This is a genomic window from Flavobacterium sp. LK-23, assembly GCF_058135255.1.
The window spans coordinates 173,015-217,140 of the sequence record NZ_JBYUVT010000008.1 but is presented as its reverse complement, the minus strand read 5'-3'; the positions used below and the strand labels follow the sequence as shown (position 1 = coordinate 217,140).

Sequence of the window (44,126 nt, the reverse complement as noted above, 5' to 3'; positions counted from 1 at the left end):
TCTCAGAATCTCAGAATCTCAGAATCTCAGAATCTCAGAATCTCAGAATCTCAGAATCTCAGAATCTCAGAATCTCAGAATCTCAAAAAAAAATCAACAATCTAAAATCTAAAATTTATAAATGGGTGCTTTTGTAATTAGCAAGCGGTTTAATGATGAATATAAGTTTACGTTTACTTCTCGGAGAGGGAAAGTAATTTTTACGAGTTTGAGTTATGAATTGAGGTTTGAGTGTGAAGAGGATATTGAAAGGTTTAAAGCGAATATTGAGCTTGCGAAGTTTTTGAAGTTTAAAGGCTCTGGTGGGAAGTATTTTTTTAAATTGATGCTTGGTGATGTTCATTTTGCTACAAGTCGAAAATACAGCACGGAATTGCTTTTGCAGAAAGGGGTGAAAGAAATTGTGACTTATTCTTCTAGGGCGGAGATTTTGGATTTTTCTTCGAGTGAATCAATTTTTGGTGACGAAGAATCTGAAGATGAAGAAGTGGAGGAGGCGGCTGAATAAAAAAAAGCGTTCGCAATTGCGGACGCTTTTTTTATTTGTGGAATTTGCGAAAAAAAAGTTAATCGCAAAAAAAAAACCATCTATAAAGATGGTTTTAAAATCGTTAGAACTTAGGTTCTAATTATTTTTTTACTTCTTCTACTTTAGCAGCAGCAGAATCAACTTTAGCAGCAGCAGAATCAACAGTTGCAGCAGCAGAATCAACAACAGCAGCAGCTGAATCAACAGCAACAGCAGTAGAATCTACAGCAGGAGCTTCAGCAGCAGCGTCAGCTTTTTTACAAGATACAACAGTTAAAACAGCAACAACAGCTAAACTTAAAAATACTTTTTTCATCTTACTTTATTATAAAAGGTTAATTATTAATTCGTGGCAAAGATATAAATTTTTTAATATGTAAAATATTTTTTCACTTTTTTTTTAAAATATTTTCCTTACTCACGTTTATCTTATTTATCAAATAATATGCCAAAATTATAAATTTTTCTTAAATTATCTAATTTCTCGTCTAAATAATTTTTTGTTGAATAATCTTTATGAAAATCAGTTATTTAGTTTCTTTGATTTAGGATTTGTATTGTTTTTTAAGAGTATTTAAGCAGGATCGTTTAGACTTATTTCTTCAATTTTAACACCTTTATCAAGTCAAAAGGCTATGAGATGAGTTTTATGATCGTTTCAGTGGCTCCTTTATGGTCTTGAATAAACGATTTGCAGATTGCGCTTTTTTCTTCTAGAAAGTTTTTATCATTCAATAATTGATCAAAAATCACTTTAAGTTCTGCGCTCGTTGATATGGGCATGCAGCCACCAATTTTCACTAAATCAATTGCTTCTGCAAACTTCGAATAATTAGGGCCAATTACAATTGGAATTCCAAAAGTAGCAGGCTCTAATATATTGTGTATTCCTGGGTTTCCAAATCCGCCGCCTACATATGCAATGGTTCCGTAACTATAAATCTTAGTCAAAATTCCAATAGTGTCTATTATAAAAACGCTGTAATTAGATAAATCTTTGTTTTCTTTTTCTGAAAATAGAACCGTTGGTTTCGTGATTTTTGACAAAAGATCTGAAATCTGATCTGGTTTGATATTATGTGGAGCAATTATGAATTTTACATTTTCGGGGGCTTGATTGATGTATTCGGCAATTAAAATCTCGTCTTTTGGCCATGAGCTTCCAACGACAATTGTCGGTTGATTGTTTTTGAAATTTTCAATAAAATCAAGACGATTGTCTCTTTCTAAAATAGCATTTACGCGATCAAAACGAGTGTCGCCAGAAACAATTACATTTTTAAAACCAAGTGATTCTATTTTTTGTTTAGAGCTTTCATTCTGAACAAAAAAATAGGTGAATGCATTTAATGCTTTTCGGTAAAAACCGCCATACCACTTAAAGAACATTTGATTGTCTCTGAAAATTCCAGAAATTAAATAAGTAGGAGTCTTGCTTTTTTCTAATTCCTTTAAATAGTTTAGCCAGAATTCGTATTTAATAAAAAATGCAAATTCGGGATGAACCAGTTTTAAAAATCGTTTTGCATTACTTTTAGTGTCAAGCGGTAAATAAATGGTCACATCGGCAACTGTGTTATTTTTACGCACTTCGTATCCAGATGGTGAAAAAAAGGTTATAATAATTTTATGTGAGGGATATTTTTCTTTGATTTTTTCTATAACAGGAAGTCCTTGTTCATATTCGCCAAGTGAGGCAGAATGAAACCAGATTGTTTTGTCCTCTGCTTTAATTTTTTCTTCTAATACTGAAAATACATTTTTTCGGCCTTCAATAAAAAGCTTAATTTTTGGACTAAATAGCGCTATGATTTTTAAGAAAAATCCTGCGATGTAAATGGTTAGATTGTATAAAAAAAGCATGTAATTTTTTTTGCAGCTAAATTACATTTCTTTCGACTATTTTCATTGGTTTGAAGCTATTAATAACTATTTTTGTTCCTCCTTTTAGAGATTTCTGCCTAAAAACGGTGTCTTTAATTTTTTTAAATAGATTCAAAATGAAAAAAATACAAATGGTTGACTTAAAGAGTCAATACGAAAAAATAAAATCTACTGTAGATGCTTCAATTCAAGAAGTTTTAGATACAAATACTTATATCAACGGACCTTTAGTTCATCATTTTCAAAAAAATCTTGAAGATTATTTAGGCGCGAAACACGTTATTCCTTGTGCAAATGGTACTGATGCGTTGCAGATTGCAATGATGGGACTTGGTCTTCAGCCTGGAGACGAAGTTATCACTGCCGATTTTACTTTTGCTGCTACTGTTGAGGTGATTGCTTTATTGCAATTAACTCCAGTTTTGGTTGATGTTGATTTGCATAATATGAACATAGATATTGATGCGGTAAAAAAAGCAATTACGCCAAAAACAAAAGCGATTGTTCCTGTTCATTTATTTGGACGCGCTGCAAATATGGATGCGATTATGGAAATTGCAGCTCAATACAATTTATATGTAATCGAAGATAATGCTCAGGCAATTGGTGCAGATTATGTTTCTAAATCTGGTTCAAAAGTTAAAGTAGGAACAATTGGTCACGTGGCAGCAACTTCATTCTTCCCATCAAAAAACTTAGGATGTTATGGTGACGGAGGAGCGATTTTTACAAATGATGATAAATTGGCTCACATTATCCGCGGAATCGTAAATCACGGAATGTATGAGCGTTACCACCACGATGTTGTAGGTGTAAATTCACGTTTAGATAGTATTCAGGCTGGAGTTTTAAATGCAAAATTACCACTTTTAGATGAATACAATCAAGCACGTCGTTTGGCAGCAACTAAATACAATGCAGCTTTCGCTGGAAATGCGCATATCATAACTCCAGATTTTGATGCAAACGAAAATGATCACGTTTTTCATCAATATGTATTAAGAATCGTTGATGCAGATCGTAATGCTTTAATGCAACATTTATTGGATAAAGGAATTCCTTGTGCAATTTATTATCCAATTCCGCTTCACTCTCAAAAAGCATATTTAGATCCTCGTTATAAAGAAGAACAATTTCCTGTAACAAATCAATTAGTTCAAGAAGTAATTGCTTTACCAATGCATACAGAACTTGATGATGAACAGATTAAATATATTACAGACAGCGTAATCGAATTTTTAAAATAAAACAATTTAAATATTAGCCAAAATATAACCGCAAACCACCACGAAATGAAAGTATTAGTAACAGGAGGATTAGGATTTATTGGATCTCACACCGTAGTCGAATTGCAAAATGAAGGCTTCGAAGTAGTGATTATTGATAACCTTTCCAATTCTTCAGAAGATGTTTTAAATGGAATTACAGCAATTACAGGGAAAACACCTTTATTTGAAAAATTAGATTTAAGAGAAAAGACTGCAGTGCAGGATTTTTTTAAAAAACATAATGATGTTACTGGGGTAATTCATTTTGCGGCCTCAAAAGCAGTGGGCGAAAGTGTTGAGCAGCCTTTATTGTATTATGAAAACAACATTAGCAGTTTAATTTATCTTTTACAGGAATTACAGCAAAAACCTGAAGCAAGTTTTATTTTTAGCTCGTCTTGTACCGTTTACGGTCAAGCCGAAAAAATGCCAATTACAGAAGATGCTCCAGTTCAGTTGGCAATGTCTCCTTACGGAAACACAAAACAGATTGGAGAAGAAATTATTACAGACACCGCGAAAGTTACCAATATCAGCGCGATTTTATTGCGTTACTTTAACCCGGTTGGAGCTCACGAATCAGTAGAAATTGGAGAATTGCCTTTGGGGGTTCCTCAAAATTTAGTGCCTTTTATTACACAAACAGGTGTAGGAATGCGCCAGGAATTATCTGTTTTTGGTAATGATTACCCAACTCCAGACGGAACTGCAGTTCGCGATTATATTCACGTTGTCGATTTAGCAAAAGCACACGTAATTGCTTTACAGCGTTTGTTAAATAAAAAGAATTTAGCAAAAGTGGAAACCTTCAATTTAGGAACTGGAAAGGGAAGTTCTGTTCTTGAAGTGATTCATAGTTTTGAAAAAGTCAGCGGTAAAAAACTGCCTTATAAGATGATGCCTCGCCGCGAAGGTGATATTACTGAAGCTTACGCAAATACAGATAAGGCAAATAACGTCTTAGGATGGAAGGCTGAACTAAGTCTTGATAAAGCGATGGCAAGCGCCTGGGAATGGGAACAAAAAGTAAGGAATAAGTAATTTTTAAATAAAATTATAATTTTTTAAAGTCCCAGATTATAGTAATATAGTTTGGGACTTTTTTTTAAAGCATTTTTATGAAACAAAATTTAGATTATAAATTAATTTTTGCTCTTGCAGCAGTTGGAATTATCTGGGGAACAACCTTTTTAGGAATTCGCGTTGCAGTTGAAACGATTCCGCCTTGGTTTGTAACTTCAATTCGCCAGGGATTAGCGGGATTGATCATGATGACAATTTTATTGTTTAAGAAAGAGTTAAAATGGATTGGATGGGAGAATTTAAAACATCAGCTCGTTCCTTCTGTGTTAATGATTGTAATAGCAAATGGGTTTACAACCATAGCCGAGCAGACTGTACCTAGCGGATTAGCATCTGTGATAAGTGCCTTGTCTCCGATACTTATTTTTCTAGGCAGCATTATGTTTGGACTGCAAAAAATGAGTTTAAGAGGATTTATAGGTGTAATTATTGGATTTTCAGGGGTGGTTTTTATTTTTAAAGACGGCCTCGGATCCTTTTTAGATGCTGATTATAGAACCGGAATGATGTTCATGGGATTTGCGATATTGGCTTGGGCTGGAGGAACAATTTATACCAAACTTCATGGGAATAAATCTAAAAATATAATTCTTAATTTATTTTACCAGTTTACAATGGCTTCGTGCATCCAGATTGTTTTGGCATTTATTTTTTCGCCCAATATTGATGTGAGCTTATGGAGTTCTAAAAGTATTTTAGCAGCATTGTATTTGTCGATTTTTGGATCTGTAATTGCTTTTTTTAGCTATAATTACGCTCTGAAACATGTTACAGCAGTGCAGGTTTCTATTTTATCGTACATCAATACGATAATTGCAGTTTTTCTAGGCTGGCTGCTTTTAGACGAAGTGATTACAATAGATTTTATTATTGCTACAGCTTTAATTATTCTCGGTGTTTTTATTGTAAATTACAAGAAGAAGGAAAAGAAAGTTTTGTAAAATCTGATTCATTTTATTTTGTAAATTTGTAAGAATTAAAATGTAGGAATAATGGGCTCGGATAAAGAAAATAAAAAGAACAAGGTTGAAGAACCAAGAGTAGAATACGAAGTTCAAAAACCAAAATTTAAAGGTATAGATCGTGAAACTTTCGATTTTGATGCGGAATTTGCAAAAGGATTGACGCCAGAGGAGTTTAAAGCTGAAATGTCTAAAAGAATAAAAGCTTATCCTTGGAAAAAATAATTTTTGAAAATAACGTTCTGGAATATTTTGATAATTTAGTTTATACACTTTTTAAGGAAGAGTATTTTGGTTTTTCTGAATCTGCTCAGAATTATATAGATAAAATTGTTGGTTTTATTATTTCGAGTGTTTCAAGTTTTCCTCATAAGAAAACTCCAAAACCGCTTCAATATTTAGGATTAAATTATATCTTTTATAAATCTAATACGAGAACGACTTGGTACATTTTTTTTGAAAAACGAAATCAAAATTATCTTATTACTGGAATTCTAAATAATTACAGTGTAGAAGCAAAAGAGTTATAAAAGTAAAAATCCTCATAAACAATCTGTTCATGAGGATTTTTTATAAATATTGTTTTAACTGATTACTGACAACTTAAAAATTACGCATTAGCAACAGCAGCTTCTTTATCAATTTTATTAATCAATCCAGTTAAAACTTTTCCAGGACCAACTTCAGTGAATAAAGTAGCGCCGTCAGCGATCATTTGCTGTACTGACTGAGTCCATTTTACAGGAGCAGTCAATTGAATGATTAAGTTCTTTTTAATTTCGTTTGCATCAGAAACCGCATTGGCAGTTACATTTTGATACACTGGGCAAATAGGAGCAGAGAAAGTAGTTGCTTCAATTGCGGCAGCCAATTCTTCTCTTGCTGGCTCCATCATTGGAGAGTGAAAAGCTCCTCCAACAGGTAAAATCAAAGCACGTTTTGCTCCAGCAGCTTTCATTGCTTCGCAAGCTTTTTCAACAGCAGTAGTTTCGCCAGAAATTACTAATTGTCCAGGGCAGTTATAGTTTGCAGCAACCACAATACCGTCGATAGAAGCACAAACTTCTTCCACAACATTATCCGCTAAACCTAAAACAGCAGCCATTGTAGATGGGGTGATTTCGCAAGCTTTTTGCATCGCCAAAGCACGCTGAGAAACTAATTTAAGACCATCTTCAAAAGATAAAGTTCCGTTAGCAACTAAAGCTGAAAATTCTCCTAATGAATGTCCTGCAACCATTTCCGGTTTGAAATTTTCTAAAGTTTTAGCTAAAATAACAGAGTGCAAAAATACAGCTGGTTGCGTTACTTTAGTTTCTTTTAGTTCTTCGGCAGTGCCTTCAAACATGATATCTGTAATTCTGAAACCTAGAATTTCATTTGCTTTTTCGAATAATTCTTTGGCTAAAGCCGAATTTTCATAAAGGTCTTTACCCATTCCTGTGAATTGCGCACCTTGACCCGGAAATACGTATGCTTTCATTTGTCTAATTTGTTTTTTATTTTTTTTGATTGAAAATTAGTTTCAATTGAAAGGCAAAAGTACTATTTTTTTAGCTCGTATATCCCTTAAACATATAAATCCATGCTAATCTTGAAAATCTAAGATTAAAAGGAGTCAGTAAAGTAATCACAATAGCAATAATAGGAAGGATTCTTAAATCGAAGTTTGTTTCGAAAAAATACTGTGCAATACAATAGGTTGCAATTCCTTGAGCAACTGTTAATCCGTAGTTTACATACATAGCGCCAAAGAAATAACCAGGCTCTTTTTGGAATTTATAATTGCAATGACTGCAGTATTCATTCATTTTCGGAAAACTGAAATTCAGAAAAATATTTTTGTCTGTAAAAACTTTTCCTTTATGACAAACAGGACATTCGTTTTTTAAAATATGAGTTAATGCGCTTGACATGATATTGTTGATTTTTGTTTATACAAAGGTAATTCAGAGCATTATAAAAGTCTTTTTAGTATCTTCGCTTATTATAGCACAATAAAGACATTTTGATTTAAAATTTTCAAAAAGCAAATTCCAAATTACAAAATGGAAAACGGGGGATTTTTATAATCAAGAAAATAAATAATACCTATTATGAAAAAATATCCCATTTATAGTGTTCAGAATTTTAGCTGTAACGACATTCATCGTGATTTTTATGTAAATACTTTTAAAGAGCATTTAAAAAGTCACAGTTTTGTAGAAGAACCGCATCGCCACGATTCCTATTTAATGGTCTTTTTTACAAAGGGGTCGGGATTGCATGAAGTCGATTTTGATCAATTCGAAATCAAAAGAGGAAGTCTTTTTGTGCTTCAACCTGGACAAATGCACCATTGGAATTTATCGGAAGATATTGAAGGTTTCGTTATTATCTTTTCACAGGAATTGTACAATCTGTATTTCGGACAGAAAAAAATCAACGATTACAATTTTTACCATTCCATTCAAAACCGCCCCGAGATGGTTTTTGAAGAAAAGGAAATCCCGAAAATCCTACCTTATTTCGATTTGTTGATTCAAGAAAATAATCAAGCTAATAAATACCAATTAGACAAATTATTGAATTTATTGGATTGCATTCATATCGAAGTCGCCAGAAAATATGGCGAAACGTATTCGCATCAAACCCATTCTTACAATATTAAAATCAATACGTTTGAATCGCTTTTAGAAGAATATTTCAGAACAGAGAAACTACCTTCATTTTATGCAGAAAAACTAAATATTACGTTGAAGCATTTAAACAGAATCTGTAACGAAATTCTCCAAAAAACAGCAACAGAAGTAATTACAGACCGAGTGATTTTGGAAATAAAAAGAATGCTGATCGACAAACAATTAGCTGTAAATGAAGTAGCATTCAAAGTCGGTTACGAAGATTATTCGTATTTCTCCAGATTCTTCAAAAAACAAACCGGAATGTCGCCGACTGAATTTAGAAATATAAAGTAAAAAAGGGTTTCGACTTCGCTCAGTCTGACATATGATATCTTTAAGAATACGATTGTCAGGCTGAGCGAAGTCGAAGCCCCGTTCCTAAAAGCAAAAATCCCATACTAAAAAGTACAGGATTTCTTAACCAACCAATTAAATCCGAGAATGCTTAATTAGGCTTGTTTTACAAATTGTAATTCGATGTTTAATTTTACTTCTTCACCTACTAAAACGCCACCTGTTTCAAGAGCTGAGTTCCAGTTTAAACCCCAATCTTTACGATTAATTTTTCCTTCTATGCTTAAACCTACTTTTGTATTTCCCCAAGGATCAGTCATGATTCCGCTAAATTCAACTGGGAATTTTACTGTTTTAGAAACACCTTTAATGTCTAAATCTCCAGTTAATTCATATTCACCATCATTGATTTTTTTGAAAGCAGAAGATTTGAAAGTTAATTTCGGGTGATTTTCAGCGTCAAAGAAATCACCGCTTCTTAAATGTCCGTCACGATCCGCGTTTGCAGTGTCTACTGAAGCAATATCAGCAGAAAAACTGAACTCTGCATTATCAAAACTTTCTCCTTCTGTGATTGCAGAAGCATCATAAGTTCCGAATTTTCCTGAAACATTTGTAAACATCATGTGTTTAACTTTAAAACCAATTTCTGAGTGAGTTGGGTCAATTGACCATTTTGTAGTTGCCATAATTTTATTTTTTTAAATAATTAATTTGTTTCATTTTGATAGGACAAAGTTACGGTGACAGTTGTCCTGAAGCACTTAACCTAGATTAAGAAATGAAAAATGTGATTGTTTTTGCCACAGATTACACAGATTAAAAGGATTAAAAGAAATATTGCCACGAATTTCCACAAATTTCCACAAATTTCAATTCAATTTATTTCGAGCAATTGCTACGCCTGTTCGCTATCGCTCGAGACGTGGCGAAAAAAATCAATTTAATCCTTTTAATCTGTGGCGAAAAAAACTAATGCTTAAGCTTAGTTTTTGCTATTCATATAAAATGTCAGCGCTCCCGAAGGACATTTATTAACAGTAGAAATTATTTTCTCAGTTGTAGATTGTTCTGGAGTAATCCACGGTTTTTCTTTTGGGAGAAAAACATCTGGATTGTTTTTGACACAATTGGCAGAATGAATGCATTTTCCAGATTGCCATACAATCGTAACTTCTCCGTTTGTATATTCTTTAGTTAGGTTATTTGGATTCATGGTTTTAAAATTTTAAGGATGAATTTAATTTTAAAGTCAGACCAATTTCTTATTCATAAAGTTAGTCTTTCTTTTTTGAAATGGAGCAAAAAAAGAAACGATAATAATCTGATTTCCAGATTTATTATCGTTTCAAAGTACAGGTATTAATTGTTTTTGTTTGAATTAATAATTCATCGGAATGTCCATTAATAAAAATTCAGCATCTGTATTGGCTTTAATATTTAAAACATCAGTTCCTGAAATTCCAACTGCATCACGAGAGTTTAATTCCTGACCGTTGATGGTTACATTTCCTTTTAAAACGAAAGCATAAACTCCGTTTCCTTCTTTTTTGATTTTATATTCGGCCGTAACTCCAGAATCGAAATTACCCATATTGAACCATGCGTCTTGGTGAATCCAAACCCCTTCATCATCTGCATTTGGAGATAAAACCTGAGACAATTTATTGTGTCTATCGGCAACATCCAAAGTAATTTGTTGGTAACGTGGCGTAACATTTCTTTTGTTTGGAAACAACCAAATCTGCAACAATTTAGTCTGCTGATCTTCATTCGGGTTAAACTCACTGTGCTGAATTCCAGTTCCTGCACTCATTACCTGAATATCACCGTTTTTGATCACTTCCGTATTTCCCATGCTATCTTTGTGAGCCAAATCACCTTCCAACGGAATCGTAATAATTTCCATATTATCGTGAGGGTGAGTTCCAAATCCCATTCCCGCAGCAATCGTATCATCGTTCAAAACACGAAGCGCTCCAAACTGAATTCTATCGGGATTGTACCAGCTCGCAAAACTAAAGCTATGATAAGCGTTCAACCATCCGTGATTTGCATTTCCTCTTGTGTCTGCTTTGTGCAATACTATATTTTCCATGATTTTGTCTTTTATTGATTTTGATAGTACAAAGATACAGTCGATGTAGACGAAAAGCACTTAATGTAGATTAAGAAAGATTCTGAGGTTTTAAGATGCTGAGATGCTAAGTTTTTTTCGGGAGCAGAAGTATCGTTTTCAAAAGACGTTTAGTCCCGCTATCCGTTTCAATCTTTTGTGTCTCGTTAAAGGAACGAGACACAAAAGGATTTCCACTTCTATCGGGGCTATTTTAGAAGTTTTTAGTTTTCAGAAGAAGTTTTATTTACGATTGAACACAAAGTGTAACCACAAAGTTTGTCATCCTGAGGAACGAAGGATACACTCGGAAGTTGACAAAGATTGGAAATTAACATGTTTTTACCTCAAAGTCACCATAAAGTTTGTCATTTCGACGAAGGAGAAATCTTCGCAAGTAACTCTACAAAGATTGGAAATTTTAAAGGTTTTTTATCTTCAAATTAACCATACAGTTTGTGATCCTGAGGGACGAAGGATCACACTAGAAATTGCGCCTGCATAATCGCCAATCTTTGTCGACTTCCGACTGTGATCCTTCGTTCCTAAGGATGACAAGATTGCGTTAGACAATTGCACTCAAAGAAAAATAATCTTTGCGACTTAGCGTCTTTGCGAGATTATTAAAAACTACTTAATCCTAACCAATTTGCCTTTCCCTACCACTTCATCAAGATAATTCGCAGAAGGGCTTTTCTTATCATGCATAAAAAAAGGAATTGTATCTTTTTCGATTTGGTCTTTTGGAATACTGATAATCAAATCGGTATTAATGAAATTATCCAATAGTATTACATTGCCATAAGAAACTTTTCCTTTCGGCAAATATTTGTTATCAAAGGCAAAAATGCTGTCCTTAAAAGTAATTTTATCTTTTAGGATATAATCATTATCGTTTTCAATCAAATAATTGTATCGGCCAGTAAGTTTATCTGTTTTCTGGTTGAAGTTAATGAAAAACAGCGTGATGAGTAAAGCAAAATATTTCATGGCATTCTAACTATATTGATTCATAAATTGCTGTACAACAGCATCTGTATTCTCGTGGCGTTTTTTTCTTTCTAAAACAATTGGTGGGGCGGCTCTTTCTAAGCAATCTTTGACAGCGCAAGTCTCACAAGTTACACCAACAATTCGTTTCACCAAAGGTTTTCCGTCGATGAATTTGAATTTCTTTTTCATGGTTGGATTGATCAAAATTCCAACAGAAATACTTCGAATGGTATCATGCAAAAAAGGATCTTTTGTTGCCGATGAAAATACTAAATATTCGTTTCCGCTATTGGCATAACTCGATATTTGGGCATCAAAAAAATGAGATTTGTTTTGTTTGATCGCTTCGTCAATTGTTTTTACCGAAACCCATCTTCTGCAATAATGTTCGTTGGTTTCATTCGCATGTGGTTCTTGCTGATGTGTAATATGCAACTCTTTATTGATCTGGTAAAAATCAGAATCGATTTTATGTGATAATCTTAAAAAGAATAAATTTTTCAACTGAAAATCTTTCGGCAATAAATTGGTCAATCTTTGGTAAAAAGATTCGGGCGAAACTTCAAAACTTTCAATTAATTGAACAAATTCTTCGGGTTTTGGATTTTCATTTTCTAAAAAAGAATTGATTTTATCGACAACTAATTTTCTCGGCAATAATAAAGCACCGGCAAAATAAGAAGCATAAAAGTTATGCAAAACCTGATCGAAATTTTCAAACTTAATCCAGCTGAAAGTCAGTAATCGATCGGATATTTTTAGATAATTATAAGCGATTTCTTTAGCTAAAATAAAAGCTTTTTGTGGAGCGTCAAGTTCGGTAGAAAGCAATAAAGTTTTGCTTGTCGGAACATAAATAGAGCGCAAATCGCCCAAAGCTTCCTGATCTGTAAAAACGATTTCTTTGATATTATATTCGTACTCTTCTTTTAAAATAGCTTCCAATTCTTCAACGCTGATTTTAGAATCCAGATTAATCTGAAAAGACTTTGAAAAAGCAATTACTTTTTCTTCTAAATCTTCAAAATAATTGCTGTGAGCTTCCTGATATGAACGCAAAGCGGCTAAAAAGAAACTTTCACGGCTTAGATTATAATGCTGAGCAATTTCGATAATCGTACTAATAAATGCATTGACTTTGGCGGGAGCATTCGCAATTATATCAATTAAATCGGCTTCCTGAATTCCGAAAAGCTCTAGCGGAATCTCTTTTAAAATTCCAGATTTCAAGATTTCGCCAATTGGTGCGAGATTGTTATCGAGTTTTAAAGACACCATTTGGTCGTAAGTTACGTCCAGATGTTCGCAGAGAAGCAGAATTTTATCTGTTTTTGGATATTTTTTTCCCTTTTCAATCTCATTTAAATACGATTTTGAAAGATTGGTCAGTTTGGCTAAGCCAAAAAGAGACAAGTTTTTTTGCGTTCGAACTTGTTTCATTTTTAGCCCAAAAATCAGCTTTATATAGTCTTTTTCGATATCCATAATCCAAATGTAAGTAATCTAAAAATAATCGCCAAAAAAATATTTTTAAAATTTAGCGAACGTTCGCTTGTTTTGTAAAAAACTTTTTTATAACATTGTATCGTTGAAACTTGTTAATTATGAATTAGTTATGATTGAGTTGTTTTGATGCGATGAAAAGGATTGAATAGATAATCTGTTTAGTCAAATTAAAAATTAAAATCTGCAGCTATGAAAAACCAATTAGAGATTACTGAAATGGCTATAGAATTCCTAGCCGACAAAAAGCTTGCTTATCCAAAAATCTGGACAGAAGAAGCGACTGCGTTTATTATCGAATTGCACAGAAAATTCGAATCGCAAAGAAAATTATTGCTTTTACAGAGAGAACAGAAACAAGTCACTTTTGATCAGGGAATCATGCCCGTTTTTACTCCTGAAACAAAAAGCATCAGAGAAAGCAATTGGACAGCTGGAGAAATTCCTAAAGATTTACTGGATCGAAGAGTGGAAATTACTGGTCCAGTTGACCGCAAAATGATTATCAATGCTTTGAATTCTGGCGCCAAAACGTTTATGGCTGATTTTGAAGACAGTACTTCGCCAACTTGGCAAAACCTTATGGATGGGCAAGTGAATTTAATTGATGCAGTAAAAAAAACAATTACGTTTACAGATTTGGTTAAACAGAAATCGTATCATTTGAATGAAAAAATAGCAACGCTGATTGTTCGCCCAAGAGGTTTGCATTTGCCAGAAAAGCATGTTTTAATTGAAGGAAAAGAAGTTTCGGGTTCTTTGATAGATTTCGGACTGTATGTTTTTCATAATCATAAACGACTTTTGGAAAATAATTCTGGACCCTATTTCTACATTCCGAAATTAGAACATTATCTGGAAGCACGCTGGTGGAATAATGTAATTGATTTTACCGAGGATTATTTGAAACTGAAAAGAGGAACTATAAAAGTGACGGTTTTAATTGAAACCATAACAGCAAGTTTTCAGCTGGATGAAATTATTCACGAATTGAAAGAACATATTGTTGGCTTGAATTGCGGACGTTGGGATTACATTTTCTCATACATCAAGAAGTTTAGAAAAAATCCAAAATTCATTGTTCCAGATCGCGATCAGGTAAATATGACTTCGCCTTTTATGAATGCCTATTCGAATTTGGTAATTCAGAGATGTCATAAAAGAGGAATTCATGCGATTGGCGGAATGGCAGCACAGATTCCGATTCGAAACAATGAAGAAGCCAATGCAGTTGCTTTCGCAAAAGTAAAAACCGACAAAGAGCGTGAAGTTCGAAATGGTCATGACGGAACTTGGGTAGCGCATCCAGATTTGGTTGCGGTTGCAAAAGAGATTTTTGATAAAGGAATGCCAACTCCAAATCAGATTCATATAAAAAGAGAACATCGAAAAATTACAGAAGCCGATTTGATTGAACCACCAATTGGAATCATCACTGAAAATGGTGTTCGAAAAAATATCAATGTTGGAGTTTTGTATTTGGCTTCCTGGCTGAACGGACAAGGCGCTGCCGCTTTGCATAATTTGATGGAAGACGCAGCAACGGCCGAAATTTCAAGATCGCAATTGTGGCAATGGCTTCAGAATAAAGTGCTTTTGGATAATGGACGAAAATTAGATTTGGCTTATTATCATGAATTGGCTTTAGATGAATTCAGAAAAATCAAAGAGGAATTAGGCGAAGAAAATCATGAAAAACAACAATTTCCATTGGCTGAAAAAGTATTGGAAAGATTAGTTGTAAACCCTGATTTCGTTGATTTCTTGACGATTCCGTGTTACAAATACTTATAAACTTTTAAAATCTGCTCAATCTGCCAGATCTGCGAGCGAATAATTTTTTTTCCGCAGATTTTGCAGATCAGGCAGATAAAATGAGAAAAGTTAGTCCAGTTAAACTGAAAACTAAAAACTGCGACTGAATACTAAACTTACGAACCACTTTAACTAAACTATATTATGAAAACAACAGAAGACAGAATTCAGGAATTGATTAACGATTGGATTACAAACCCGAGATGGAAAGGTGTTGAGCGTCCTTACACCGCAAGCGAAGTAGTAACGCTTCAAGGGTCTTATAAAATTGAGCATTCTATTGCCAAAATGGGTGCAGAAAAATTATGGAGAAAGTTAAAAAGTCAGGATTATGTTGCGGGTTTGGGAGCGTTGACTGGAAATCAGGCAATTCAGGAAGTCGATGCGGGTTTAGAAGCGATTTATTTAAGCGGATGGCAGGTTGCTGCTGATGCAAATCTGGCGGGAGAAATGTATCCTGACCAATCACTTTACCCAGTAAACAGCGTTCCGATGGTGGTTAAAAAAATCAACAATGCATTGTTGCGCACCGATCAGATTCAGATTGTAAATAATATTGAAGATAAAAAAGATTATTTAGTTCCGATTGTGGCTGATGCTGAAGCAGGTTTTGGAGGAAACTTAAATGCTTTCGAATTGATGAAATCTATGATTGAAGCTGGAGCTTCTGGAGTTCATTTTGAAGATCAGCTGAGTTCTGCTAAAAAGTGCGGACACTTGGGTGGAAAGGTTTTGGTGCCAACTCAGGAAGCGATAAATAAACTAATTGCAGCACGACTGGCTTCAGATGTTATGGGTGTTTCAACTTTAATTGTGGCAAGAACAGATGCTGATGCAGCTAATTTATTAACGAGCGACGCAGATCCAAGAGACAGAAAGTTTTTAACGGGCGAGAAAACGCCTGAAGGTTTCTTTTATGTAAATAACGGAATCGATCAAGGAATTGCAAGAGGTTTGAGTTACGCACCTTATGCCGATTTAATTTGGATGGAAACCAGTAATCCAGATTTAGATTATGCTAGAAAATTTGCAAAAGCAATGAAAAAAGAATTTCCAGATAAAATGCTGGCTTACAATTGTTCTCCGTCTTTCAATTGGGCAGCAAAATTATCAGTTGCTGAAATGGAAACATTCAGAGAAGATTTGGCTGCAATGGGATATAGCTTCCAGTTCATCACTTTAGCAGGATTCCATGCTTTGAATACAAGTATGTTCGAATTGTCTAAAGCGTACAAAGAGCGAGGAATGGCAGGATATTCAGAATTGCAGGAACGCGAATTCGCTTTACAGAAAAACGGATTCAGAGCGGTAAAACATCAGGCTTTTGTGGGAACTTCGTATTTCGATGCCGTTCAGAACACAGTAATGTTAGGAAAATCAGCAATAACCGCAATGGAACACTCTACAGAGGTTGAGCAATTTTAATTCTTTTTTTTACCATTAAGATATTAAGAAAGTTAAGCTTTATATCCTTAAAAATAAGGAAGATTAAGTCTAGCTTAATGAATCTTAATATCTTAATGGTTTAATTTTACTTTTTCAAAAGGCGAGCTTTCATTTTACTGAAAAATTCCGGTGTTACACCAATGAAAGAAGCGATTTGTTTTTGAGGAACTTTGTGAACCAATGTTCCGTATTTTTTTGTGAATTTTTCGAAACGTTCTTCCGCAGGTAAACTCAAATTGTCCATTAATCGCTGTTGATTCGCAACTAATGAATTCTCAATTAAAATTCTGAAAAAACGTTCCAGTTTCGGAATCTCAAGGTACAATTGTTCCTGATTTTCTTTGGATAAAGAAACCACTTCTGCTTCTTCCAAAACTTCAATAAAAAGTTGACCTGGTTTCTGTGAAAAAAAGCTGTACATATCGCTCATCCACCAGCCTTCGCAGGCAAATGATAAAACATGTTCAACAATATTGTCGTTGATATTGAAACTTCTTAAAATTCCAGAGTTTACAAAATACGAATGTTTGCAGACTTCGCCGGCGTTTAATAAAAGCGTTTTGGCTTTGTAAGTATTGGTTTCTAGTTTAGATAAAAAAAGCGCCTGTTCTTCTTGTGTCAGAGAAACGTGTTTGGCAATGTTTTCGAGAATTAATGCCATTATTTTTTATCGTCTATTAAAGTAAATGAAGTTGCTTTAAATCTATCTCCTTTAATTTCTCCCGTAACTAAAGCTTTACTAATCGCATTACAGAAACCTTTTTCTGAGTGTGCATCACCGTGATCGTGAATTGTAGTTCCGTCCACGAAATAGCTTTTTCCGTCAATGCGAACGGCTAAATCACAGCTTTTACCTTTCATTCCGAACTGACATTCTCCGCAAGAAGCTTCAACGATTGTTGGTTTGTCAAATTTCTTTTTGTCTTGCGCCTGTACTGCGATTCCAATAAAAAGGAAAGTCGCTAAAAGTATATTTTTCATTTTCTAAGAGTTTACAGTTATTAATTTTGCCGTTTCTTTGGCACGCTCTATTACTTCGTTAATTGGAGTTGAAAGTGTATCGTGGCTTAAAACCACACCCATTCTTCGGTAAGGTCTTGACGTCGGTTTTCCAAAAATCCTGAAATCGGTTTTGGGTAAAGCGGCTACTTTTTCGATTCCGCTGAAAGTTGGATTGGCTGAATCTTCTGATGCTAAAATTACAGCACTTGCTCCAGCTTTTTCTAAAGTAATTTCAAAAATTGGAAGGCTTAAAATAGCTCTTAAGTGCAGTTCAAATTCGTTGAAGTTCTGCGTTCCTGCTAAAGTTACCATTCCGGTATCATGCGGGCGGGGAGAAAGCTCAGAGAAATAAACGCCTTCATTGGTTAGGAAAAACTCAACACCAAAAAGTCCGGCACCGCCAAGCGCTTCCGTAATTTTTTCGGCCATATCCTGAGCTTCATATAAATCCTTTTCTGATACCAAAGCCGGTTGCCAGCTTTCTTGATAATCACCTCTTTCTTGTCTGTGACCAATTGGAGCGCAAAACAAAGTTGGGTTGTTATTTTGAGTAATCGTTAAAAGTGTAATTTCTGAATGGAAATCTACAAAAGCTTCTACAATAACTTCGATAACATCACCACGAGAACCTGCAACAGCACATTGCCATGCTTTTTCGATATCGCTCTCTGTTTTGATTGTTGATTGTCCTTTCCCAGACGAAGACATTAATGGTTTTACCACGCAAGGAATTCCAACTTCCTGAACGGCTTTTTGCAGTTCTTCTGCAGATGTTGCGTATTGATATTTTGCTGTTCGTAATCCCAATTCTTTTGCTGCTAAATCGCGAATAGCTTTACGATTCATGGTAAAGTTTGCCGCTTTCGCTGAAGGAACAACGGTGATTCCTTGTTTTTCGTAATCGTAAAAACGCTCGGTACGAATAGCTTCTATTTCTGGAACTATAAAATCGGGTTGGTGTTTGGCTACGATTCGGTCAAGCGCTTCTCCGTCGAGCATGTTGATGACTTCAAAGCTGTGAGCAACCTGCATGGCTGGAGCATTTTCGTAACTATCAACTGCAATTATGGTTTGTCCGATTCGTTGTGCGGCAATGACAAATTCTTTGCCTAATTCGCCTGAACCTAGGAGTAATATTTTCATTTTGGAGTGTTGTATTGTTTGAGTAGTAAAAGTAGGGAAAAAGCTTTTTTTAACCGCAAAGTTCTCGCGCTGATTTTGCAAATTAATTTAACCGCAAAGAGCGCAAAGAATTACGCGAAGAACGCAAGGTCAAGTTTTTAAGTAAAAGAAAAGGTTCGCAAAGATTTTAAAATATCTTTGCGAACCTTTGCGTAATTCTTTGCGCTCTTTGCGGTATAAAAAAAATAATCTTAATGAAAATGATCTTCTTCAATCTCAAATTCAGCATCTTTTTCCCAGATTTCCATTTCACAAGGTTTGCAGTTGAATTTTAGTTTGTATTCCAACTCACCTTGTTTTAAAACCAAAGGTTCTTTTACTTTAACACCCACTATATCTTTTTGGTGAATTGGGCATTTTTTTAACTCGTACTTGATGCAATATTTGGTTGTCATTACACGAGATTTTCCTGGATCCCATTGTAATTCGAATGCTTTTTCGATTTCAGTAACACCGTGGCGTTCGTAGAATTTACGAGCCGTTTTGTTCGAAACGTTGTACATAAAATCTAGTTTGGTTTCTGGATACGGATGTGACGTTTTTACCAATTGATGTTCTTCGCGAACGTAATTTGCTAGACGAATTTCTGATAATTGATCGAAAACATTTCTTCTCATTTCGTTGATTTTTGAAATAGGAAGGAACCAGTTTTCAGTGAACATTACATTGATTTCATCAGCGTTGTAAGGCGTAAAACCTGTTTTGGCTAATTGAACTTTTATGTTTTCTTCGATTGATTCGCCTGTTTTCGTTTGTTCTTTCGGGTGCTCTAATTTTACTATACTTATGTTTCCATCTTCGTCGGTTGCAATTAATTCAAAACCGTTTTCGTTTTCTGTAAGCAATAAAGTTGTTCCAATTTTACGAATTGCACTGTCTTCTCTTTCAACAATTTTGATGAAAGCAGCGTCGTTATTTCTATAAATGAAAGTTCCGTCTTTAATTTCTTTTAAAACGTTTGGATATACTTTTCCGTTTTCGGCTTTGTTTACGTAGATTCCGTCAGCGTCATTATTTTCGTTGATAAAGCAAAGTCCGTCACCGTTGTTCAATAATTCGCCGTTTTCGATTTCGTAAGCGTTTCCAACTGTTCTAATTAATTTACCGATATACTGTCCTTTTGATTTTGGACTTTCCCAAGAACCAATAGAACTGTGTCTTTCGTTGACGAAATAATCGGTGTAACCACGATTGAAGGTTCTGCTTAAAGTAGAATCAAAAGTATACGTGCATTTTCCTGAAGAAGCTTTGATGTATTTATCACTTCCTTCTAAAAAGCTGTCTAGTTTTTGACGAAGATAAGATACGTTGTTTTTAACATAAGCTACATCTTTTAATCTTCCTTCGATTTTGAAAGAAACGATTCCAGCTTCAATTAAATTTGGAATCTGATCTGAAACATCTAAATCTTTAATTGAAAGCAAGTGACTGTTTCTGATTAAAGTATCTCCATTTCCGTCGATTAGGTTATAAGGTAAACGGCAGTTTTGCGCGCATGAACCACGATTGGCGCTTCGTTCTCCGTTGGCCACACTCATATAACAGTTTCCGCTAAAAGAAACACACAAAGCTCCGGTTACGAAAAATTCTAGTTCAACATCAGCGTGGTCGTATATTGTTTTAATTTGATGCAAGTTTAATTCACGTGCTAAAACAACACGTTTGATTCCGGCATCTTTTAGGAATTTAATTTTATCTGCGTCACGATTATTGGCTTGTGTACTGGCGTGAAGTACGATAGGAGGCAAGTCCATTTCCATAATCGCCATATCTTGAATAATCAGGGCATCGACACCAATATCGTACAGTTCCCAGATCATGGCACGACAAGTTTCTAATTCATTGTCGTATAAAATGGTATTCATAACCACAAAAACCTGTGCGTTAAATAAGTGCGCGTATTTAACTAGTTCTGCCACATCTTCGATTGAGTTGTTGGCATTAGAGCGCGCTCCAAATTGTGGCGCGCCAATATATACAGCATCAGCGCCACTGTTTATGGCAGCGATTCCTCCAATTAAATCTCTAGCAGGAGCTAATATTTCGATTTTCTTCTTCATTTCTAAAACTTTAGACTTTTGTGGTATTCCCGAAAAAAAGTGTGCAAAGGTCTAATAAATTATTCGAGTTTGCTAGCGATGAAGCGATTTTTTTGAAATTGTTAACTTAATATGGAATGATTTAATTTTAATTTTTGATTAAGAAAGATAATTAATCGAGCGGGAAATTATACCCAAGTGCGAATACGGCGGTAGACTGTTTTGCAGCTGGATGAAAATACCCAGAAATTCCGATTTCGAAATTATTATGTCTGCCGACAGCCAATCCAATACTAAATGGAATATGTAGTAAAACATCGCTTTTATTAAAATTAACGTTTGGTGTAAAGGTCTCTAATTTGCCAATCGACGTTCCGATACCACCTTCAATAAATGGAGCGACCCATGGAATTGGTGCACAAAGACGAACTTTTCCTCCCATCAAAAAAGCATTAGTTGTTACTTTATATTGAGGTTGATTTTGCAGATTTTGATCTTCATCAACAGATTCAAAAATGGCACCAGCGTAAGGTCTTATACTAAACCATGATTTTAGTCCTATAATATATTCGCCTTGAAGATAAAGGCCTCCTCCCATAACATCTACTTCATCCTGGCTTCCATAATCTTCGATATAATAAGAAGAACTTGATCCGTAACCTATTGATGCTTTAATGAAGTTACCTGTTGCTTGTGCTCTTAAATGATTAGAAAATAGGCTGATAAAGAGAACAAATGTAAATAGAAAGCGGATTATAAACTTCATTAGGTTTTATTTGATTAGTTAAGATTTTTTTAGCGCCACAAATGTAAGAATTGTTATCTTAATTAAACAAATAAAAAAAACCGCCCAATCCGAAGACTGAGCAGTTTTCAAAAAAAAGCATGAATCGTTTAGCTTGCTCTCATTTTAATTTGTGATAAAGTATTTTGAATACTGTTTAATTGTTTAGAAACAATATAGATCTGATCGTGCTCTAAATGATTTTCTTCTAGTGCTTTTTTGTATTTTTCAACAGCAGCTTCTTCACCTGTAATACAAGCGTTTATAATGGCTTCTGTGTCGCCGCCAGTAAATGCCGATTTAATATCGATCCAAACTCGGTGTAAAGCTCCTAGTGGCCCTCCTCCTGAGTTGTCTGTTGATTTTCCTAGTTTATTGATTTGATTTTGTAGTTCTACAATAAATAAAGCGCGTTCGCGGGCATATTCAAGGAAATCTGTTTTCATTGCAGGATTTTCTATATGTTCTGCTGCATCTGTATATCCTAATTTTCCGTCTTCAAGGATTGAAATTAATCCTTCTAAAGTTTTAACTGTTTCTTGTGTGGTTTCATCTGTATGTATCATGACTAATAGTTTTTAAATTAATACATTACAAAGATGGGAACTATAGAATGGAATGTTTTACAGGATTACATTTGGGGTTTTATAATATTGTGGAATGGGAATTTTGAAACTTATATTTTTGTTTCAATTGCCTCAAGCTTTAGCTGGAGGAATTAAAAGGATCAAGTTAGTGGCTTTAGCCGAATGCATAGTTTGGCTAAAGCCTATATAGAAGTTTAATTATAACCTCCAGCTGAAGCTGGAGGCAATTGAACCAGATATTGTTTTCTTTTGAAAACGAATTTTTTTCGTTTACGGTTTGCGTGAGGGATAGAAGTGGAAAGCCCACAGCCTGACGAAGGAAGTGCGAGGACTTGTAGCGGATAGCCCGACCCGGAGGGACACGCCCAAAAGCAAAAAAAAACAGCTTAAAGTATAAAAGTGATGAAACTTTTGAACCTTAAGCCGTTTTTAATAAAACTTAGAATATTTTTATGCAGTCAAAGCTTCTTTAATTCTGCGTAAAGCTTCTTTTAAAATGTCGTTGCTTGTTGCGTAAGAGAAACGAATACAGTTTGGATTTCCAAAAGCATCTCCAGTTACTGTTGCTACGTTTGCTTCAGCTAAAAGATACATCGAAACATCGTTTGCATCTTTAATTTCGTGACCTTTTAAAGTTTTTCCGAAGAAAGAAGAAACGTCTGGGAATACATAAAATGCACCTTCTGGCACGTTGATTTTTACTCCTGGAATTTCTTTTAATAATCCAACCACTAAATCTCTACGACCGTGGAAAGCTTGAACCATTTCGTTTAATACGCTTGGGTCAGCATCTACAGCTGTAATTGTAGCTCTTTGCGCTACAGAATTTGCACCAGAAGTTACTTGTCCTTGAATTTTTGTACAAGCTTTTGCGATAAATTCAGGAGCTCCTATGTACCCAATTCTATATCCTGTCATTGCAAATGCTTTTGCAACTCCGTTTACTGTAATTGTTTTTTCGAACATTCCCGGAATTGAACCGATACTGCAGAAAGTTCCTGAGAAATTGATATGCTCATAGATTTCATCTGCAACTACGTAAATATTTGGGTGTTTTTCTAAAACTTTTGCCAATGCTGTTAATTCTTCTCTGCTGTAAACAGATCCAGAAGGATTACATGGAGAAGAAAACCACATCATTTTTGTTTTTGGTGTGATTGCAGCTTCTAGTTGCTCTGGAGTAATTTTGAAATCTGTTTCAACAGAAGTTGGAACTTCAACTGGAACTCCTCCAGAAAGTTTTACGATTTCGAAATAAGAAACCCAGTATGGAGCTGGTAAAATAACTTCGTCTCCATCGTTTAACATTACTTGTGCAATGTTGTATAAAGATTGTTTTGCTCCTGTAGAAACTACGATTTGTGATGGTTTATAATCTAAATCGTTGTCTCTTTTGAATTTTCTGCAAATTGCCTCTCTCAATTCAAGGTAACCTTCTACTGGAGAATAAGTGCTATAATTTTCGTTTACTGCTTTTATTACTGCTTCTTTAATAAAGTCTGGCGTATTGAAATCTGGCTCACCTAAACTTAAGCTGATAATGTCTTTTCCTTGTGCTTTTAATTCTCTTGCCAAAGCGGCCATTGCTAATGTCTGCGAAGTTGCAAGATTGTTGATTCTGTCCGAAAGAATATGATTCATTATAAAAATTTTGAATGTCCTTAATTGGCGCAGCAAATTAAGGAAGGTTAATTATTAATAGATTTTTTTTAGTTTAAACAGATAATTCAGGTTTCATTCCCAAATCACGTAAATGTTTGAAGTGAGCTACAATAGCACTTCCCATTGTTTTGTATTCGTAATAGGGTAAATTACATTCTTTTGCAGTTTCTTTCACGATTTTTGCAATTTTACCATAATGAATGTGACTGATATTAGGGAAAATATGATGTTCGATTTGATGATTTAATCCCCCTGTATACCAGTTTACGATTGCATTTTTTGGTGCAAAATTAGTCGTAGTATACAATTGGTGAACAGCCCAGGTGTTGTCCATTTCTCCCAATTCATTTGGAGAAGGATTTGTAGTATGATCTACAACGTGCGCTAATTGGAATACAATACTTAAAATTAATCCCGCAGTATAATGCATTACGAAAAATCCAAGAAGTACTTTCCACCACGTAATTCCAATTACCATTGGTAAAACAATCCAAATAGAGATATAAATAACTTTAGTAATAATTAGGGTTGTCCAAAGAATTTTTGGACTTTTTGGTTCACCGTAAGACAATTTTCTTTTAAGATAATTTCTCATCTGTTTAAAATCGGTAGTAATGGCCCAATTAAAAGTTAATAAACCATACAAGAAAACAGAGTAATAATGCTGGAAACGGTGAAAACTATGCCATTCTGCATGTTCTGTAAAACGGATAATTCTTCCTGCATCCAGATCTTCGTCGTGACCAGGGATATTGGTGTAAGTATGATGCAATACATTGTGCTGTACCTGCCAGTTGTAAACATTTCCGGCAAGAACATAAATTGTTCCTCCCATAAATTTATTAATCCAGCTTTTAGTCGAATAAGAACCGTGATTACCATCGTGCATTACGTTCATTCCAACACCAGCCATTCCAATACCAATTACGATAGATAAAAGCAGCATTACCCAAAACGGCATGTCAAGTGTAAGAATTAAAAAGTATGGAGTTAAAAAAACGGCAAATAGAATAACGGCTTTTAAGTGTAATTTCCAGTTTCCGGTTTTTTTGATATTGTTTTCTTTGAAGTAATTGTTTACCCGAGAGTTAAGCGTTCTGAAGAACTTCAAATTGTCTTGCCTTGCAAAAGTTGGAGCCGTGTTATTCATAATTGTTTTAAATAGATTTCAAAGGTAATTATTATAAATTCTCAATTTGCAAAATTGAGTTAAATATTTCAATCGTAAAGTAGTACTTTTGTTAAAAATTTACAGCAATGGATGAGATATTGAAATATTTTCCCAATTTGACCGATCTTCAAATCGAACAGTTTCAAAAATTAGACTTATTATATCACGATTGGAATGAAAAAATCAACGTCATTTCGCGCAAAGACATTGATTCTTTATACACAAAACATATTTTGCATTCGTTAGGAATTGCTAAGATTATGAAATTTGAGCCTGGAGCGACAGTTTTAGATGTTGGAACTGGGGGTGGTTTTCCGGGCATTCCGTTAGCGATTCTATTTCCTGAAACTCGTTTTTATTTGATTGATGTGATTGCAAAAAAAATAAAAGTAGTGCAAGGAGTTGTAGATGCGTTAGAATTAAAGAACGTGAAAGCGGAACAAAAGCGTGCCGAATTGGTAAAAGGTGATTTCGATTTTATTGTTAGCCGTGCGGTAACCAATATGCCAGATTTTGTTTCTTGGATTAAAGATAAAATCAAAAAGCAACACAAGCATCTTTTAAAAAATGGAATCCTATATTTAAAAGGTGGCGATTTAACAGAAGAATTAAAAGATTTTCCGAATGCCACTTTGTATGATTTAGCAGCAATATTTGAGGATGAGTTTTTTGAAACTAAAAAAGTGGTTCATCTTCCTTTAAAATTTAAGCCTTAGTTTGATATAAAAAAACCGGAAAGAATTTCTTTCCGGTTTTTGAATTAATAGGCCTAACTAAGATGCTTTTTTAGAAAAATCTAAGAAAGGATTTGCTTTTATATTTAAATTATCAATGAAGTTATGAATTGAGTTTTCAGCTGCTTCAACTGTATATTTGAATTCTGTATCAAAGAAAAATTCTCTGGAAATTACAGGTTCGTTTGAAGAATCGTAAACAGCTTCATCGCTTTGATCTAATTCATCGTTTTTGTATGGATTAGGATGTGAGTGAATTAACTTTATAATGGTTTGACTAAACCACTTGTCAAATTTTTTCTTTTTAGGCGTAATATGGCGTGCAAGAAGAACCAGTCCAATAAGTTCGCTTTGTAAAAAGTAAGAACCTTTTCTGTATCTAACATCAATCATTCTAACATTCATTAAGGCAATCCATAATGCACCATTTACTGAACCTGAAGCAGATATTTCAAAATCGGTATCAAATAATAAAGGGTTTGTTTGTTCGCGATTATTAATGGAACACCAAAGTGCTTCAATACGTTTTTGTGTATCGGTTGTTGCTTGAGTATACCCTGTAAAACGCCAATAAATCCATTCTAACAATGCAGCAGTTAAACCAATTGACCCTTTGTGATTAATTTGCATTAGAGTGTCTTCAAGGTTAATATTTTCTTCTGATGGATCTAAAAGTTCGTTTATTTTTCTTTTTGTCCATTTGTAATCTATTGGATGTCCAATACTTTTTGATTCCATAATAATCTTAGGAACATTGTTTAGATTTCTCATTCTTATATTGTTTATTTTATTAAATCTTTTAATATCAATTAAGATTGAAGCAAATTTATAAGGATGATTTTTTTTTGACTGGAACAAAAAGTTTTTAAAGTATTAAAATAAGGCAAATAAGTTTTTTAAAGTGCTGATTTTTAAATAAATAAGAAAAGTATTACAAAAAATATAATATGCAGAAGGAGATGCGTTTTTATATAATTCTAATTGCAAAAGCAAAAGCGGGAATTTCATTTGAAATTCCCGCTTTTTTATAATCTAAACTCTAAAATCAGATTAACCTAAGAATGGATATCTGTAATCTTCAGGAGTTACAAAAGTTTCTTTGATAGTTCTTGGAGAAGCCCAACGCAATAAGTTTAATGCAGATCCTGCTTTATCATTAGTTCCAGAAGCTCTTGCTCCACCAAATGGTTGCATACCTACAACAGCTCCAGTTGGTTTATCATTAATATAGAAGTTACCAGCTGAGTTTTGTAATTTAGTAGTTGCTACTTCAATTGCATAACGATCTTGGCTGAAAACAGCTCCTGTTAAAGCATACTCAGAAGTAGTATCTACTAATTCAAGAGTTTCTTCCCATTTAGCATCTTCGTAAACATAAATCGTGATAACTGGTCCAAACAACTCAGTTTCCATTGTAGTATATTTAGGATTTGTCGTTACAATAACCGTTGGCTCAATAAAGTATCCAACAGATTTATCGTAATTTCCACCAACGATGATTTCTGCATCAGCATCTTTTTTAGCTTGATCAATATAACTAGCTAATTTGTCAAAAGAACCTTCGTGGATAACTGCTGTAATAAAGTTTCCAAAATCTTCTGGAGAACCCATTTTCATAGATTTTACATCAGCAATTAATTGTTCTTTTACAGCTGGCCATAAACTTTGCGGAACATAAGCTCTAGATGCTGCAGAACATTTTTGTCCTTGGAATTCGAAAGCTCCACGAGTAATTCCTGTAGCTACTTGTTTTACGTTTGCACTTGGGTGAGCAATGATAAAATCTTTACCTCCAGTTTCACCAACAATTCTTGGATACGTTTTATAGTTATTGATGTTTGCTCCAATTTTAGCCCAAATATCTTTAAATACATGAGTTGAACCAGTAAAGTGTACTCCAGCAAAATCACGGCTAGCTAAAACAGTATCTGTAATCATTAAAGCATCTCCGAAAACTACGTTGATAACTCCGTCTGGAACTCCAGCTTCTTTGAAAACATCGATGATAACTTTTGCAGAGAATACTTGGCTATCACTTGGTTTCCAAACCACAACGTTACCCATCATAGCAGCACTTGCAGGAAGATTTGCGGCAATAGCAGTAAAGTTAAAAGGAGTAATAGCGTAAACAAAACCTTCTAATGGTCTGTATTCTACGCGATTCCAAACAGTAGAATCTGATTTTGGCTGATCGTTGTAGATTTGAGTCATAAACTCAACATTGTAACGTAAGAAATCGATTAATTCACAAGATGCATCAATTTCTGCTTGGTGAATATTTTTAGATTGACCAATCATTGTAGCAGCGTTAATACGAGCTCTGTATGGTCCTGCGATAAGTTCAGCAGCTTTTAAGAAAATAGCAGCACGTTGTTCCCATGCCATGTTAGCCCATGCTTTTCTTGCTTCAAGTGCATTAGCAATTGCTTTTTCAATATGTTGTTTTTCAGCTAAATGGTATTTCCCAACAACGTGTTTGTGGTTGTGTGGAGCTGTAATGTTTCTTGTATTTCCAGTTCTAATTTCTTCGTTTCCAATATATAAAGGAACGTCAATTTGAGAATTCCACATTGTGGTATAAGCAGCCTGAACAGCAGCTTTTTCTGGTGAGTTTGGTGCGTAGCTCTTTACAGGCTCGTTTACCGCTTTTGGTACATGAAAAAATCCTTTAAGCATGTTATTTAAAATTTGTGAATTAGACAATTTAAAGTTAGACGATTTGTTTTGTTACGAATAATCTAACGCTGCACAAAAGTACAAAGGATAAATTAATAAATTGTCAATTTTATGATTAAGATAACGATAAAAGCTATAGATGTAAACTATATCTTAATTTAATGCAAAAGGAGCACACATTCTAAAAGTAGGAACAATTACTTTGAATGTTTTTGTAGTAGTAAAATTAATCATATTGAAATGACCTTTCATTGCGCCATAAGGAGACGATAATAAACAGCCAGAGCTGTAAGTGTGGTTTTCACCAGGTTTTAAAACTGGTTTTTTACCAATTACACCTTCACCATCTACAACTTCTAAATCATTTAAAGAGTCAAAAATTTCCCAATGGCGAGAAGTTAATTGTACCGAATCTTTACTGTGATTTTCGATGGTAACTACGTAACTAAAAGCAAAATGAATCTTGTAGTTTTTGAAGTATGTACCTTCAAAACTAGTCAAAACAGATATTTTTATGCCTCGTGTAATTTGAGAAACCATACTAACGCCGTATATATGTGAGTGTTATAGAGGCAAAGCTACGAAAAAAAATCGTTTAAACTAAAACCTTAACATTGTTTTAATTGACTATATTGATAGAGTTTGCATTTCCCTTTCCGATTACACGCTGATAACGGTCTGTTGCCTCTTTGTAATAAACCAGCACGGTGTACTCGTTTTCAGTCTGATAAAAGTTTCCGTCAATAGCATTTTCAAAGTCAATAGTCCCTTTTTTATCTGCAACTGTATATTGAAAATTAGTAAAACCTTGTTTGATCATAATGGCTTTTTCAAAAACTCCTTTGTCAGTATTGTAATCCATTTTGTATTCTGGTGAAAGGCTGTAATTGTTGAACATTCCAGTAATATAAATGTCTTTATTCATTCTAAAAGCGGGAGCAGAAAGAGTAAAATAAACCCAAGCATAATCGGCTTCAATATCGTTGTTAGAACCATTGATGTTCTTAACTACAAAATTTCCGTTTACATCTTCATAATTCGTATAAATTTGATTTCCTCTTGCGGCATTGGTATACAAGAACGCATTGTAAATATCATTGTTCGAACCTATTTTTGCAACATTATTATTGGCTGCTCGAATGTCTTTGTTTTCAAAATACAAAAACTCATTTCCGCCCCAAAACTGGGTTTCTTTGTCATATTTATAAACCAGCTGATTGCCAATTGTATATTGAGGAACAATGTTTTTTATCTCGGTATGAAAATTGCCATTTTGAAGTAAAAGCACTTTTACATTTTGTAATGGAGTCTGAAAAACAATATCGTTAGATAAAATGGCAAAATCAAGATTCTGTTTGTAATCAATATTGCTGAGGTTGCGGCTTCTTTTTACTTGAACTCCCACTGTACAATGGTTTTCATACAAAATGAATTTTCTAGAGAAAATAATTTCTTTGTCTTCATTCAGAATTCGCAGCATATAATTGCCCGAAAGCTTCAGAAGCTGTGTAAACTGATTCGGAAAAGAAAGTCTGTAATGTGTATAAACCTGCAGTGTATTAAAAGAATTTGAGAAATCGGTAATTCTCTGATTATCCATGCCAACAACATAGTCTGTTTTTGGAATATTTGTTGGAAACCAATTGTAATCGCAATGAATAACTTCAAAATAATAATTAGCTTCATTACCAAATAAATCATCAAATTGAAAGGTAAATGCAGAGCCTAATTCGAAAATAGGAGGGACATTGCTGCCATTCTGGATAAACGAAACCGTTTTAATATTATACGGTGGGTCGATTTCTTTTTCTTGAGCTTTCGCTAAAGTGAAAATAAAAAGAACAATAAAGCTTGTATATAAAAATTTTGGCATCTTAAAACATTGTAAGATTGTAAATATAACAATTTTATATAACGAAAAAGATGCCATTCTATTGGATTTAACGATTATAACCCAAAATATATTCTAAGTTGCCTTCAATCTCATCATTAATATAACTTTCTTCTAAAAGGGAATCAGACAATAGTTTTTTGTTTTCCTGGAGTTTGATGATTTTTTCCTCAACGGTGTTTTTAGAAATAAAACGAATCACGTTTACTTTATTCATTTGTCCAATTCTATGTGCACGTCCAACGCCTTGTTTTTCTGCGAAAGGATTCCACCAAGGATCCAAGAATAATACATAAGAAGCTTTGGTAATATTCAAGCCAACCCCACCAGCTTTTAGCGAAATAAAGAATAACAACGGGTTTTCTTTTTCCTGAAATAATTTTACTTGCTGTTCTCTTTTATCGGCAGGCGTTTCACCTGTAATTTCGCAAAAATCAATTTTGTTTTCTTTACACCAGTCGGTATAAAAACTTAAATTGGTAACAAACGAACTGAAAATAATCGCTTTCTGTTTTCCTTTTACTAAACTTTCCAGATAATTGGTAACCGCAATATATTTCCCAGAATCAATTTCAGAATCTGCATCGACCATTTTTGGGTGATTACTCAACTGGCGTAATTTCATCAAAGTATTGATAATGCTAATTTTGTCAGGAGATCCGTCGGTTTTAAGAAGGAAATTACGAGCTTTAGATTTTTCTTTTTCGTATAATTTTTCCTGTTCAGGATCCATGTCGCAGTAATAAATCTGCTCTGTTAATTCTGGTAAATCTTTTAAAACTTGTTCTTTAGTTCGTCGCAAAATATAAGGCTGAATCAAGTTTTTTAATTCTGCCAAAACTTCTTCATTCTGTTTTTTCTCAATCGGATTTTTGAAATTTTCCATAAAGAAAGCATAGCTTCCTAAAATCTCCGGATTGATAAACTGCATTTGCGACCATAAATCGTCAAGCGAATTTTCGATCGGCGTTCCGCTCAAAGCAATTTTATGTCCTGTGCTTATTTTATTGATCGCTTTAAAAATCTTAGAATTTTTGTTTTTAATGTATTGGCTTTCGTCCAAAATCAAATAACGGAAATCGTATTTTTCTAAAATAGAAATATCTCGGTGAATGATGCTGTAACTTGTAAAAATCAAGTCGGTTGAATTGATTCTGCTTGCTAAAGATTTTCGGTCATTCCCCACATATTGCATCTTTGAAAAGTGCGGTGTAAACTTTCCAGCTTCATTAAACCAGTTAAAAACCAGCGAAGAAGGTAGAACGATCAAAGCTTTAAGCGGTTCTCTTTCGATAGTGGTTTCGTTGGCAAACAAATCAAAATTGGTGGTTTTAGTAGTAAAGCCTAATTGCTCTTGTACAGAAACTAAAACAGATAAGGTCTGTAAGGTTTTTCCAAGTCCCATATCATCGGCCAAACACGCACCCATATTGGAATTAAAATGTCCTAAAAGCCATTTTACTCCATCAACTTGATAAGGTCTTAAAGTTGCTTTTATTAAGTCTGAACCTGTAAATTCAGCTTGATGAATTTGATCTAAATCATTATCAATTTCTGAAATTCCGTCCAAAGCCGTAAAATTGCTTTTTCGTAAAAGTAAAACACCATTTTCTGTTTTGGCCAATTTTGCCAAAGAACCATATTTGCTAAACCATTCTAGCGGAATCAAAAAGTAGTTTCCGTCAGGCAATGCAAAAAGTCTTTCTTTGCTTTTTATATTCGGAATAATTTCGCTGAAATTGATTTTATAATTTCCAACGGTAATAATTATTTTAATATCAAACCAATCTCCAGTTGTTTCTTTTGAAGCGGAAATGGTATGATTTTCTGTAATGATTTCTTTGCTTTCCAGCTTTAGATTTTCAATGGTGAAACCTAAACGTTTTAGCTCTTCTTTATTATTAATAATCAGTTGGATATTAACGTAAGGGTCTGTATTTTCGGCTTCTGAATTTAATCCAAATAATTCGTTTTTGATTTTGGTTAAACCAATTTCATTTAATTTATCGATATATGAATTTTCTTCAGGATTTCTTTTAAACTGAATAATTTTAGGCTCATTGGCAACGCTGAAATCTACAAAAGAATGTGACTTTTTAGTTTTACTTCCGTCAAATGAATACCCATTATAATCAAAATAGAGATTGAGATAATAACAGTTTTTGAAGAAATCATGAATAGGCTGGATTGTACACGAAATGATTTTATCACGAAGCTCGATCTCAAAACCAGTTGCTTCAATATCTATTTTCTTTGCAATCTGCGGAATAAAACTCTTGAAATAATCATCAACTAATTTGGATGGAATTTCAATAGATTTTTTCTTTAAAAAAGGCATTAATTTTTTTGAATTAAGCTCTTTTAACTGCCCTAATTTTTTATTGATAATCAACCAGCCTGGTTCATCTAAAAGAATGTCAACTTTGGTATCCATTGGAGGGAAAATAGCTTCATTTTCTTTTAAAGATAGCGTGTAAGTGATTCCTTCGGCATGTTTATCAAATTGAATTTGAGGTTCAAAATCAAGTGGCTCAATGCTGATTCTAGAACGATAAAAATCTTTTTCAGGTCCGAGGTTTAAAGACAAAGGAAATTGTTCTTTTACAATTAAATCGTAAAACGAACTTAAATTGAATTTTAAATGTTGGCGAATGGCAAATTCAATTTTTGAATCTTTTTGTAGATCAGCAATTGTTTTGGCTGATTTAATTTTGGCTCCAAACTTTTTAAAAATAAATTCTGGTTTAAGAGAGTCGCAAGCCGTTAATATTCTTTTTGAGTTGGAATCTAAATTGTCAAAAATGATTCCGAAACTTTCAAGTACATCTGGACTTGCTTTTTTATCTAAATATTTGATTTCGCTAGTATTCTCAACAATGTACGCGGTTGGAATATAGACATTCAGATTTTTTTCCAAACTGATGTCAAAACAGAACTGAAATGATTTTGTAGGTTCCAAGATTTAGGGATTTGGTTAGGCTTGTATTTGAGATTTGGGCAAAAAAATAAAGAGTTTTCAAATCTAAATATTTTGAAAACTCTTTATTAAATGAACTTATATGGTGAAAAATTAGTTTTCCTGTTTAAAGCAAAGCGGAATAATTTCGCCTTTGGCTAAACAGTATTTCTCAACCAATTCTGGTGCAATTTTATTGGTATAATCTTCTTCGATAACAATAAAGCCAATGCTTCTTAATTTGTCAAAATAATCGCGTCCGTAAACACGAACGTGATCGTATTGTCCGAAGATTTTTGCGCGTTCTTTCTGGTCTGTAATCGAATCATCTGCAAACGTAACTTCGCGAGATAAATCCTGAGGAATCTGCAAAATTGCCATTCCGCCAGGTTTTAAAACACGGTATAGTTCCTGCATCGCTTTTGTGTCGTCTGGAATGTGCTCTAAAACGTGATTGCATAAAATAACGTCATATTCGTTGTCTTTGAAAGGTAAATTACAGATGTCTGCTTTTACATCGGCCAATGGCGAAAGTAAGTCAGTTGTCGTGTAATCTAAGTTTTTCTGCTTGCGAAATCTTTTGTAAAAAGCTTGTTCTGGAGCAAAATGCAATACTTTTTTTGGTGCTGTAAAAAAATCAGTCTGATCATTTAAATACAGCCAAAGTAAACGGTGTCTTTCTAGAGAAAGTGTACTTGGCGAAAGCACATTATTACGCTGTTTTCCGTATCCGTAAGGCAAAAACGACTTAAAGCTTTTTCCATCAATTGGATCTGTAAATTTATCTCCTTTTAAAGAGAAAGCTAAAATTGGACGCGCCACATAACTCAAACGAATTAATAAAGGACGCGGGATTGTATTTAAAACTAATTTGAAAAGTTTTTTCATGGGGGTTATTTCGCAGAGTTACACAAAGTTTGCACAGAGCTTCACAAAGTGTTTATAAATCTTTTTATATTGTTTTTTAATATTTTTGAATCAAAATTAATAAGCAATCCTAATGGATAATTTCCTAATTTTAGGTAGGTTAATATTTGAGCAAAATGGACATCTGTAAAAGCCTCAACAGTTTTTAATTCGATGACAATTTTATTTTCAATCAGCAAATCTATTCTATATCCGTGATCTAATTTTATGTCTTTATAAATTATAGGTAAAGCTTTTTGTTTTTCAACAATTAAACCTGAATTCATAATTTCATAATACAAACATTCTTGATAAGCAGATTCTAATAAACCTGGACCAAGCTGTCTATGAACTTCAATTGCTAAACCAATAATTTTATACGAAATAGCATCCAGTTCATCTTGTGAGACTAAATTTTGAGAATACATTTTAAAGGCGTATAAATAATTTTTTGTGAATCTTGGCGTATATCTCTGTGAATCTCTGTGGAATACCTTATACCACTAAAGGAACTTGTCTGAATTCATCTTCTTCGTTGCTCTCAATTCCAAGGGCTTTGTAGATGTATTGGAAAGTCGATAATAATTCTGGTTTTCCATCAATTAAAGCTACATCGTGCTCAAAATGTGCACTAGGTTTTCCATCTGCAGTTAAGATTGTCCAACCATCTTTGAGTTGTTTGATGTTTCTAGTTCCCATGTTGATCATAGGTTCGATTGCTACAACCATTCCTTCCACAAAAAGCTTTCCGCGTCCGCGTTTTCCGTAGTTTGGCATTTCTGGTTCTTCGTGCATTTTTTGCCCAACACCATGACCAACCAATTCACGAACTACTCCGTAACCGTGAGCTTCAGTATATTTTTGAATCGCATTTCCAACATCTTCTACGCGATTTCCTGCTTTAAATTCTCTAATTCCAACGTAAAGAGATTCTTTAGTAACACGTAAAAGTTTTTTAACTTCTGGTGCAACTTCTCCAATTTCGAAACTGTAAGCGTGGTCTCCGTGGAAACCATTTTTGAATGCACCACAGTCAACCGAAATAACGTCACCATTTTTAAGAGGTGTATTATTAGGAATACCGTGAACAACTTGAGCGTTTGGACTCATGCAAAGCGAATTCGGGAAATCATACAATCCAAGGAAACTTGGAACTGCACCATGATCGCGAATAAATTCTTCGGCTAATTTGTCAAGATATAATGTAGTTACTCCTTCTTTAATTTCAGAAGCAATCATTCCTAATGTTTTTGATACGATTAAAGCACTTTCGCGCATCAATTCGATTTCCTCTCTAGTTTTTTGGATAATCATATTTTTTCCATTTTTCAGTTCGCAAAAGTACAATATTTTATCTAAATTTTTTAGCCACGAATTCTCGAATTATCTCAAAGCAAAAATTTAAAAAAAGATATTACACAAATGAATTAATAAAATTTTAAAGAAAATTCGTGAATTCGTGGCTATCAAAACAATCAATAGAGTTAAAGCGTTTCAGAAAAAAGCCATAAATTAGTAGTGCAAATGTTTATAATTATGGAAATTTCAACAGATCAAGATATAGCTAAAGTAAAAGCATTAAAGAAAATGAAAGCAACAGCTTTGTCGCTTTTGGGTTTTGCGGTGCTTCTTTTTATAATTGCCATTTATTTTAAAATTCCAATACTTCAGGCTTTTAGTGAGGCGGCAATGGTTGGAGGAATTGCCGATTGGTTTGCGGTTGTGGCACTTTTTCGTCATCCGATGGGAATCCCGATTTGGCACACAGCGATTATTCCGACCAAGAAAAATGAAATAGGAGAAAATCTTGGAAATTTTGTTTCTGAAGAATTTCTGAATCGCGAAAAAATGGAGGTTAAATTGGACGAATTTAATTTTGCTGTTAAAGCCTCAGATTGGATTTCAAACGAAGAAAATGCCAATAAAATAGCAAATGTTGTTGCCGTAAATATTATTCCCGGAATTTTACGAACAATAAAAGACGAAGATGTCAAAAGATTTATTCAGGTTCAATTTAAAGAAAAAATAGAAGGAATTAATTTCGGAAATTGGGTTGCTGTTGCTTTGGAACCTTTGCAAAAAGGAGAATTAAAAAATCAAATGCTGACGAACCTTCTCGAAGTTATGAGTGCCGAATTGACCAATAATAAAGATTTAATCAGGCAAAAAGTAAAAGCTTCGACTCCGCTTTTAAGTTTCGGATTGGCAGATAAAAGCATCACAGAAGGTGTTTTTAATGGTTTGCAGGATTTTTTAAATGAAGCTAAAAAGCCTGAAAGTGCCGTTCGTTTAAAAATTGACGAATATATTTTTAATTTTTTGGAGAAAGTAAAAAACTCCGAAGAAATGAGAATTAAAATCAATGATATGATTTTAGGTTTCGTTGGAAAAAAAGAAGTTCAAGATTACATCAACGGAATTTGGGATGAAATAAAATTGTCTATTACAAACGATTTGAACAAAGGCGATGATTCTTCGATAAAAAATAGCATTTCAAATTTAGTTCAAACTTTCGGAAACGGAATTAAGGAAGATCCTGTTATGATTGATAAAATCAACAGTTTTATAAAAAATGATTTGTTATCGGTCCTTTTAAATAACAAAAAAGTAATTGGAGATTTGATTTCGTCAACCGTAAAAAGTTGGGATGGGAAAGAAGTCTCAGAAAAATTAGAATTGGAAATAGGAAAAGATCTTCAATACATCAGAATCAATGGAACTTTAGTTGGTGGAGTTATTGGGCTTATTATTTATGGAGTGGAGCAGATTTATCATTATTTTATTGTTTGATAAAAAACATTTCCAAATATTGGGTTGTCAGGCTAAGCGAAGTCGAAGCCCATTTACGTTTCATAAGCCTTCCACTTCGCTCAGGATGACAATAAGAGTATTTATAAAATAGTTCTCGCAAAGACGCAGAGACGCAAAGTTTAATATTCTTTGCGACTTAGCGTCTTTGCGAGATTTTTTTAAGTTCCGTTTAAATGAACTTATATCACTTTTATGGTTTTAAATTTTCTACAAAAGCGAATGACAAGTCATTGCATTTGGCTGCTGAACTCCCATTAATTCTAAAATAGTAGGAGCGATATCACCTAACACACCATCTTGAATGCTTTTTAATTGTTTGTCAACTAAAATAATCGGCACTGGGTTTGTTGTGTGGGCAGTATTTGGAGAACCATCAGGATTAATCATGGTTTCGCAGTTTCCGTGATCGGCAATTACGATTGTTGTGTAATCATTTGCAAGAGCAGCATCGATAACTTTTTTCGCGCAAGCGTCAACAGCTTCACAAGCTTTAATTGCAGCTTCCATAATTCCTGTGTGCCCAACCATATCACCATTTGCGAAGTTTAAACAAACGAAATCAACTTCGCCTTTGTTCAATTCTGGAACAAGAGCATCAGCCAATTCATAAGCGCTCATTTCTGGTTTCAAATCGTAAGTTGCTACTTTTGGAGAGTTTCTTAAGATTCTTGATTCACCTTCAAAAGGAATTTCTCTACCACCAGAAAAGAAGAATGTTACGTGAGGATATTTCTCAGTCTCCGCAATTCTGATTTGTTTTTTGCCTGCTTTTTCTAAAACCTCACCAAGTGTTTCAGTGATATTATCTTTATTGTAAACTACTTTTACGTTTTGGTACGTTTCGTCGTAGTTGGTCAATGTTACATAATATAGGTTTAGTTTGTGCATGTTTTGCTCGTGGAAATCTTGCTGAGAAAGCGCTTCAGTAAGTTCACGTCCTCTATCTGTTCTAAAGTTAAAGAAGATCACAACATCGCCTTCAACAATTGTAGCAAGAGGTTTTGCATTTTCATCAACAATAACAACTGGTTCGATAAACTCATCTGTTACGTCTCTTGCGTAGCTGTCTAAAACACTTGCAACAGCGTTCGTTGATGGAGTTCCAACGCCATTTACCACTAAATCGTAAGCTAATTTTACACGTTCCCAACGTTTGTCACGGTCCATTGCGTAATAACGCCCAATAATAGAAGCAATTTTAACTGGAGTATCTTTAATATAATCTTGTAAATCATGAATATATTTTCCTCCCGATTTAGGGTCAACGTCACGTCCGTCTGTAAAAGCGTGAATGTAAACCTGATCTAAACCATATTCTTGAGAAGCATCGATTAATCCGCGAAGGTGTGAAGTATGTGAGTGAACACCACCATCTGAAACTAATCCTAAAAAGTGTACTTTTTTATTGTTGTCTTTAGCGTAAGTAAAAGCATCAATTAAAACTTGCTCTTTTGCTAAAGTTTTGTGTTCTACAGCTAAATTTATTTTGGCTAAATCTTGGTATACAATTCTTCCAGCACCAAGATTCATGTGTCCAACTTCGCTATTTCCCATTTGTCCTTCTGGAAGACCAACATTTAATCCGTCAGTTCTAAGTTGAGCGCTTGGGTAATTTTTGTATAGACTGTTTATAAAAGGAACATTTGCATTGTCTATTGCAGATACTTTAGGGTCAGGAGATTTTCCCCAACCATCTAAAATCATAAGGATAACTTTCTTGTTCATTACATTTTTGTTTTCTACAAATATAAGGCATTTCTAAAGTTTGAAACCTGAGGAATGTTACATTTATATTTAATAAAATGAACTATAAAAAAAAATATTGATTTAATTAAAGAAGCCTTTATTTTTTAAAATTAATTCACGCTAAGCTCTTTTTCTGACTTTATTTTTGACGGCATTGTAGTCAATAAAGTATTTGACACTTATAGAAAAGATATGTTTTAGGGCATCATTATTTAATAATCCTGCCACATTGTGTCTGTAATCTTTATCAATAACTCGTTCAAAATTAGCAGCATTATTTCGGTACAGGGCCGAAAGCTGACTTCCAGGTGCAAACCACCAAGAATAAGATAAATCGGCATTCCAAGAATAGAAACTTGAATTTTTGTTGTCCGTATATTGTGGATACGGACTTAGATTTCCGTTTGATTCTAAAGTCAGAATATCTTTATTGTCTGCATATGACCAATATTGGCGAACGGCCAGATTTATAGTCATGGCACTGTTTATGGCGTACTTGCCTCCTAAAGTGTTAGAATACGTAATGACGTTTCGGTTGGCAAAAATGATATCATTTGGAGTGGCATCATTATCGTCGGCATCAATCTGATCGATGTAACCTTTATTGTTATTTTTTCTTAAATAACTAAAGAAATAAGTCAGTAAAAGTTTATCGCTGAAACGATATCTCGGGCCAATATCAAAACCATAAATAATACGCTCCGATTCGTCAAATACATTCAGTGTTCCATTTAGGTCAATCGCAAATTTATGATTGTAATTGGTTGAAATGCTTCCCCAAGTTTCTATTTTTCGCGGAATTATTACATATCTGTTGTCGGCACGCGGTTCGTAATAATCATTAATTTCTATAGGATAAAAAGTGATTCCGGTTCCGTAGTAATTATTTTTTACGGTAGTTAGATTTAAGTTCGCATTAACACTATTGTCCTGCAGTTTTCCAGATTCTTTGTTGAATTCGGTATACATATTATAATTGATTCTAAATGTATTAAAACGTTTAGTTGGATTTAGAATTCTATAATTGGCATTTCCGTAAAAGTTGTAATAATTGGTATAGAAATTAATCCCAAGATCATTCGGATCATAATCTTTAGTAACAAAATCAGAACCTATGCTATATCTGTAATTTCCGCTGGTTTCGGCTAAACTTACAGTAGAATAAAAGCCATTTTTATCTTGAAGATCATTAATGTGGCTGTATTTTACGTTTCCAAATAAACTATAAGTATTGGCTTTTGTGTTTAAGTCCCAAGCTAGACCCGTTACGTTTGCATCTCTAGTATGGCCATTTCGAGTTACGTTGGTATTAATAAAAGTAACCGATGAGTTTTTTCTAAAACGCTGATCCAAAACCAATACATTATAATTGGTGAGTGGCTCTACAATTACTTGTCTTGTTTCGCCATTTTCTGTATTTTTTATGGTAGCAAAAGTTTTTTCTGTAACAGCATTTAAAACCCCAATTCCAAGTCCGTTTTTTGTTCTTCCTGATAATTTTAAAGCGTTAACTAAATTTACTGCGGCGGGCAATTCGGTAATTTCTTCATTTTCATTTAATGTTGGATCGATTGATGGAGTGCCACCAATTCTTCTAGAATAGAAAATATTTCCTTTACTAAACAAATCTGTTCCTTCTGTAAAGAATGCCCTGTTTTCGTTAAACTGTTGTTCAAAAGGGCCAAGATTTAAGATCTGATCGTCATATTTTGTCTGTCCAAAATCTGGAATTAAAATAGCATCAACTGTAAAAGCATCTGTTATACCATATTTAATATCCATTCCGCCTTTAATTGTTCCGTATGTTTTTTGTCCCTCGGCAGCATTTAAATAATACGATGCATAAGGCATAAAGAACAATCGAGTAGGAGGTTTGATGTTTTCAATTCCTTCAAAAGTTCCGGCCTGCTGTGTAAAAGTGCCAATCTTTCTGTCGACAAAATTCCAAGTATATTTATAACGGTCACGTTTAATTTCTCTAAAGAAATTGATTCCCCAGATTTGTTTGTTTTCTCCTGAAAAACGTAACGCCGAGTACGGAATTTTCATCTCAACCACCCATCCATTTTCTGCCATAGCAGCTTTACTGATCCAAACCGCATCCCAAGAATAATCTTCACCATTGGCATCGGTCATGATACAATCGCCTTGAACATCGGCTGCAGAAACGTAAAACATAAAATCCTGTTGTCCGTCATTGAAGCCGTTTATAAAAACACCAAATAGATCTGCCGTTCCAAAATTATCACGCTGAGAGATTTCCTTTAAAATTTTAGAAGGTTCATCATCGTACATCATTGCACCAATATAAATGGCATCATTATTATATAGGACTTTTACTTCTGTACGTTTTTCATGCGGAATAGCTTTTCCATTGTCTGGCTCCAGCATTATAAAGTCTGTAGCAACTGGTACATTTTCCCAAGCAGGTTCATCTAGTTTTCCATCAATAGAAATAGTATTCGAAGTTACTTGTGCCTGAATTGATTTTTTCTGGCCATAACTCCATACAGAGCATATTAGAAAACAGAAGAATAGGATTTTTTTCATTGGTTTTTTGATGCGAAATAAAATGCAAATGTATTTTTTATAGTAGAAATAGACTCTATTTTGTTCTACTTGTTACAGTTTTTGTTTCAAGATTTCCATTTTTGTTTCATTTTTTTTAAGAAATAGGCCAAAATGTTGTGATTTTTTCTGTAAGGCAAAATCTTACAGAAAAAGCATTTTTATGTTAATTATGTTAAAATTTAAGTAAAAAAGGCCTGAAAATCAGGCTTATATTTTGCAAGGCGTGTTTTTTTTATATTTTTGTGATACCCAAATTTTTTGTTTAACCTAAAGAAATTCAATGATTTACAAAATTTATCCGCTATTTGTGTTTTTGCTGTTGTCTTTTGGAAAAGATTCAAAAAGCACACCCGACCTTAAAAAAAATGCCACTGTAAAAGCGATTGCTAAAGTCGAAAAAGTTACAGTAGATTCTAAAATCGAGAGCGTTTATAATTCATTAAATTCAAACAACTTTAAAATGCCCGAACTTAAAACTTTTTCGGAAGCTTTAAAAGGATTTTATTTGTTGAAAGAAAAAGGAGTGATTAAGAAAAATATCTTAACACTGATTGATTTTAGTTTGTCATCAAACTCCAAACGTTTGTGGGTGATTGATTTAACTAGCAATACTATTTTATTTAATTCTCTTGTCGCTCACGGAAGAAATACTGGTGAAGAATTTGCTTCAGCATTTTCAAATCTTAATTCTTCATTTAAAAGTAGTTTAGGATTTTATGCAACTGGCGAAATTTATCAAGGAAAACATGGTGCTTCACTTCGTTTAGATGGCCTAGAAAATGGTGTAAACGACAATGCTCGTGAAAGAGGCGTTGTAATGCACGGTGCAGACTATGTGTCTGAATCTTTCATCAGAGATCATAAAAGATTAGGCAGAAGTCAGGGCTGTCCTGCAGTTCCAGTTGAATTGACAAATGAAATTATTCAATTAATAAAAGACAAATCGTGTTTATATATCTATCATCCATCTAGAAGCTTTTCGATGGAGGAGAGGTTAATTTCTTAATTGATCATATAAATCCGAATCTAAATCATAAATATCAGCTCTGAAAATGAGCTGATTTTTTTTGCTCCATGCCGTCCAATACCATTGGTATAAAGCATATTTTTTGGTAATCTTAAAACTCATCGTTGTTTTGCTTGCAATAATTGTGTCGATTCTGTCTTGAGGCCAGTTTCCGTCAACATCTAATATGTGTTGTGCAAGTTCTAATGGATTTTCAACACGCACACATCCAGAGCTCATAGAACGATTATTACGTCCAAAAACACCACGGTGATTGGTATCATGCAGATAAACACTGTGATGGTTTGGGAACAAAATTTTCATTAATCCCAACGAATTATTAGAGCCGGGACTTTGTACATATCGATAATTATTAGGTTTGTTTTCATTCCATGCCATTGGGGAAACTACCTTTCCAGAAGTATCATAAATCGTAATGTTTTTATTGGCGAGATAATTTCGGTTCCTTTTCATTGCTGGAACGACATCTTCTTTTAAAATTGTTGGAGGAACAGTCCAAGTCGGATTAAAAACAACCGTTTTTAAGAAAGATGTAATAATAGGTGTTCTTCTTTTGCTAGTTCCTACTACAACATTTCGAACCAAAGTGGTGTCCTGATTTTCAACAACGTTTAAGCTGTAATCGGGAATATTTATAATAAAATAATTTTCAGCCAATTCTGACGGATACCATCTCCAACGCTCCAAATTGGCAATTATCTGTTTTTTTCTGCTTTCTTTAGAATAGTTTAAAGCACGAATAGTTCCTGCTCCGATAACGCCGTCAGAAGCTAAGCCATGTCTTTCTTGAAATCTTTTAACGGCTTCAAAAGTTTTTTGATTGTAAATTGTTGTTAGACTGTCCTTTCCTGACATGTCGTTCCAATACAAAAGCCTTTTTTTGATGTTTATTAAGGCAGGATTGGTATCGTTTAAAACGATTTTATCAGCAGCTTCAATCGGTTTTACATGATCATCTGAAAAAGTGTTTATGATTTGAAGTGCTTTTAACAGCTCTTTGTAAATTTGTGTTTTAGGCTGAAGGTTTTCAACAACGCTGTCCAATTTGTTTTTGTTGAATCCTTTAATTAAAACAGAATTTACATCAAATTCCTTCGCGTCCAAATCCCAATTGGTATATAATTTTTTAGGGTCTAGCTTTCCTTTATAAATATGATTTAAATATTTCTCAAAATTATAAGTCAGTAAAATGTCATAAGCAGCCAAATCTTTATCGCTAAGCGAAGTCACTTTGCTTTCAAATTTTTTCAGCTGAGATATTTTGTAATCTTCTGGTTCTAAGCCTAGTTCTTCAGATTTTTCTAATTGCGATAAAACAAAAGCTCTCTTTTTAAGATTTCCCCAAACCGTTTGATTTTCAGATGCAATGTAAAATTGTTTCAACGTTTCGCTTTTAAAAACGTTTATCGTTGCAGTATCTATTTCAACTTTTCTCTCATCAGTAAGTATAATTGCTGGCACCTTTTTTTTGACAATGGGTGTGATTTCAGGGCGCTCTTTTTTGCAGCCCACAAGAATACATATTACTACTAAAAAGTAGATTTTTTTCATATTATAATTTTTTAAACATCAAATAATGTTCGCCAACATCTTTAATATCAAACGCTTCGCCTACTGTTTGGTAGCTCATTTTTTGATAAAAGCCTACGGCGGCTGTTCTTGCATTGAACCAAATCAGATCCACTTGATTTTCATTGCAATAGGTTTCGCAATGTTTTACCAAAGCCTCTCCAAACCCCTTTTTTTGATGGGTACCTAAAACAGCCATCCCACGAATTTGCGCCTGATTTTGTGCGGCAAATATAGTGTTGATTTTATCAAATAA

Annotated in this window: 41 protein-coding genes (1 of these 41 cut by a window edge); 12 read left to right on the top strand and 29 right to left on the bottom strand. The window is 34.0% G+C overall.

Features of this window, described 5'->3' with window-relative positions; genetic code table 11:
* Positions 1-121: 121 nt before the first annotated feature.
* Positions 122-508 carry a DUF1508 domain-containing protein gene (locus tag AC3Y25_RS14315; RefSeq protein WP_489903191.1) on the top strand — a complete coding sequence of 129 codons (387 nt, stop codon included), beginning with the start codon at positions 122-124 and terminating at the stop codon, positions 506-508.
* A 121-nt stretch (positions 509-629) separates the two neighbouring features.
* On the opposite strand, the gene AC3Y25_RS14310 is transcribed toward AC3Y25_RS14315, so the two are convergent.
* Together AC3Y25_RS14310 and AC3Y25_RS14305 are read right to left on the bottom strand one after the other, a co-directional pair.
* Positions 630-845 carry a PG1828 family lipoprotein gene (locus AC3Y25_RS14310; RefSeq protein ID WP_008467260.1) on the bottom strand — a complete coding sequence of 72 codons (216 nt, stop codon included), beginning with the start codon at positions 843-845 and terminating at the stop codon, positions 630-632.
* Between the two features lie 317 nt (positions 846-1,162).
* On the bottom strand, positions 1,163-2,392 hold the full coding sequence (locus AC3Y25_RS14305) for a 3-deoxy-D-manno-octulosonic acid transferase (RefSeq protein WP_489903190.1): 1,230 nt from the start codon (positions 2,390-2,392) through the stop codon (positions 1,163-1,165).
* A gap of 137 nt (positions 2,393-2,529) precedes the next feature.
* Between AC3Y25_RS14305 and AC3Y25_RS14300 the strand changes: the two genes are divergently transcribed.
* The 5 genes from AC3Y25_RS14300 to AC3Y25_RS14280 all read left to right on the top strand — a co-directional run bounded on the left by AC3Y25_RS14300 (position 2,530) and on the right by AC3Y25_RS14280 (position 6,256).
* On the top strand, positions 2,530-3,660 hold the full coding sequence (locus tag AC3Y25_RS14300) for a DegT/DnrJ/EryC1/StrS family aminotransferase (protein WP_489903189.1): 1,131 nt from the start codon (positions 2,530-2,532) through the stop codon (positions 3,658-3,660).
* A 45-nt stretch (positions 3,661-3,705) separates the two neighbouring features.
* Entirely contained in the window at positions 3,706-4,722 is a 1,017-nt protein-coding gene (gene galE, locus AC3Y25_RS14295) for a UDP-glucose 4-epimerase GalE (RefSeq protein ID WP_427872229.1), read from the top strand.
* A gap of 77 nt (positions 4,723-4,799) precedes the next feature.
* Positions 4,800-5,705 carry a DMT family transporter gene (locus tag AC3Y25_RS14290; protein ID WP_250834064.1) on the top strand — a complete coding sequence of 302 codons (906 nt, stop codon included), beginning with the start codon at positions 4,800-4,802 and terminating at the stop codon, positions 5,703-5,705.
* Between the two features lie 51 nt (positions 5,706-5,756).
* Complete coding sequence (locus AC3Y25_RS14285; RefSeq protein ID WP_427872231.1) at positions 5,757-5,951, top strand: hypothetical protein; 195 nt, start codon at positions 5,757-5,759, stop codon at positions 5,949-5,951.
* Complete coding sequence (locus tag AC3Y25_RS14280; RefSeq protein ID WP_427872232.1) at positions 5,939-6,256, top strand: hypothetical protein; 318 nt, start codon at positions 5,939-5,941, stop codon at positions 6,254-6,256. Before AC3Y25_RS14285 ends, AC3Y25_RS14280 begins: the two co-directional genes overlap by 13 nt.
* An 80-nt stretch (positions 6,257-6,336) precedes the next feature.
* Here the strand turns inward: AC3Y25_RS14280 and fabD are convergent, their stop codons facing one another.
* Complete coding sequence (gene fabD, locus AC3Y25_RS14275; RefSeq protein ID WP_489903188.1) at positions 6,337-7,209, bottom strand: ACP S-malonyltransferase; 873 nt, start codon at positions 7,207-7,209, stop codon at positions 6,337-6,339.
* A 70-nt stretch (positions 7,210-7,279) separates the two neighbouring features.
* A complete protein-coding gene (locus AC3Y25_RS14270; RefSeq protein WP_427872233.1) occupies positions 7,280-7,642 on the bottom strand; it encodes a DUF983 domain-containing protein in 363 nt (120 codons plus the stop codon).
* A gap of 180 nt (positions 7,643-7,822) precedes the next feature.
* Between AC3Y25_RS14270 and AC3Y25_RS14265 the strand changes: the two genes are divergently transcribed.
* Complete coding sequence (locus AC3Y25_RS14265; protein ID WP_427872234.1) at positions 7,823-8,683, top strand: helix-turn-helix domain-containing protein; 861 nt, start codon at positions 7,823-7,825, stop codon at positions 8,681-8,683.
* A gap of 155 nt (positions 8,684-8,838) precedes the next feature.
* Here the strand turns inward: AC3Y25_RS14265 and AC3Y25_RS14260 are convergent, their stop codons facing one another.
* From AC3Y25_RS14260 to AC3Y25_RS14240, 5 genes are all read right to left on the bottom strand, one after another.
* Positions 8,839-9,372 (bottom strand): YceI family protein, encoded by a 534-nt coding sequence (locus AC3Y25_RS14260; protein WP_427872235.1) that lies wholly within the window; start codon positions 9,370-9,372, stop codon positions 8,839-8,841.
* A 296-nt stretch (positions 9,373-9,668) separates the two neighbouring features.
* A complete protein-coding gene (locus AC3Y25_RS14255) occupies positions 9,669-9,899 on the bottom strand; it encodes a (4Fe-4S)-binding protein (protein ID WP_427872236.1) in 231 nt (76 codons plus the stop codon).
* A 165-nt stretch (positions 9,900-10,064) separates the two neighbouring features.
* Entirely contained in the window at positions 10,065-10,781 is a 717-nt protein-coding gene (locus AC3Y25_RS14250) for a pirin family protein (protein ID WP_427872237.1), read from the bottom strand.
* 648 nt (positions 10,782-11,429) lie between these two features.
* The gene (locus AC3Y25_RS14245; RefSeq protein ID WP_427872238.1) at positions 11,430-11,789 is read right to left on the bottom strand and encodes a hypothetical protein; all 360 of its coding nucleotides are present in this window, start codon (positions 11,787-11,789) and stop codon (positions 11,430-11,432) included.
* Between the two features lie 6 nt (positions 11,790-11,795).
* Positions 11,796-13,277, bottom strand: coding sequence for a helix-turn-helix domain-containing protein (locus AC3Y25_RS14240; RefSeq protein WP_489903187.1), 1,482 nt, complete (start codon positions 13,275-13,277; stop codon positions 11,796-11,798).
* Between the two features lie 210 nt (positions 13,278-13,487).
* On the opposite strand from AC3Y25_RS14240, the gene aceB reads away from it, so the two are divergent.
* On the top strand, positions 13,488-15,089 hold the full coding sequence (aceB, locus tag AC3Y25_RS14235) for a malate synthase A (protein ID WP_489903186.1): 1,602 nt from the start codon (positions 13,488-13,490) through the stop codon (positions 15,087-15,089).
* Positions 15,090-15,254: 165 nt separating this feature from the next.
* Positions 15,255-16,535: an isocitrate lyase gene (aceA, locus tag AC3Y25_RS14230; RefSeq protein ID WP_489903185.1), complete on the top strand. Its 1,281-nt coding sequence runs from the start codon at positions 15,255-15,257 to the stop codon at positions 16,533-16,535.
* Positions 16,536-16,641: 106 nt separating this feature from the next.
* Here the strand turns inward: aceA and AC3Y25_RS14225 are convergent, their stop codons facing one another.
* From AC3Y25_RS14225 to AC3Y25_RS14190, 8 genes are all read right to left on the bottom strand, one after another.
* Positions 16,642-17,217: a Crp/Fnr family transcriptional regulator gene (locus tag AC3Y25_RS14225; protein ID WP_489903184.1), complete on the bottom strand. Its 576-nt coding sequence runs from the start codon at positions 17,215-17,217 to the stop codon at positions 16,642-16,644.
* Positions 17,217-17,537 (bottom strand): DUF6370 family protein, encoded by a 321-nt coding sequence (locus AC3Y25_RS14220; RefSeq protein ID WP_379796245.1) that lies wholly within the window; start codon positions 17,535-17,537, stop codon positions 17,217-17,219. The genes AC3Y25_RS14225 and AC3Y25_RS14220 overlap by 1 nt, the downstream gene beginning before the upstream one ends.
* 3 nt (positions 17,538-17,540) lie before the next feature.
* Positions 17,541-18,701 (bottom strand): formate-dependent phosphoribosylglycinamide formyltransferase, encoded by a 1,161-nt coding sequence (purT, locus tag AC3Y25_RS14215; RefSeq protein ID WP_489903183.1) that lies wholly within the window; start codon positions 18,699-18,701, stop codon positions 17,541-17,543.
* Positions 18,702-18,931: 230 nt separating this feature from the next.
* Positions 18,932-20,800 (bottom strand): peptidase U32 family protein, encoded by a 1,869-nt coding sequence (locus AC3Y25_RS14210; protein WP_489903182.1) that lies wholly within the window; start codon positions 20,798-20,800, stop codon positions 18,932-18,934.
* 151 nt (positions 20,801-20,951) lie between these two features.
* Positions 20,952-21,545: a hypothetical protein gene (locus AC3Y25_RS14205; protein WP_489903181.1), complete on the bottom strand. Its 594-nt coding sequence runs from the start codon at positions 21,543-21,545 to the stop codon at positions 20,952-20,954.
* A gap of 128 nt (positions 21,546-21,673) precedes the next feature.
* Positions 21,674-22,129, bottom strand: a complete 456-nt coding sequence (locus tag AC3Y25_RS14200) for a ferritin-like domain-containing protein (RefSeq protein WP_489903180.1) — start codon at positions 22,127-22,129, stop codon at positions 21,674-21,676.
* A gap of 471 nt (positions 22,130-22,600) precedes the next feature.
* Positions 22,601-23,791: a pyridoxal phosphate-dependent aminotransferase gene (locus tag AC3Y25_RS14195; protein ID WP_489903179.1), complete on the bottom strand. Its 1,191-nt coding sequence runs from the start codon at positions 23,789-23,791 to the stop codon at positions 22,601-22,603.
* Between the two features lie 73 nt (positions 23,792-23,864).
* Positions 23,865-24,962 (bottom strand): fatty acid desaturase family protein, encoded by a 1,098-nt coding sequence (locus AC3Y25_RS14190; protein WP_095928544.1) that lies wholly within the window; start codon positions 24,960-24,962, stop codon positions 23,865-23,867.
* 107 nt (positions 24,963-25,069) lie between these two features.
* Here AC3Y25_RS14190 and rsmG point away from each other — a divergent pair, with 107 nt between their 5' ends.
* A complete protein-coding gene (rsmG, locus tag AC3Y25_RS14185; RefSeq protein WP_250834046.1) occupies positions 25,070-25,699 on the top strand; it encodes a 16S rRNA (guanine(527)-N(7))-methyltransferase RsmG in 630 nt (209 codons plus the stop codon).
* Between the two features lie 57 nt (positions 25,700-25,756).
* Here the strand turns inward: rsmG and AC3Y25_RS14180 are convergent, their stop codons facing one another.
* From AC3Y25_RS14180 to map, 8 genes are all read right to left on the bottom strand, one after another.
* Positions 25,757-26,488, bottom strand: a complete 732-nt coding sequence (locus AC3Y25_RS14180; protein WP_489903178.1) for a hypothetical protein — start codon at positions 26,486-26,488, stop codon at positions 25,757-25,759.
* Between the two features lie 279 nt (positions 26,489-26,767).
* Complete coding sequence (gene pruA / locus AC3Y25_RS14175) at positions 26,768-28,393, bottom strand: L-glutamate gamma-semialdehyde dehydrogenase (protein WP_489903177.1); 1,626 nt, start codon at positions 28,391-28,393, stop codon at positions 26,768-26,770.
* Positions 28,394-28,546: 153 nt separating this feature from the next.
* Positions 28,547-28,933: a Co2+/Mg2+ efflux protein ApaG gene (gene apaG, locus AC3Y25_RS14170; RefSeq protein ID WP_008467225.1), complete on the bottom strand. Its 387-nt coding sequence runs from the start codon at positions 28,931-28,933 to the stop codon at positions 28,547-28,549.
* Positions 28,934-29,012: 79 nt separating this feature from the next.
* A complete protein-coding gene (locus tag AC3Y25_RS14165; RefSeq protein ID WP_489903176.1) occupies positions 29,013-30,266 on the bottom strand; it encodes a type IX secretion system plug protein in 1,254 nt (417 codons plus the stop codon).
* 67 nt (positions 30,267-30,333) lie between these two features.
* Entirely contained in the window at positions 30,334-33,243 is a 2,910-nt protein-coding gene (locus AC3Y25_RS14160) for a DEAD/DEAH box helicase (RefSeq protein WP_489903175.1), read from the bottom strand.
* 111 nt (positions 33,244-33,354) lie between these two features.
* Complete coding sequence (locus tag AC3Y25_RS14155) at positions 33,355-34,128, bottom strand: class I SAM-dependent methyltransferase (protein WP_008467221.1); 774 nt, start codon at positions 34,126-34,128, stop codon at positions 33,355-33,357.
* A 41-nt stretch (positions 34,129-34,169) separates the two neighbouring features.
* A complete protein-coding gene (locus AC3Y25_RS14150; protein WP_250834040.1) occupies positions 34,170-34,574 on the bottom strand; it encodes a GxxExxY protein in 405 nt (134 codons plus the stop codon).
* Positions 34,575-34,641: 67 nt separating this feature from the next.
* Positions 34,642-35,460 (bottom strand): type I methionyl aminopeptidase, encoded by an 819-nt coding sequence (gene map / locus AC3Y25_RS14145; protein ID WP_489903174.1) that lies wholly within the window; start codon positions 35,458-35,460, stop codon positions 34,642-34,644.
* 222 nt (positions 35,461-35,682) lie between these two features.
* Between map and AC3Y25_RS14140 the strand changes: the two genes are divergently transcribed.
* Entirely contained in the window at positions 35,683-36,936 is a 1,254-nt protein-coding gene (locus AC3Y25_RS14140; protein WP_379796270.1) for a DUF445 domain-containing protein, read from the top strand.
* Between the two features lie 228 nt (positions 36,937-37,164).
* Here the strand turns inward: AC3Y25_RS14140 and gpmI are convergent, their stop codons facing one another.
* Together gpmI and AC3Y25_RS14130 are read right to left on the bottom strand one after the other, a co-directional pair.
* Positions 37,165-38,682, bottom strand: a complete 1,518-nt coding sequence (gpmI, locus tag AC3Y25_RS14135; protein WP_250834037.1) for a 2,3-bisphosphoglycerate-independent phosphoglycerate mutase — start codon at positions 38,680-38,682, stop codon at positions 37,165-37,167.
* 141 nt (positions 38,683-38,823) lie between these two features.
* Positions 38,824-41,253, bottom strand: coding sequence for a DUF5916 domain-containing protein (locus AC3Y25_RS14130; protein ID WP_489903173.1), 2,430 nt, complete (start codon positions 41,251-41,253; stop codon positions 38,824-38,826).
* Between the two features lie 301 nt (positions 41,254-41,554).
* On the opposite strand from AC3Y25_RS14130, the gene AC3Y25_RS14125 reads away from it, so the two are divergent.
* Positions 41,555-42,280, top strand: a complete 726-nt coding sequence (locus AC3Y25_RS14125; RefSeq protein WP_320492789.1) for a murein L,D-transpeptidase catalytic domain family protein — start codon at positions 41,555-41,557, stop codon at positions 42,278-42,280.
* Here the strand turns inward: AC3Y25_RS14125 and AC3Y25_RS14120 are convergent.
* Together AC3Y25_RS14120 and AC3Y25_RS14115 are read right to left on the bottom strand one after the other, a co-directional pair.
* Complete coding sequence (locus AC3Y25_RS14120; protein WP_489903172.1) at positions 42,269-43,852, bottom strand: L,D-transpeptidase family protein; 1,584 nt, start codon at positions 43,850-43,852, stop codon at positions 42,269-42,271. The two genes, AC3Y25_RS14125 and AC3Y25_RS14120, sit on opposite strands and share 12 nt — an antisense overlap.
* Position 43,853: 1 nt before the next feature.
* On the bottom strand, positions 43,854-44,126 hold the 3' portion of the coding sequence (locus tag AC3Y25_RS14115) for a GNAT family N-acetyltransferase (RefSeq protein ID WP_489903171.1). It continues 165 nt past the right edge of the window; 273 of the gene's 438 nt are visible here — the last part of the coding sequence; the start codon falls outside the window, past its right edge; the stop codon is at positions 43,854-43,856.

What these genes read in the sequence shown, in the direction of transcription:
- AC3Y25_RS14315 (WP_489903191.1), top strand. Translation starts at nt 122, where the DNA reads ATGGGTGCTTTTGTAATTAGCAAGCGGTTTAATGATGAATATAAGTTT.
- AC3Y25_RS14310 (WP_008467260.1), bottom strand. Translation starts at nt 845, where the DNA reads ATGAAAAAAGTATTTTTAAGTTTAGCTGTTGTTGCTGTTTTAACTGTT.
- AC3Y25_RS14305 (WP_489903190.1), bottom strand. Translation starts at nt 2,392, where the DNA reads ATGCTTTTTTTATACAATCTAACCATTTACATCGCAGGATTTTTCTTA.
- AC3Y25_RS14300 (WP_489903189.1), top strand. Translation starts at nt 2,530, where the DNA reads ATGAAAAAAATACAAATGGTTGACTTAAAGAGTCAATACGAAAAAATA.
- galE (WP_427872229.1), top strand. Translation starts at nt 3,706, where the DNA reads ATGAAAGTATTAGTAACAGGAGGATTAGGATTTATTGGATCTCACACC.
- AC3Y25_RS14290 (WP_250834064.1), top strand. Translation starts at nt 4,800, where the DNA reads ATGAAACAAAATTTAGATTATAAATTAATTTTTGCTCTTGCAGCAGTT.
- AC3Y25_RS14285 (WP_427872231.1), top strand. Translation starts at nt 5,757, where the DNA reads ATGGGCTCGGATAAAGAAAATAAAAAGAACAAGGTTGAAGAACCAAGA.
- fabD (WP_489903188.1), bottom strand. Translation starts at nt 7,209, where the DNA reads ATGAAAGCATACGTATTTCCGGGTCAAGGTGCGCAATTCACAGGAATG.
- AC3Y25_RS14270 (WP_427872233.1), bottom strand. Translation starts at nt 7,642, where the DNA reads ATGTCAAGCGCATTAACTCATATTTTAAAAAACGAATGTCCTGTTTGT.
- AC3Y25_RS14265 (WP_427872234.1), top strand. Translation starts at nt 7,823, where the DNA reads ATGAAAAAATATCCCATTTATAGTGTTCAGAATTTTAGCTGTAACGAC.
- AC3Y25_RS14260 (WP_427872235.1), bottom strand. Translation starts at nt 9,372, where the DNA reads ATGGCAACTACAAAATGGTCAATTGACCCAACTCACTCAGAAATTGGT.
- AC3Y25_RS14255 (WP_427872236.1), bottom strand. Translation starts at nt 9,899, where the DNA reads ATGAATCCAAATAACCTAACTAAAGAATATACAAACGGAGAAGTTACG.
- AC3Y25_RS14250 (WP_427872237.1), bottom strand. Translation starts at nt 10,781, where the DNA reads ATGGAAAATATAGTATTGCACAAAGCAGACACAAGAGGAAATGCAAAT.
- AC3Y25_RS14245 (WP_427872238.1), bottom strand. Translation starts at nt 11,789, where the DNA reads ATGAAATATTTTGCTTTACTCATCACGCTGTTTTTCATTAACTTCAAC.
- AC3Y25_RS14240 (WP_489903187.1), bottom strand. Translation starts at nt 13,277, where the DNA reads ATGGATATCGAAAAAGACTATATAAAGCTGATTTTTGGGCTAAAAATG.
- aceB (WP_489903186.1), top strand. Translation starts at nt 13,488, where the DNA reads ATGAAAAACCAATTAGAGATTACTGAAATGGCTATAGAATTCCTAGCC.
- aceA (WP_489903185.1), top strand. Translation starts at nt 15,255, where the DNA reads ATGAAAACAACAGAAGACAGAATTCAGGAATTGATTAACGATTGGATT.
- AC3Y25_RS14225 (WP_489903184.1), bottom strand. Translation starts at nt 17,217, where the DNA reads ATGGCATTAATTCTCGAAAACATTGCCAAACACGTTTCTCTGACACAA.
- AC3Y25_RS14220 (WP_379796245.1), bottom strand. Translation starts at nt 17,537, where the DNA reads ATGAAAAATATACTTTTAGCGACTTTCCTTTTTATTGGAATCGCAGTA.
- purT (WP_489903183.1), bottom strand. Translation starts at nt 18,701, where the DNA reads ATGAAAATATTACTCCTAGGTTCAGGCGAATTAGGCAAAGAATTTGTC.
- AC3Y25_RS14210 (WP_489903182.1), bottom strand. Translation starts at nt 20,800, where the DNA reads ATGAAGAAGAAAATCGAAATATTAGCTCCTGCTAGAGATTTAATTGGA.
- AC3Y25_RS14205 (WP_489903181.1), bottom strand. Translation starts at nt 21,545, where the DNA reads ATGAAGTTTATAATCCGCTTTCTATTTACATTTGTTCTCTTTATCAGC.
- AC3Y25_RS14200 (WP_489903180.1), bottom strand. Translation starts at nt 22,129, where the DNA reads ATGATACATACAGATGAAACCACACAAGAAACAGTTAAAACTTTAGAA.
- AC3Y25_RS14195 (WP_489903179.1), bottom strand. Translation starts at nt 23,791, where the DNA reads ATGAATCATATTCTTTCGGACAGAATCAACAATCTTGCAACTTCGCAG.
- AC3Y25_RS14190 (WP_095928544.1), bottom strand. Translation starts at nt 24,962, where the DNA reads ATGAATAACACGGCTCCAACTTTTGCAAGGCAAGACAATTTGAAGTTC.
- rsmG (WP_250834046.1), top strand. Translation starts at nt 25,070, where the DNA reads ATGGATGAGATATTGAAATATTTTCCCAATTTGACCGATCTTCAAATC.
- AC3Y25_RS14180 (WP_489903178.1), bottom strand. Translation starts at nt 26,488, where the DNA reads ATGAGAAATCTAAACAATGTTCCTAAGATTATTATGGAATCAAAAAGT.
- pruA (WP_489903177.1), bottom strand. Translation starts at nt 28,393, where the DNA reads ATGCTTAAAGGATTTTTTCATGTACCAAAAGCGGTAAACGAGCCTGTA.
- apaG (WP_008467225.1), bottom strand. Translation starts at nt 28,933, where the DNA reads ATGGTTTCTCAAATTACACGAGGCATAAAAATATCTGTTTTGACTAGT.
- AC3Y25_RS14165 (WP_489903176.1), bottom strand. Translation starts at nt 30,266, where the DNA reads ATGCCAAAATTTTTATATACAAGCTTTATTGTTCTTTTTATTTTCACT.
- AC3Y25_RS14155 (WP_008467221.1), bottom strand. Translation starts at nt 34,128, where the DNA reads ATGAAAAAACTTTTCAAATTAGTTTTAAATACAATCCCGCGTCCTTTA.
- AC3Y25_RS14150 (WP_250834040.1), bottom strand. Translation starts at nt 34,574, where the DNA reads ATGTATTCTCAAAATTTAGTCTCACAAGATGAACTGGATGCTATTTCG.
- map (WP_489903174.1), bottom strand. Translation starts at nt 35,460, where the DNA reads ATGATTATCCAAAAAACTAGAGAGGAAATCGAATTGATGCGCGAAAGT.
- AC3Y25_RS14140 (WP_379796270.1), top strand. Translation starts at nt 35,683, where the DNA reads ATGGAAATTTCAACAGATCAAGATATAGCTAAAGTAAAAGCATTAAAG.
- gpmI (WP_250834037.1), bottom strand. Translation starts at nt 38,682, where the DNA reads ATGAACAAGAAAGTTATCCTTATGATTTTAGATGGTTGGGGAAAATCT.
- AC3Y25_RS14130 (WP_489903173.1), bottom strand. Translation starts at nt 41,253, where the DNA reads ATGAAAAAAATCCTATTCTTCTGTTTTCTAATATGCTCTGTATGGAGT.
- AC3Y25_RS14125 (WP_320492789.1), top strand. Translation starts at nt 41,555, where the DNA reads ATGATTTACAAAATTTATCCGCTATTTGTGTTTTTGCTGTTGTCTTTT.
- AC3Y25_RS14120 (WP_489903172.1), bottom strand. Translation starts at nt 43,852, where the DNA reads ATGAAAAAAATCTACTTTTTAGTAGTAATATGTATTCTTGTGGGCTGC.